The organism is Castellaniella defragrans (genome assembly GCF_014203015.1).
GTDB lineage: Bacteria > Pseudomonadota > Gammaproteobacteria > Burkholderiales > Burkholderiaceae_B > Castellaniella > Castellaniella defragrans.
In genome coordinates, this window is sequence record NZ_JACHIB010000007.1 from 1,634 (window position 1) to 56,223 (window position 54,590).

At 70.3% G+C, this 54,590-nt stretch carries 55 protein-coding genes and 1 pseudogene (1 of these 56 cut by a window edge); 15 read left to right on the forward strand and 41 right to left on the reverse strand.

Features of this window, described 5'->3' with window-relative positions; genetic code table 11:
• Positions 1–1,219: pseudogene (locus HNR28_RS06895) on the reverse strand (hypothetical protein); the annotation flags it as partial.
• A 190-nt stretch (positions 1,220–1,409) separates the two neighbouring features.
• Here HNR28_RS06895 and HNR28_RS06900 point away from each other — a divergent pair.
• On the forward strand, positions 1,410–2,027 hold the full coding sequence (locus HNR28_RS06900; protein WP_211369346.1) for a response regulator transcription factor: 618 nt from the start codon (positions 1,410–1,412) through the stop codon (positions 2,025–2,027).
• 22 nt (positions 2,028–2,049) lie between these two features.
• Here HNR28_RS06900 and HNR28_RS06905 read toward each other — a convergent pair whose 3' ends face one another.
• From HNR28_RS06905 to dprA, 3 genes are read right to left on the reverse strand one after another with little or no spacing between them, the layout of a single operon-like run.
• Positions 2,050–3,852, reverse strand: a complete 1,803-nt coding sequence (locus tag HNR28_RS06905; protein ID WP_151025459.1) for a hybrid sensor histidine kinase/response regulator — start codon at positions 3,850–3,852, stop codon at positions 2,050–2,052.
• 28 nt (positions 3,853–3,880) lie between these two features.
• Complete coding sequence (locus HNR28_RS06910) at positions 3,881–4,786, reverse strand: hydroxymethylglutaryl-CoA lyase (protein WP_151025458.1); 906 nt, start codon at positions 4,784–4,786, stop codon at positions 3,881–3,883.
• Positions 4,787–4,846: 60 nt separating this feature from the next.
• A complete protein-coding gene (gene dprA / locus HNR28_RS06915; protein ID WP_184142670.1) occupies positions 4,847–6,082 on the reverse strand; it encodes a DNA-processing protein DprA in 1,236 nt (411 codons plus the stop codon).
• A 147-nt stretch (positions 6,083–6,229) separates the two neighbouring features.
• On the opposite strand from dprA, the gene def reads away from it, so the two are divergent.
• Together def and fmt are read left to right on the forward strand one after the other, a co-directional pair.
• On the forward strand, positions 6,230–6,754 hold the full coding sequence (gene def, locus HNR28_RS06920; RefSeq protein ID WP_151025622.1) for a peptide deformylase: 525 nt from the start codon (positions 6,230–6,232) through the stop codon (positions 6,752–6,754).
• Positions 6,755–7,714: a methionyl-tRNA formyltransferase gene (fmt, locus tag HNR28_RS06925; protein ID WP_151025621.1), complete on the forward strand. Its 960-nt coding sequence runs from the start codon at positions 6,755–6,757 to the stop codon at positions 7,712–7,714.
• Positions 7,715–7,772: 58 nt separating this feature from the next.
• Here the strand turns inward: fmt and HNR28_RS06930 are convergent, their stop codons facing one another.
• From HNR28_RS06930 to rsmB, 4 genes are all read right to left on the reverse strand, one after another.
• Entirely contained in the window at positions 7,773–8,486 is a 714-nt protein-coding gene (locus HNR28_RS06930) for a response regulator (protein WP_043680059.1), read from the reverse strand.
• Between the two features lie 6 nt (positions 8,487–8,492).
• Positions 8,493–10,823: a sensor histidine kinase gene (locus HNR28_RS06935; protein WP_043685657.1), complete on the reverse strand. Its 2,331-nt coding sequence runs from the start codon at positions 10,821–10,823 to the stop codon at positions 8,493–8,495.
• Positions 10,823–11,392, reverse strand: a complete 570-nt coding sequence (locus HNR28_RS06940) for a DUF4390 domain-containing protein (protein WP_043680061.1) — start codon at positions 11,390–11,392, stop codon at positions 10,823–10,825. The genes HNR28_RS06935 and HNR28_RS06940 overlap by 1 nt, the downstream gene beginning before the upstream one ends.
• A 147-nt stretch (positions 11,393–11,539) precedes the next feature.
• Positions 11,540–12,862, reverse strand: a complete 1,323-nt coding sequence (rsmB, locus tag HNR28_RS06945; RefSeq protein ID WP_242404258.1) for a 16S rRNA (cytosine(967)-C(5))-methyltransferase RsmB — start codon at positions 12,860–12,862, stop codon at positions 11,540–11,542.
• A 156-nt stretch (positions 12,863–13,018) separates the two neighbouring features.
• On the opposite strand from rsmB, the gene rimO reads away from it, so the two are divergent.
• From rimO to HNR28_RS06960, 3 genes are all read left to right on the forward strand, one after another.
• Positions 13,019–14,341 carry a 30S ribosomal protein S12 methylthiotransferase RimO gene (gene rimO / locus HNR28_RS06950; protein WP_043680063.1) on the forward strand — a complete coding sequence of 441 codons (1,323 nt, stop codon included), beginning with the start codon at positions 13,019–13,021 and terminating at the stop codon, positions 14,339–14,341.
• A 105-nt stretch (positions 14,342–14,446) separates the two neighbouring features.
• Positions 14,447–14,725, forward strand: coding sequence for a type II toxin-antitoxin system Phd/YefM family antitoxin (locus HNR28_RS06955; RefSeq protein WP_043680065.1), 279 nt, complete (start codon positions 14,447–14,449; stop codon positions 14,723–14,725).
• Positions 14,722–15,045, forward strand: a complete 324-nt coding sequence (locus HNR28_RS06960) for a type II toxin-antitoxin system RelE/ParE family toxin (protein WP_043680066.1) — start codon at positions 14,722–14,724, stop codon at positions 15,043–15,045. Before HNR28_RS06955 ends, HNR28_RS06960 begins: the two co-directional genes overlap by 4 nt.
• Before the next feature lie 16 nt (positions 15,046–15,061).
• On the opposite strand, the gene HNR28_RS06965 is transcribed toward HNR28_RS06960, so the two are convergent.
• Entirely contained in the window at positions 15,062–16,018 is a 957-nt protein-coding gene (locus HNR28_RS06965; RefSeq protein WP_052355564.1) for a methyltransferase domain-containing protein, read from the reverse strand.
• A gap of 74 nt (positions 16,019–16,092) precedes the next feature.
• Here HNR28_RS06965 and HNR28_RS06970 point away from each other — a divergent pair, with 74 nt between their 5' ends.
• Positions 16,093–17,124: a double zinc ribbon domain-containing protein gene (locus tag HNR28_RS06970; protein ID WP_151025123.1), complete on the forward strand. Its 1,032-nt coding sequence runs from the start codon at positions 16,093–16,095 to the stop codon at positions 17,122–17,124.
• Positions 17,070–17,540, forward strand: a complete 471-nt coding sequence (locus HNR28_RS06975; protein ID WP_151025122.1) for a tRNA (cytidine(34)-2'-O)-methyltransferase — start codon at positions 17,070–17,072, stop codon at positions 17,538–17,540. The genes HNR28_RS06970 and HNR28_RS06975 overlap by 55 nt, the downstream gene beginning before the upstream one ends.
• Here HNR28_RS06975 and HNR28_RS06980 read toward each other — a convergent pair whose 3' ends face one another.
• Genes HNR28_RS06980 through HNR28_RS06995 form a run of 4 tightly spaced genes read right to left on the reverse strand, consistent with a single transcriptional unit; the run spans position 17,541 to position 19,835 of the window.
• Positions 17,541–18,581 (reverse strand): NAD(P)H-dependent glycerol-3-phosphate dehydrogenase, encoded by a 1,041-nt coding sequence (locus HNR28_RS06980; protein WP_151025119.1) that lies wholly within the window; start codon positions 18,579–18,581, stop codon positions 17,541–17,543.
• A gap of 19 nt (positions 18,582–18,600) precedes the next feature.
• The gene (gene secB / locus HNR28_RS06985; protein ID WP_221291626.1) at positions 18,601–19,107 is read right to left on the reverse strand and encodes a protein-export chaperone SecB; all 507 of its coding nucleotides are present in this window, start codon (positions 19,105–19,107) and stop codon (positions 18,601–18,603) included.
• A 46-nt stretch (positions 19,108–19,153) separates the two neighbouring features.
• On the reverse strand, positions 19,154–19,411 hold the full coding sequence (gene grxC, locus HNR28_RS06990; RefSeq protein WP_043680076.1) for a glutaredoxin 3: 258 nt from the start codon (positions 19,409–19,411) through the stop codon (positions 19,154–19,156).
• A gap of 13 nt (positions 19,412–19,424) precedes the next feature.
• A complete protein-coding gene (locus HNR28_RS06995; RefSeq protein ID WP_043680079.1) occupies positions 19,425–19,835 on the reverse strand; it encodes a rhodanese-like domain-containing protein in 411 nt (136 codons plus the stop codon).
• A gap of 119 nt (positions 19,836–19,954) precedes the next feature.
• On the opposite strand from HNR28_RS06995, the gene gpmA reads away from it, so the two are divergent.
• The 4 genes from gpmA to HNR28_RS07015 all read left to right on the forward strand — a co-directional run bounded on the left by gpmA (position 19,955) and on the right by HNR28_RS07015 (position 24,795).
• A complete protein-coding gene (gene gpmA, locus HNR28_RS07000) occupies positions 19,955–20,707 on the forward strand; it encodes a 2,3-diphosphoglycerate-dependent phosphoglycerate mutase (RefSeq protein WP_151025116.1) in 753 nt (250 codons plus the stop codon).
• 25 nt (positions 20,708–20,732) lie between these two features.
• On the forward strand, positions 20,733–22,304 hold the full coding sequence (locus HNR28_RS07005) for a murein hydrolase activator EnvC family protein (protein ID WP_184142673.1): 1,572 nt from the start codon (positions 20,733–20,735) through the stop codon (positions 22,302–22,304).
• Between the two features lie 161 nt (positions 22,305–22,465).
• Entirely contained in the window at positions 22,466–23,998 is a 1,533-nt protein-coding gene (locus HNR28_RS07010) for a S41 family peptidase (protein ID WP_151025440.1), read from the forward strand.
• A gap of 17 nt (positions 23,999–24,015) precedes the next feature.
• Entirely contained in the window at positions 24,016–24,795 is a 780-nt protein-coding gene (locus HNR28_RS07015) for a HesA/MoeB/ThiF family protein (RefSeq protein WP_043685671.1), read from the forward strand.
• Here HNR28_RS07015 and HNR28_RS07020 read toward each other — a convergent pair.
• From HNR28_RS07020 to HNR28_RS07045, 6 genes are all read right to left on the reverse strand, one after another.
• Entirely contained in the window at positions 24,725–25,465 is a 741-nt protein-coding gene (locus HNR28_RS07020; RefSeq protein WP_052355567.1) for a pyrimidine 5'-nucleotidase, read from the reverse strand. The two genes, HNR28_RS07015 and HNR28_RS07020, sit on opposite strands and share 71 nt — an antisense overlap.
• 125 nt (positions 25,466–25,590) lie before the next feature.
• Positions 25,591–26,496, reverse strand: a complete 906-nt coding sequence (gene argB, locus HNR28_RS07025) for an acetylglutamate kinase (protein ID WP_151025441.1) — start codon at positions 26,494–26,496, stop codon at positions 25,591–25,593.
• A 1-nt stretch (position 26,497) separates the two neighbouring features.
• The gene (locus tag HNR28_RS07030; RefSeq protein WP_151025442.1) at positions 26,498–26,992 is read right to left on the reverse strand and encodes a peroxiredoxin family protein; all 495 of its coding nucleotides are present in this window, start codon (positions 26,990–26,992) and stop codon (positions 26,498–26,500) included.
• A 76-nt stretch (positions 26,993–27,068) separates the two neighbouring features.
• On the reverse strand, positions 27,069–27,785 hold the full coding sequence (locus HNR28_RS07035) for a BON domain-containing protein (RefSeq protein ID WP_151025443.1): 717 nt from the start codon (positions 27,783–27,785) through the stop codon (positions 27,069–27,071).
• On the reverse strand, positions 27,785–28,378 hold the full coding sequence (locus tag HNR28_RS07040) for a phosphoheptose isomerase (RefSeq protein WP_043680097.1): 594 nt from the start codon (positions 28,376–28,378) through the stop codon (positions 27,785–27,787). Before HNR28_RS07040 ends, HNR28_RS07035 begins: the two co-directional genes overlap by 1 nt.
• Positions 28,379–28,589: 211 nt before the next feature.
• A complete protein-coding gene (locus tag HNR28_RS07045; protein ID WP_184142676.1) occupies positions 28,590–29,171 on the reverse strand; it encodes a YraN family protein in 582 nt (193 codons plus the stop codon).
• Positions 29,172–29,207: 36 nt separating this feature from the next.
• Between HNR28_RS07045 and rsmI the strand changes: the two genes are divergently transcribed.
• Complete coding sequence (rsmI, locus tag HNR28_RS07050) at positions 29,208–30,134, forward strand: 16S rRNA (cytidine(1402)-2'-O)-methyltransferase (RefSeq protein ID WP_151024318.1); 927 nt, start codon at positions 29,208–29,210, stop codon at positions 30,132–30,134.
• Between the two features lie 79 nt (positions 30,135–30,213).
• Here rsmI and HNR28_RS07055 read toward each other — a convergent pair whose 3' ends face one another.
• From HNR28_RS07055 to HNR28_RS07100, 10 genes are all read right to left on the reverse strand, one after another.
• Positions 30,214–31,269, reverse strand: coding sequence for a septal ring lytic transglycosylase RlpA family protein (locus HNR28_RS07055; RefSeq protein WP_244978214.1), 1,056 nt, complete (start codon positions 31,267–31,269; stop codon positions 30,214–30,216).
• A complete protein-coding gene (rapZ, locus tag HNR28_RS07060; RefSeq protein ID WP_151024319.1) occupies positions 31,266–32,141 on the reverse strand; it encodes an RNase adapter RapZ in 876 nt (291 codons plus the stop codon). Before rapZ ends, HNR28_RS07055 begins: the two co-directional genes overlap by 4 nt.
• A 91-nt stretch (positions 32,142–32,232) precedes the next feature.
• On the reverse strand, positions 32,233–33,171 hold the full coding sequence (gene hprK / locus HNR28_RS07065) for an HPr(Ser) kinase/phosphatase (RefSeq protein WP_151024320.1): 939 nt from the start codon (positions 33,169–33,171) through the stop codon (positions 32,233–32,235).
• The gene (locus tag HNR28_RS07070) at positions 33,143–33,640 is read right to left on the reverse strand and encodes a PTS sugar transporter subunit IIA (protein ID WP_052356026.1); all 498 of its coding nucleotides are present in this window, start codon (positions 33,638–33,640) and stop codon (positions 33,143–33,145) included. The genes hprK and HNR28_RS07070 overlap by 29 nt, the downstream gene beginning before the upstream one ends.
• A 104-nt stretch (positions 33,641–33,744) precedes the next feature.
• Complete coding sequence (hpf, locus tag HNR28_RS07075) at positions 33,745–34,068, reverse strand: ribosome hibernation-promoting factor, HPF/YfiA family (RefSeq protein ID WP_043680110.1); 324 nt, start codon at positions 34,066–34,068, stop codon at positions 33,745–33,747.
• A gap of 227 nt (positions 34,069–34,295) precedes the next feature.
• A complete protein-coding gene (lptB, locus tag HNR28_RS07080) occupies positions 34,296–35,084 on the reverse strand; it encodes an LPS export ABC transporter ATP-binding protein (protein ID WP_043680113.1) in 789 nt (262 codons plus the stop codon).
• A 5-nt stretch (positions 35,085–35,089) separates the two neighbouring features.
• The gene (gene lptA, locus HNR28_RS07085) at positions 35,090–35,692 is read right to left on the reverse strand and encodes a lipopolysaccharide transport periplasmic protein LptA (RefSeq protein ID WP_043680116.1); all 603 of its coding nucleotides are present in this window, start codon (positions 35,690–35,692) and stop codon (positions 35,090–35,092) included.
• Positions 35,689–36,306: an LPS export ABC transporter periplasmic protein LptC gene (lptC, locus tag HNR28_RS07090; RefSeq protein ID WP_151024321.1), complete on the reverse strand. Its 618-nt coding sequence runs from the start codon at positions 36,304–36,306 to the stop codon at positions 35,689–35,691. Before lptC ends, lptA begins: the two co-directional genes overlap by 4 nt.
• Positions 36,303–36,905 (reverse strand): KdsC family phosphatase, encoded by a 603-nt coding sequence (locus HNR28_RS07095; protein WP_151024322.1) that lies wholly within the window; start codon positions 36,903–36,905, stop codon positions 36,303–36,305. Before HNR28_RS07095 ends, lptC begins: the two co-directional genes overlap by 4 nt.
• A complete protein-coding gene (locus HNR28_RS07100) occupies positions 36,905–37,891 on the reverse strand; it encodes a KpsF/GutQ family sugar-phosphate isomerase (RefSeq protein WP_151024323.1) in 987 nt (328 codons plus the stop codon). The genes HNR28_RS07095 and HNR28_RS07100 overlap by 1 nt, the downstream gene beginning before the upstream one ends.
• Positions 37,892–38,002: 111 nt before the next feature.
• Here HNR28_RS07100 and HNR28_RS07105 point away from each other — a divergent pair, with 111 nt between their 5' ends.
• The gene (locus HNR28_RS07105; RefSeq protein ID WP_151024324.1) at positions 38,003–38,557 is read left to right on the forward strand and encodes an adenine phosphoribosyltransferase; all 555 of its coding nucleotides are present in this window, start codon (positions 38,003–38,005) and stop codon (positions 38,555–38,557) included.
• Between the two features lie 17 nt (positions 38,558–38,574).
• On the opposite strand, the gene cydC is transcribed toward HNR28_RS07105, so the two are convergent.
• The 12 genes from cydC to HNR28_RS07165 form a co-directional block, all read right to left on the reverse strand.
• Complete coding sequence (gene cydC / locus HNR28_RS07110; protein ID WP_151024344.1) at positions 38,575–40,302, reverse strand: thiol reductant ABC exporter subunit CydC; 1,728 nt, start codon at positions 40,300–40,302, stop codon at positions 38,575–38,577.
• 56 nt (positions 40,303–40,358) lie between these two features.
• A complete protein-coding gene (cydD, locus tag HNR28_RS07115; RefSeq protein WP_151024325.1) occupies positions 40,359–42,119 on the reverse strand; it encodes a thiol reductant ABC exporter subunit CydD in 1,761 nt (586 codons plus the stop codon).
• Positions 42,116–42,244: a cytochrome bd-I oxidase subunit CydX gene (cydX, locus tag HNR28_RS07120; RefSeq protein ID WP_151024326.1), complete on the reverse strand. Its 129-nt coding sequence runs from the start codon at positions 42,242–42,244 to the stop codon at positions 42,116–42,118. The genes cydD and cydX overlap by 4 nt, the downstream gene beginning before the upstream one ends.
• Before the next feature lie 10 nt (positions 42,245–42,254).
• Positions 42,255–43,412 carry a cytochrome d ubiquinol oxidase subunit II gene (gene cydB / locus HNR28_RS07125; RefSeq protein WP_151024327.1) on the reverse strand — a complete coding sequence of 386 codons (1,158 nt, stop codon included), beginning with the start codon at positions 43,410–43,412 and terminating at the stop codon, positions 42,255–42,257.
• A gap of 13 nt (positions 43,413–43,425) precedes the next feature.
• Complete coding sequence (locus HNR28_RS07130; protein WP_151024328.1) at positions 43,426–45,003, reverse strand: cytochrome ubiquinol oxidase subunit I; 1,578 nt, start codon at positions 45,001–45,003, stop codon at positions 43,426–43,428.
• Positions 45,000–45,563: a GbsR/MarR family transcriptional regulator gene (locus HNR28_RS07135; protein ID WP_151024329.1), complete on the reverse strand. Its 564-nt coding sequence runs from the start codon at positions 45,561–45,563 to the stop codon at positions 45,000–45,002. Before HNR28_RS07135 ends, HNR28_RS07130 begins: the two co-directional genes overlap by 4 nt.
• A 162-nt stretch (positions 45,564–45,725) precedes the next feature.
• Entirely contained in the window at positions 45,726–49,658 is a 3,933-nt protein-coding gene (locus HNR28_RS07140) for a DUF3683 domain-containing protein (protein ID WP_151024330.1), read from the reverse strand.
• 286 nt (positions 49,659–49,944) lie between these two features.
• Positions 49,945–50,601 carry a DUF799 domain-containing protein gene (locus tag HNR28_RS07145; protein WP_151024331.1) on the reverse strand — a complete coding sequence of 219 codons (657 nt, stop codon included), beginning with the start codon at positions 50,599–50,601 and terminating at the stop codon, positions 49,945–49,947.
• Positions 50,601–51,110: a DUF4810 domain-containing protein gene (locus tag HNR28_RS07150; RefSeq protein ID WP_244978215.1), complete on the reverse strand. Its 510-nt coding sequence runs from the start codon at positions 51,108–51,110 to the stop codon at positions 50,601–50,603. Before HNR28_RS07150 ends, HNR28_RS07145 begins: the two co-directional genes overlap by 1 nt.
• A gap of 8 nt (positions 51,111–51,118) precedes the next feature.
• The gene (locus HNR28_RS07155; protein ID WP_151024332.1) at positions 51,119–51,796 is read right to left on the reverse strand and encodes a CsgG/HfaB family protein; all 678 of its coding nucleotides are present in this window, start codon (positions 51,794–51,796) and stop codon (positions 51,119–51,121) included.
• Between the two features lie 170 nt (positions 51,797–51,966).
• Entirely contained in the window at positions 51,967–52,596 is a 630-nt protein-coding gene (locus tag HNR28_RS07160; RefSeq protein ID WP_151024333.1) for a YqaA family protein, read from the reverse strand.
• Between the two features lie 37 nt (positions 52,597–52,633).
• Entirely contained in the window at positions 52,634–53,884 is a 1,251-nt protein-coding gene (locus tag HNR28_RS07165; RefSeq protein ID WP_151024334.1) for a D-amino acid dehydrogenase, read from the reverse strand.
• 389 nt (positions 53,885–54,273) lie between these two features.
• On the opposite strand from HNR28_RS07165, the gene hydA reads away from it, so the two are divergent.
• Positions 54,274–54,590, forward strand: partial view of a dihydropyrimidinase gene (gene hydA, locus HNR28_RS07170; protein WP_151024335.1) — the beginning only. 1,138 nt of this gene lie beyond the right edge of the window; the window shows 317 of its 1,455 coding nt (coding positions 1–317); its start codon is at positions 54,274–54,276; its stop codon lies beyond the right edge, outside the window.

The window sequence follows — 54,590 nt, forward strand, 5'->3', positions numbered from 1 at the left end:
TGATGTCGCTGGCGACATCGGTCAGCGCGTAGTCCGCATCCAGTGGCAGTGCTGCAGCTATGTTCGCCAGGGTGTCGGCGATTGAGTAGGTGTAGTCCCCAGCGTTGGTCGCACCGCTGATCACGCTGGCTTCCGCCACCGTCACAGCGGTGATGTCGACAGCATCATCGGTCAGCGCGTAGTCCACAATCAGTGGCCACGCAGCAGCTATGTTCGCCAGGGTGTCGCTGATGCTGTAAGTCACCGTGCCTGCAACATCAATGAAGATAGCCTCGACCTGCGCCACGGTGGCCGGACCGGAAAGCATCAGGTTGCCGTCGCCGTAAATTTCTTTGTCAGCGAACACATTGGCCGGGCCGGACAGGGTCTTGCCAGCGCCCACCAGGATAGAGTCGATATCCGCTGCGTCGGCGGCGGTGGTGACCGAAGTCGAACCGCTGGTGAACTTCAGTTTTCCGCCGGTTTCCACCACGCTGATGGACGCCCCCGCGTTGTTGAAACTGATCTCCACGTGGGGTGCATCGCCGGTTTCAGTCACCGTGAACGGGACGGACGGCTCGCCCCCGCCGCCCTCGTCGATGGGCTTGAAGGTGTCGGGCAGCACGACGCCCTCGGGCACGATGACCGAGGGCGGGACGACCAGCAGTTGGCCGGGGAGGGGCACGAAGTCGAGCGGGATGGGGGTGTCGGGCGCGGGCGTCCAGCCCGCGGGCGGACGGAAGCTGGGCAGGAAGGGCGCGACTTCGGCGACGCGGGCCAGGGCGTCGAGGATGCGGGCGGGATCGGCCAGGGCGGCGTTGAAGACGGGATCGTTGGCGAACTGGGCGAGGGTGATGCCGTTGCCCAGGTCGCGGCCTTCGTGCAGGCCATGGGTGACCAGGTGCTGGTAGAGATTCAGTCCCTCGATGGCGGCGAGATCGGGGTTGGCGGCGCGGTAGGCGCCCAGGTCGAGGAAGGGGGTGATGGCGCGCGGCTCGCTCTGGCCGTGGAGCAGGAAGTGTTCGTAGGCCGAGCCCTGGCCGGCAGCGACGGCGGCGGCGACGTCGGGGTTGCGCGCCAGGTAGTAGACCGGATCGAAGAGGGTGGCGGGGGCGCGGTTTTCATACTGGCCGTGGAGCAGGAAGTGCTGGTAGGCCGAACCCTGGCCGGCGGCCACGGCGGCGACGACGTCCGGGTTGTGGTCCAGATACCATTGTTCGTGGAAAAGCGAGACAGCCATGAAAACTCCTGCGGCGCGCGGGCCGGTTCCAAATTATTTTATGGTTGAACATTGTGCTGAATTGCCCCTTGCGCTGCCATCTCTACAAATGCACCTGTACAAATGTAGGTATTCCTTTGCCAGGGCTGGCAAAGGGGGAGGCGGCGGCTATGATAGGGCGATCAGCGGTGCCACAGCTCCGGAGGCTGCCTTGACCCAACCCGATTCCATCCTGCTGGTCGACGACCATCCGGTGTTCCGCCTGGGCATGCGCCACGTGCTGGCCCACCGGTTCCCGCGGGCGCCGCTGGCCGAGGCCGGCACCTTCGACGAGGCGCTGCTCAAGGCCCAGGCCCTGCGCCCCGCGCCGGCGCTCTTCGTGCTCGATCTGATGCTGCCGGGCTTCGCGCCCGACACCGGCATTCCCCTGCTGCGCGGCCTGTATCCCCGCGCGGTGATCGTGGTCCTTTCCATGGCCGAGGCCGCCGCGTACGTCGATCAGGTCATGCGGGCGGGCGCCGACGGCTTCGTGGGCAAATCGGTGCCGCCCGACGAGATCGCCGCCGCGATCGAATCCATCTGCGACGGCGAAATCCTGGTGCGCACGGCCCCTTCGCTCCTGGGCGGCGAGGCCCTGGTGCTGTCGCCGCGCCAGCGCGAGGTGCTGGCTCTGCTGGAACAGGGCAAGAGCAACAAGGAAATCGGCGCCGAGCTGGGCATTTCGCCGCTGACGGCGCGCATGCACGTCTCGGCGCTGATGCGGGTGCTGGGCGTCGACAGCCGCACGGCGATCGTGGCGCGGGCCAGCCGCTGGCACCTGCCGCGCTGAGGCCGGCGCGGGCCGCCGGCGCTCAGGGTCCGGGCCGCGGCGGGGGCGGGTGGCGCATCAGCCAGGCGCGCAGTTCGACGGGCGGCACCGGCTTGGGCAGGTAGGCGATGCCGGCGGCGGCCAGGGCCCGTTCGCGCGCGGCATCCATCCGGCCGGCGACGATCAGGGCGGGAACGTCCCAGCCTTCGCGCTCGCGGATGGCGAGGACGGTCTGCAGCCCGTCGGCCTGGCCGGGACCCAGGTCGAAATCGCTGATGATGGCCTGCATGCCCAGGAGGGTGTCGGGCGGCTGGCCGTAGGCGTGGACGGTGCAGCCCCAGCGCCGCAGCAGGCCGGCGCCAGCGGCCAGCACCTCGGGGTCGTCGTCGATCAGGCAGACCGGCCGCCCCTTGAGCGGGTGGGCCAGGCGTTCCCAGAGGTCCTGCGCGGGGGCGCCGTCCTGCGGGGCGCAGGGCTGCAGGCCCGAAACCCGGAAGGTGGTGCCCCGGCCGATGCGCGAGCGCACCCGCACGCGCAGCTGCAGCAGGCGGGCGAGCCGGCGCACGATGGTCAGCCCCAGGCCCAGCCCGTCGATGTGCGGGCCATGCGGCGTTTCGATGCGGTAGAACTCCTCGAAGATGGCGTCCATCTGTTCGGGCGCGATGCCCGGCCCCTGGTCGCTGATCTGGATGCTCAGTCCGTCGGGGCCGCGCCGGATGCCCAGCAGGATGTCGCCCTGCCCGTACTTGATGGCGTTGGTGAGCAGGTTCTGGACGATCGCGCTCAGCAGGCCCGGGTCGCTGCACACCCAGACCGGTGGATCGAAAAGCCGGAAGCGGGCGGCCGCGCGCGCCGCGATCTGCTGCCGGGAGGCGTGCCACTGGGGCTGGGCCTGTCCCCAGGCCTGGCGCAGCAGCTCGCCCAGGTCCAGCGGCTGCGGGTGGGGGCGGATGCCGCCCACGTCCAGGCGCGAGATGTCGAGCAGCGACTGGAAGAGGCCCGAGACCGTGCCCACGGCGCGTTCGATGCCGCCGACCAGTTCCCGCTGGCCGGTGTCCAGGCGGGTATCGTGCAGGGCGGCGGCCAGCAGGCCGATGGCGTGGATCGGCTGGCGCAGGTCGTGGCTGGCCTGGACGAGGAAACGGGATTTGGCCATGCTGGCGTCTTCGGCCTGCCGCCGCGCCTCGTCCAGCGCCTGCGAGGTGGCGGTGAGTTCGGTCAGGCGGGCGTTGAGCGAGACGGAAAGCTGCGCGTTGCGGGCCAGGAAGCTGCCCATGCGCCAGGATTGCAGGGTGAGCAGGCCGCAGTACAGCAGCACCATGACGGCGTTGATGCCGCCGTACCACCAGGCCGGATCGTGGCGGAGATAGGCCAGCGCCAGCAGCGGCAGCGAGGTCCACAGGCTGAGCAGGCAGGAGCGCGGCAGGGCGTGCTGCGACGAGACCGCCCCCAGGGCGGTGCCTTCCAGCGCCAGGGAATACGCCGGCAGCAGGGCGGGATCGTCCCGCGCCACCCACAGGGCGCCCAGGCCCCAGCCCAGGCCGGCCAGGGTGGTGAGCAGCGAGTGCAGGATGCCGTATGCACGGGCGGCCCGCGGCGCCGGCCCGGCGGGCTGCCCGTCGGGCCAGCGCCGGGTGTAGGTCCGCGCCAGGATCAGCATGGCGGCCGACAGCGTCAGCATGCAGGCGAACCAGATCAGGATTTCGCGGCGGCTGGCCAGGTTGATGCCGTGCTGCCAGGCCAGGCCCAGCAGGGCGACGACGCCCAGGTGGATCAGCCAGCTGTGGCGGGCCAGGCTGAACAGGTAGTCGAGCCGCCAGCCGGCCACGGGCCCGGAACGTGCCAAGACGGCCTCTCGGTGAGCGCGGGCGGGCCTAGGACGCTTTTTTCAGCGCCAGGGCGCGGCCCGCGCGGCTGGACGTGGGGCGGCCGATGCGTTCGGAGATCCACTGGCCGATGTCCACGACGGCGTCCAGATCGACGCCGGTTTCCAGCCCCTGGCCGCGCAGCAGGTACAGCACGTCTTCGGTGGCGACGTTGCCGGTGGCGCCCTTGGCGTAGGGGCAGCCGCCCAGCCCGGCCACCGAGCTGTGGAAGATGCGCACGCCGCAGTCCAGCGCGGCCAGGATGTTGGCCAGGGCCTGGCCGTAGGTGTCGTGGAAGTGCCCCGAGACGCGGGTGCCCAGGTCGGCGACCTGGCCCACGGCGCGCAGCACGCGCCCGACCTGGGCGGCGGTGCCCACGCCGATGGTGTCGGCCACGTCGATCTCGTCGCAGCCCAGGCGCAGGAAGCGTTCGGCCACGTCGACCACGGCGGCCACCGGGGTTTCGCCCTGGTAGGGACAGCCCAGCGAGCAGCTGATGCTGCCGCGCAGACGCAGCCCGGCCGCTTTCGCTGCGGCGGCCACGGGCTCGAAGCGGGCGATGGATTCGGCGATCGAGCAGTTGATGTTGCGCTGGGAGAAGGCCTCGCTGGCGGCGCCGAAGATCACGATCTCGTCGGCGCGGGCGGCCAGGGCGCCCTCGAAGCCGCGCAGATTGGGCACCAGGACGGAATAGATCGTGCCGGGACGGCGGGCGATGCCGGCCATGACTTGCGCGCCGTCGGCCATCTGCGGCACCCATTTCGGCGAGACGAAGGAGGCGGCCTCGACGTTGGCGAAGCCGGCGGCGGCCAGGCGGTCGACGAGCTCGATCTTGACGGCGGTGTCGACGAACTGTTTTTCATTCTGCAGGCCGTCGCGCGGCCCGACTTCGACGATCTTGATGTGTTCGGCCATGGAATTCCATCCGGTGGGGGCCCGCGCCGTGCGGGACGGGTCCATCATAGCGCAGCCGGCTCAGGGCCTGCGCCGGTAGCGGCCGTCGGCGGTGCGTTCGATGCGGCCGGCGATCTCCAGCAGGGTCAGGCGGCCCAGGAGGCGGTCGATGGGCCAGTCCAGGTCAACCCCCAGGGTGTCGAGATCCACCGGATCGAGGCCGATCCGCCGCAGCAGGGCGTCGTCCGCGGGGTCGATTCCAGGGCCGGTTTCGGGGGCGGTTTCTGAGCCGGTTTCTGGACCGGTTTCTGGGCCGGCGCCCGCGGCGGGCGCGGCGGCGGGGCCGGCGCCGGGAGCGGTGGGTTCGGCGCCGGGGCCCCTGACGGGCGGCGGGGCGGCCCGCAGGCCCGGCAGCGCGCCCTGGCGGAGTTCTTCGACGATGTCCTGGCCGGACTCGACCAGCTTGGCGCCCTGGCGGATCAGGGCGTGGCAGCCGCGCGACAGGGGGGAATGGATGGAGCCGGGGATGGCGAAGACCTCGCGCCCCAGCTCGCCCGCCAGCCGGGCGGTGATCAGCGAGCCGCTGCGCGCGGCGGCCTCGACCACCAGCACGCCCTGGCTCAGGGCGGCGACGATGCGGTTGCGCCGCGGGAAATGGAAGGGCAGGCCCGGCGTGCCCAGGGGGAATTCCGACAGCAGCAGGCCGTGGGTGGCGATGCGGTGGGCCAGGGCGTGGTGGGCGGCCGGATAGACGCGGTCGATGCCGGTGCCCAGCACGGCCAGGGTGCCGCCGCCGGCTTCGCCGGCGTCCAGGGCGCCGGCGTGGGCCGCGCCGTCGATGCCGCTGGCCAGGCCGCTGACCACGCACCAGCCCTGCAGGGCCAGGTGGCGCGCGAAGGCATGGGCGTTGCGCTCGCCGTCCGCGGTGGCGTGGCGCGCTCCGACGATGGCCAGCATGGGACGGTCCAGGAGGTCGAGCCGGCCGTGGGCGTACAGGATCGGCGGCGGGTCGGTCAGCGCATACAGCGCGCGCGGGTAGTGGGGGTCGGCCAGGGTCAGCAGGTGATGGCCGTCGGCCCGCAGCCAGTCCAGCGCCTGGTCGATGGCGGCCTGGATGTCCGGTCCGGGCGGCTGGCGCAGGCGGGCCGCCAGCGCCGGGTCCAGGTGGCGCGCCAGGCTGCCGGTGGTGGCCGTGAGGATGTCCTGCGGCATGCCGAAGACCGACAGCAGCAGGCGCACCCGGTCCGCGCCCAGGTCCGGTTCGAGGCTCAGGCGGATCCAGGCGCGCAGTTCGGTTTCGGGGGCGTTCAGGGGCATCGCGTCGGGGCGGATTCGCTCGGGTCGGGGGGATCGCGCCAGTGTGCCATGAAAGCGGCCGGGCCTTGCGGCGGGCGGGATGCTCCTGTCCCGCGCCATGGTCCTGATTTATCATGGAGCTTTGGCATCATCGTCACGGTTTTCGACATGGCTCTGCTTCCCATTCTCAAATACCCGGACCCCCGGCTGCACAAGGTCGCCGCGCCGGTGCGGCAGGTGGACGACCGCATCCGCCAGCTGGTGCGCGACATGGCGGAAACCATGTACGCCGCGCCCGGCGTCGGCCTGGCCGCGACCCAGGTGGACGTGCACGAGCGGGTCGTGGTCATCGACGTCTCGGAAGACGGCAACGACCTGCACGTGCTGATCAACCCCGAAATCACCTGGAAGAGCGACGAGCTCCAGGTCTACGAAGAGGGCTGCCTGTCGGTGCCCGGCATCTACGACGAGGTCGAACGCAGCGCGCGCATCCACGTGCGCGCCCTGGACGAGCGCGGCGAGCCCTACGAGTTCGACGCCGAGGGCCTGCTGGCCGTGTGCGTGCAGCACGAACTGGACCACCTGCTGGGCAAGGTCTTCGTCGAGTACCTGTCCGTGCTTAAGCAGAACCGCATCCGCACGCGCCTGCGCAAGCAGCAGCGCGAGGCCCAGCGCGAAGCCGCCGGGGCCTGAATGCGGATCGCCTTCGCGGGAACCCCGGAATTCGCCCGGCAGGCCCTGGACGCCCTGATCGGGGCGGGGCATGGGGTCGTCTGCGTGCTGACCCAGCCGGACCGCCCCTCGGGGCGCGGCATGAAGCTCATGCCCAGCCCCGTCAAGCAGGCCGCGCAGGCCGCCGGCATTCCGGTGCTGCAGCCGCGCAGCCTGCGGCTGGACGGCAGGTATCCGGAGGACGCCGAGGCGGCCCGGACCGCGCTGCGGGACCTGGCGCCGGATGTCATGGTGGTGGCGGCCTATGGCCTGATCCTGCCGCAGTGGGTGCTCGACCTGCCGCGCCACGGCTGCCTGAACATCCACGCCAGCCTGCTGCCGCGCTGGCGCGGGGCGGCGCCCATCCAGCGCGCGATCGAGGCGGGCGACGCCGCCAGCGGCGTGACCATCATGCAGATGGACGCGGGCCTGGACACGGGCGCCATGCTGCACCGGGTGGAACGCCCGCTGGCGCCCGACGAGACCGGCGCGAGCCTGCACGACGGGCTGGCGGCCGACGGCGCGCGCGCCATCGTGGACGTGCTCGCGCGGCTGGCAGCCGGGGATGCGCCGGTGCCGGTGCCTCAGCCCGAGGCGGGCGTGTGCTATGCCGGCAAGCTGCTGAAATCCGAATCGGCGCTGGATTTCTCCCGCCCCGCGGCGGAACTGGCGCGCCGGGTGCGGGCCTTCGATCCGTTTCCCGGCACGACGATGGCGCTGCCCGGATTCGATCAGCCGGTGAAGGTATGGGGGGCGCGGGCCCTGCCGGCCGCCGCCGGCGCGGCGGGCGGGGATGCGCCGGCTCCCGGCGCGATCCTGGGCATGGGGCCCGAGGGCATCGACGTGGCGACGGCGGATGGCGTGCTGCGCGTGACGGCGCTGCAAAAGCCCGGCGGCCGGCGCCAGCCGGTGGCGGAATTCATGCGCTCGTATCGCGGGTAGCTGCGCGGCCTTGGCGCGTTCCGGATCCCGGGCGCGCGGCGGCCGGGCCGGAGGCCGCTCAGCCGCCGGACGATTTCTTGCGTGAAGTGTCGATGCCGAGCTGCTTGAGCTTGCGGTACAGGTGGGTGCGTTCCAGCCCGGTGCGCTCGGACACCCGCGTCATGCTGTGATTTTCGTGCAGCAGGTGGTATTCAAAGTAGATGCGCTCGAATTCGTCGCGCGCTTCGCGCAGGGGCTGGTTGAGCGAGATCCGGCCCAGGTGCGAGTCGTCGTGCGCGGGGGCGGCGGGCGCGGCGCCCGCGGGCTGCGCGGCGGCGGGCGCGCCGGCCAGGGCGGGCGGCTGCGTGAAGACCGGGTCGGCGGGTGCCGCCGGGCGTTCGGTGCGGCTGCGCATGGACGCCGGGATCACCGGGCGCGCGAGGCCCGCGGCGACGGTCTTGAGCAGCTTCTGCAGGGTGATGGGCTTTTCCAGGAAATCGACGGCGCCGATGCGGGTGGCTTCGACGGCGGTGTCCACGGTGGCGTGGCCGCTCATCATGATCACGGGCATGTTCAGCAGCCCCTGGCTGGACCATTCCTTGAGCAGGGTGACGCCGTCGATGTCGGGCATCCAGATGTCCAGCAATACCAGGTCGGGGCGCTGGCGGAGACGGGATTCGCGGGCCTGTGCCGCATTTTCCGCGAGTTCGACCGTGTGGCCTTCGTCGTAGAGAATTTCGGACAGCAGTTCGCGGATGCCTATTTCGTCGTCCACCACCAGAATTCTGGCCATATCACCTCACCTTGTGTTCTGCGTATTATCGTGTGCTTGACTGGGCGCGTCCAGCCGGGCGGGCGCTTCCGCCAGCCTGGAAAACAGGATGGAGATGCGCGCCCCGCCTTCGGTCCGGTTGGAAATGTCCACCTGGGCGGCGTGTTCCTCGACGATCTTCTTGACGATGGCCAGCCCCAGCCCGGTGCCGGTGGACTTGGTCGTCACGTAGGGCTCGAAGACGCGGTGCAGGACTTCGGGCGCGAAGCCCGGGCCGTTGTCCGAGACGGTCAGCCGCACGCGGGCGTGCCCGGCGGCGTCGTCGGGACGGATCAGGCGGGTCTGCACGCGGATCTCGGCCGTGCCGGGCGCGGCGTGCTGGCAGGCGGCGTCGCGGGCGTTGGCGAGCAGGTTGTGGATCACCTGGCGCAGCTGGGCCGGGTCCCCCAGGATGAGGGGCAGGTCGGGCGCCAGCAGGGCGTCGAAGCGGGCCGCGCCCGGGGCGGGCGGGGGCGCGGGTTCGGCGGGATCCCAGCCGTACAGGGTCAGGACTTCGGTCAGCAGGGCGTTCAGGTCGATGTCCTGCATCTGCGCCGGCGGCGTGCGGGCGTATTCGCGGAAATCGTCCACCATGCGTTTCAGGGACGCGACCTGGTTGACGATGGTCTGGGTGGACCGCTGCAGCATGGCGGCGTCGTCGGGCGACAGCCGGTCGGCCAGCTTCATGGCCAGCCGCTCGGCCGAGAGCTGGATGGGGGTGAGCGGATTCTTGATCTCGTGGGCCAGGCGCCGCGCGACTTCGCCCCAGGCGACCGTGCGGTTGGCGGAGATCACCTCGCTGATGTCGTCGAACACCACCAGGTAGCCGTCCTCGTGGCCGTCCATGAGCAGCCGGGTGCCGCGCGCCAGCAGGGTGACGACGTGCTTCTTGCGCTCGTTGTCCGGCGCGTCCTGCAGCTCGACCTCGAACTGCTGCTGCCAGTAGGGGCGCGTGGATTCGACCGCGTCGTGGGCGGAGAACGCCTGGCGGATCAGGCTGGCGAGCGGCAGGGCGCCTTCGGCGGTTTCCAGCGGCCGGCCCTGGACGGTGCGCAGGTCGATGCGCAGGATGGTCTGGGCGCCCTGGTTGAACAGCGTCAGGCGGAAGGCGCGGTCGAACACCAGCACCCCGGAGGACAGGTTGCTCAGCACCGACTCCAGGTACAGGTTGCTCTGTTCCAGCTGGCGGCGGTGGCGGTCGACCATCTGGCGGGCTTCTTCCAGCTGGCGCGTCATGGCGTTGAAGGACCGCGTCAGCTGGCCGACTTCGTCGCGCGCCGGCGGCTCGGGCAGGGGGCGGTAGTCGCCCACGCCGACGGCCTGGGTGCCCGAGGCCAGGCTCAGCAGGGGCCGCACCAGGCGCCGCGAGACGGCCAGCGCCACCACCACGGCGGCGAAGACGGCCAGGATCAGCGCCAGGGTCAGGGTGATGCCGTAGAGCTTGCGCAGCCCCAGGCGCGACAGGGCGAGCTCCTGGTAGTCGCGGAAGCCCTGCTGGACCTGGCTGGCGTTGTGGGCGATGCGCTCGGGCACGGCCTGGATCACCTGCAGCCAGCGCGAATCGCCGCCCAGGCTCATGGCGTTGCCCAGCCGGTCCGAGGCGGCGGAATCCAGCGGGATGACGACGCGCAGGTGCAGGCCGTCGGTGGTCGGCCCGCCGCCGGCGGCCACGTCGGCCTCGGCCGCGGCGTAGCCCTGGGCGACCCGCAGCTGGTTCATGACGCTGCTGGGGGGCAGGTCCGGCAGCAGCTGGCTGAAGGCCGACGAGGAAAAGGCGACCAGGCGGCCGTTGCCGGTGAAGACCATCGCCTCGTCGATCTCGTTGGCGGCGCGCAGCGAGGTGATCAGCAGGGCGGTCTCGGCGTCGCTGGCGCTGTTCAGCCGCAGGGCCATGTTGCGCGCCCGGCCGCTGAGCTCGGTGATCTGGGCGTCCAGGGCGGCGCGCCCGAGGTTCAGGCCGGCCTCCAGGGCGGTGTCCACCCGCACGTTGAACCAGGACTCGATCGAGCGCGACATGAACTGCACCGACAGCACGTAGATCAGCACGCCGGGCAGGATGCCGATCAGGGTGAAGTACAGCGTGAAGCGGGCGGTCAGCCGCGCGCCGAACTGGCGCCGCCGGATCTGGCGCAGCAGCCGGATGGCGAGCATGGCCACCCAGGACATCAGGGCGATCGCCAGCACGCCGTTGAGCAGCAGCAGCACGTCGTACTGCTGCGCGTAGCGCGAGGCGTTGCCGGTGGACCAGACCAGCAGGCCCAGCAGCGCCATCGCGCTGGCGGCGGCGACCGCCAGCGCGGAGCGCAGCGCCCAGCGGATCAGCCGCGGGGCGTTGCGGCGGAGATCGAGAAAGTGAAGTCTTTCCATGGGGTCGTCAGGGTCCAGGCCGCGCTGTTGAGGGCGTCGACCTGGAAGGGGCGGGCCAGGCGGGAGGTGTCCAGCCGCAGCCGCAGCCGTCCCTGGTAGGTCTGGTCCGGCGTGAAGCGGCTGGCGTCCCCGAGGGGCCAGTCGCGGATGTGGCGCACCAGGTCCAGGGCCTCGTCCAGGGACGTGGCCGGCAGGGACAGGTCGCTGGCGCCGACCCGCCATTGGCGCGTCAGGGCGTTGTACTGGATGCGCCAGGTCTGGCTGTCCGCCAGCACCGTCTCGTCGAACCACCACCAGCGCGGGTGCTCGATGACCAGGTCCACCGTGAAGTACAGCGGGACGCCCTTGCGGGCGGCGTCGTGCAGTTCGTCGCTCAGCGTGAAGTCGATGTCGGCGTCCAGCAGCAGCTGGCCCTGGCGCAGCATCGGTTCGATGCGCACCACCTGGCCGTCGTCGGCCCGGGCGGCCGCGGCGGCCAGGAACAGGAGGCCGGAGGCCAGGAGGATCAGGAAGCGGGGCATGCGCTGGCGGCGGTGGGGCGGAAAATCACGGACAGTCGCAGTATTGTTGAGCCCGCGCCAAAGCGCAAGCCAGCGCGTCCATGTGCTCCCTGGGCGCTGCGCGCCGTCCACCCCGGGGGCATTTGCGCTTGGGGCGGTCCGGTACGCTCATGCTGGCTTGCGCAGCAGGGCGTAGAAGAAGCCGTCGCCGCCGTCGGGGCCGCCGGGCAGGATGTGGCCGGGGGCCGGCAGGCGCCGCGCCTCGGGGTGCCGTTCCAGGAAGGCGCGGACCTGCGATTCGCCTTCCTGGGGGAAGATCGAGCAGGTGGCGTACAGCAGGTGGCCGCCCGCGGCCAGCAGCGGCCACAGCGCGTCCACGATGCGGGCCTGCAGCGCCGCCGTGCGCGCGAGGTCGTCGGCGCGGCGCAGCCAGCGGATGTCGGGGTGGCGGCGCACCACGCCCGAGGCGGTGCAGGGCACGTCGGCCAGGATGGCATCGTAGGGCCGTCCGTCCCACCAGCCGGCGGGCCGGGCGGCGTCGGCGCAGCGCAGGGACACGTCGGGGGATTCCAGGCCCAGCCGCCGCAGGTTGTCGCCCACGCGCTCCAGGCGCCGGGCGTCGCTGTCCAGCGCCGTCAGGCGCAGCGCGTGGCGCTCCAGCAGGTGGGCCGTCTTGCCGCCGGGCGCCGCGCAGGCGTCCAGCACGCGCTCGCCGTCGCGCAGCGGCAGCAGCCGCGCGGCCCGCTGGGCCGAAGGGTCCTGCACCGACCACCAGCCCTCGGCGTAGCCGGGGATGTCGCGCACGGGGCGGGGCGCGTCCAGGATCAGCCCGTCCTCGCCCACGGGCCGGGCGGCCAGGCCGGCCGCCTCCAGGCGGGCCCGCAGCGCATCGCGGCCGATGCGCCGCACGTTGGCGCGCAGGGCCATGGGCGGCGGCTGGTCGGCGGCCTCCAGGATCGCGTGCCAGTTGTCCGGCCAGGCGTCGCGCACGATGTCGATCCACCAGCCGGGGTGGTTCCAGACCGCCTCGGGCTGCGCATCCAGCGCGGCCCGCAGCGTCGCGCGCTCGCGCGCGTAGCGGCGCAGCACGGCGTTGATCAGGCCTTTGGCCGGCCGGGTGCGGCGGTCGGCGGCGGCCGCCTCGACCAGTTGGTGGACCAGGGTGTGCTCGTGGTAGACCGGCGTGCCGGGCGGCTGCGCGGCGCCCTCGGCCTGGCGCAGGCTGGCTTCCAGCAGGCTCAGGCCCAGCAGGATCAGGGCCTCGACCAGGCGTTCCGGCGGGCGGCGCGGCACCAGCCGTTCGCGCGCGGCCCGGGCGTGGCCCAGCCGGCGCATGGCATGGAAGGACAGGGCCTGGGCGGCGGGGCGCTGCGCGGCGGGGATCGATTCCAGCGCCTCCGACAGGGACTGGCCGCCCAGCACCGCCCGGATGGCGCGGGCGGCGGCCAGCAACTGGCCGGACAGGGCGGGGGATTGTGGCGATTCCGGCACGGAATGGATCCAGAATGAGGGGGTTGCGGAGCGGATTGCGGGGACTTTAGCACCGATTGGCTAAAATCGAGGGCTGTCCCGGCCACGCCCGCCCGCCGGCTTCGCATGGCCGGAGCGGCGCCGGGCCATTCCCGCCGCATCCCACCGAGTATTCCCATGAATCAATCCCCCCGCGTCGGCTTCGTCAGCCTGGGCTGTCCCAAGGCCCTGGTCGATTCCGAGCGCATCCTGACCCAGCTGCGCACCGACGGCTACACCATCAGCCCCGACTACGAAGGCGCCGACGTCGTCGTGGTGAACACCTGCGGCTTCATCGACAGCGCCAAGGCCGAATCCCTGGACGCCATCGGCGAGGCCATCGTGGAAAACGGCAAGGTCATCGTCACCGGCTGCCTGGGCGTGGAAGCCGACATGATCCGCAGCGTGCATCCGGCGGTGCTGGCCGTCACCGGCCCGCAGCAGTACGAGCAGGTGGTGCGCGCCGTGCACGAGGCCGCCCCGCACGAGCGCCCGCACGATCCCTACGTGGATCTGGTGCCGCCCCAGGGCATCCGCCTGACGCCGCGCCACTATGCCTATCTGAAAATTTCCGAGGGCTGCAACCACAACTGCAGCTTCTGCATCATCCCGTCCATGCGCGGGCGCCTGGTCAGCCGTCCGATCGGCGACGTGCTGGGCGAGGCCCGCCGCCTGGTGGACGCCGGCGTGAAGGAGTTGCTGGTGATCTCCCAGGACACCAGCGCCTACGGGGTGGACGTGAAGTACCGCACCGGCTTCTGGGACGGGCGCCCGGTCAGGACGCAGCTGACGGCGCTGGCGCGCGCCCTCGGGGAATTCGGCGTGTGGGTGCGCATGCACTACGTCTATCCCTATCCCCACGTGGACGAGCTGATCCCCCTGATGGCGGAAGGCCGCATCCTGCCCTACCTGGACATCCCCTTCCAGCACGCCAGCCCGCGCATCCTGAAGGCCATGAAGCGCCCCGCCTTGGAGGACCGCACCCTGGCCCGCATCCGCCAGTGGCGCGACGCCTGTCCGGACCTGACCCTGCGCTCCACCTTCATCGTCGGCTTCCCCGGCGAGACCGAGGAAGACTTCCAGTACCTGCTGGACTGGATGACCGAAGCCCAGCTCGACCGCGTCGGCTGCTTCCAGTATTCCCCGGTGGCTGGCGCGCGCGCCAACGAGCTGCCCGATCCCGTGCCCGACGAGGTCAAGGCCGAGCGCTGGGAGCGCTTCATGGCGCACCAGCAGGCGATCTCCACGCGGCGCCTGGCGGCCAAGGTCGGCCGCACCCTGACGGTGCTGGTGGACGAGGTCGACGAGGAAGGCGGCGCCACCGCGCGGTCCATGGCCGACGCCCCGGAAATCGACGGCAGCGTGCTGCTGCGCGACGCCGCCGGCCACGCGCCGGGCGACCTGGTCCGGGTGCGCATCGAGGACGCGGACGAATACGATCTGTACGGCGTGCCGGCCTGAGCCGGCCGTGCGGAGCCTGGGCCTGGCCGGCACGGGCTTTGTGTCGGACTGAATCCGGTCTATGTTCTTCCCCATGACGATATCGTGCATGAGGAAATCGTGTCCATGAAACTTGCCACTCACGTTCGACCGATCAGCTACCTGAAGTCTCATGCCGCCGAGATCGCGCGGGACGTGGCCGAGACCGGCGAGCCCATGCTGATCACCCAGAACGGAGAAGCCAGGCTGGTCCTGATGGACGTGGCGGCCTATGAGCAGAACGAGCAGGCCCTGGCGCTGTTGAAGCTGCTGGCCATGGGGCAGCGGGATATCGATGCGGGCCTCTGGCGGGATGCCGAAGACGTCTTCGCCGATCTGGATCGGGAAGACGGGGCGGGTGCGTGAAAGCGGCTTTTCTGCCGGGCGCCGAAGCCGATTTACGTGAATTGCGGCGGTATGTACTTCGGAAATTCGGGCCGCACACCTGGCGGGAATCTTTCGAGGGGATCAGGACGGCGGTGCATGCCGCCGAATCGTTCCCCCTGGCCGGCCGCCTGCCGGACGAACTTGCCGAATTGGGTCTGCCGCAATACCGGCAGATCGCCGCCGGCATGAACCGGATCATTTATGAAACCCGGGAGGACCGGCTCTACATCCATATCGTCTGCGATATCCGCCGGGATCTGCGGAGCTTGCTGCATCGGCGGTTGAGCAGGCCCTCCTGAAGCCCGCCCAGGTTCCCTAGTTTTCCCCGTCCGGCTTGCGCGGCACGACGCGCGGGGGCGGCTTGCCGGCCTCCAGCGGCTGGGCGCGCTTGAAGGTGGTGACGGGCAGGTCGCCGAACACGCCGCGCCGCGCGGCGACGCGCCAGGCGTGGCCGTAGGCGACTTCCAGGCTCAGGTGGATCGTGCCGTCGGCGTGGCGGCGGCGTTCCAGGGCGCGGACCAGGCGTTCACGCCAGGCGCGGCCCGGCAGGCCGCGGCGGCGTTCGGGGTGGGGATTGCCGCCCAGGGCGCGCACGTCTTCCAGCAGCTTGTCGGCGGTCTTGTAGGTCAGGGTGATGATTTCCTGGTCCATGACGGGATCGGCGAAGCCGACCTGCAGCATCAGGTCGCCGAAATCGTGCATGTCGACGAATTCCATGGGGCGCGTGTCCGGATCGACCTCGGCCAGGGCGTCGCGCAGTTCGCGGAAGGTGCCGGGCCCCAGGCTGGAATACATCGCCAGGGCGTCGTTGCGCAGGACGCGGCGCCATTCCTGCAGCACCAGGTGGGGCTCCGGGTGCCAGTGCAGGGCGAGGTTCGACCAGACGAGGTCCAGGCTTTCGTCCGGCAGACCGGTCTCGGCCAGGTCGGCCTGGCGGAATTCGGCGGCCGGCGTGGGCTTGTTGCGCAGCCGGTGCCAGAAGCCGGGCTTGGCCGCGTAGCGCTCACGCGCCGTGTCCAGCAGCGCGCCGCAGGCGTCCAGGCCGATGTAGCGCTGGTCGGGATAGCGCGCGCGCAGGGGGTCCAGCGCATGGGCGGCGCCGCAGCCCGCGTCCAGGATGTCGTGCGGAGCGATGCGGATGTAGCTCAGGCGGCGCAGCATGCGCTGGGCGATTTCCCCGTACAGGAACTGGGGCGCGTCCAGGGGCGCGCGCCGGGCGAACTGGCGCGTCACGGCCTGGGGGTCGATGGGTAGGCGGGGAAGCTGTGGCATAAACGATCAAGGCCCGGCCCGGGGCGGCCCGAAGCGTGCTGTGATGGGGTTTTCCTGCGGAAGGACACGCCATTATGCTGCATCTGCCGATCGATCGCTGGCGCGACTGGATCGCGGCCGACTGTCCGGGCTGCGGCCGGCGGGTGGGCGGCCAGGGGCTGTGTCCCGCGTGCCTGGCGCATCTGCGGCCGGATGGCGCGCGGCCGCGCTGTCCGCGCTGCGCGCATCCCCTGGACGAGGCAGGGCGCTGTCCCGATTGCGGCCCGCGGGCGCCGGCCTACGACCGCGTGGTGGCGGCCTTCGACTACGCCGGGCTGGGCCGCGACCTGATCCACGACTACAAGATCCGCCGCCGCCTGCCTCTGGCGCGCTTGCTGGCGGACCTGCTGGCGCGGGCGGTGGAGGCCGGCGACGTCCGGCTTCTCCGGCCGCACTGGATCGTGCCGGTGCCAGCCCGGCGCGAGGCGCTGCTGCGGCGCGGATTCAGTCCGCCGGCCGAGGTGGCCCGCCTGCTGGCCCGGCAACTGGGGCTGCGCTACCGATTGGACGGGGTGCGGCGGGTGCGCGAAGGGCCGCGGCAGGCGGGGCTGGACCGCGCGCTGCGCCTGCGGGCGCAGGCGGGAGTGTTCGCCGTCCCCGAAGCGGGGAGACGGGCGCCCCCGGCGCGGCCGGCGGGCGATGGGTTGCCAGGGGCCTCGGCGGATCCCGCCGGCCCGCTGGCCGGCCAGCGGATCGCGGTGGTGGACGACGTGCTGACCACGGGCGCGACGCTGCAGGCGGTGGCGGCGGCGCTGAAGGATGCCGGCGCCGCGCGGGTCGAGGGCTGGGTGCTGGCCCGCGCCGTGGTTCCCCATGCCGTGGTTCCCCATGCCGACCATGGCGAAGCGTCCGATGGCCGGGCCGGTGAGTCCCTGGGTGGCGGCGCCTTGCGCGAGGCTTCCGGCGGCCGGGGCTTACAGGCCGGGTCTTACAATAAGGGCCGCCGGGCCGGCCGCTGCGTGCGGGCGGGGCCGGCGATGCATTCCCGCGCGGCCCTCATCGATCCCGTTCCATGTTCCACATCGTCCTCGTCGAACCCGAAATCCCGCCCAACACCGGCAACGTGATCCGCCTCGCGGCCAACACCGGCGCCTTCCTGCATCTGGTGCGGCCGCTGGGCTTCGCCCTGGACGACGCGCGCATGCGGCGGGCGGGACTGGATTATCACGAGTGGGCCGACATGCGGGTGCACGACGGCCTGGACGAGGCGCTGGCGGCGATCGGGGGCGATCCGGCGCGGCGCTTCGCGCTGACCACGCGGGGGGCCGTGCCGATCGGCGAGCGCGCCTTCCAGGCGGGGGACGTGTTCGTGTTCGGGCGGGAAACCGCCGGCCTGTCGGAGGCGCAGCTGGCCGCCTTTCCCCCGGCGCAGCGCATCCGCCTGCCGATGCGGCCGCGGCAGCGCAGCCTGAACCTGTCCAACGCCGTGGCGGTCACGGTGTTCGAGGCCTGGCGGCAGGCCGGCTACGCCGGCGGCGTTTAATTATTCGTCGCGCGGATCGCGCGCGAGCAATGCGGCCACGGCCTGGGTGGGGGCGATGCCGCCGAACAGCACGCCGCAGACGGCATCGGTGATGGGCAGGTCCAGGCCGTGCTGCCGGCCCAGCGCCTGGGCGGCGCGCGCGCAGCGCACCCCTTCGGCGGTCATGCCGCCCGCCAGGATGTCGTCCAGCGAGCGGCCCTGGCCGATGGCGATGCCCACCTGGCGGTTGCGCGAGAGTTCGCCGGTGGCGGTGAGGACCAGGTCGCCCAGCCCGGTCAGGCCGATGAAGGTGTCCGCCTGGCCGCCCAGCGCCACGCCCAGGCGCTGGATTTCCGCCAGGCCGCGCGTGATCAGGGCGGCGCGGGCGTTGGTGCCCAGCCGCAGGCCGTCGCTGATGCCGCAGGCGATGGCGATGACGTTCTTCAGGGCGCCGCCGACTTCCACCCCCATGACGTCGCGGGTGCCGTAGATGCGCGCCCGGGTGCCGTGGAAGGCCGCCTGGGCGGCGCGGCCGGTGCCCGGGTCGCGGCCGGCCACCGTGAGGGCGACCGGCAGGCCCTGGGCCACTTCGAGGGCGAAGGACGGGCCCGAAAGCACGCCCGTGCGCAGCCAGGCGATGCCCGACAGCGCCCGGTCCACGATCTGGTGCGGCCACTGGTGCGTGTCGGGGCTGATGCCCTTGCAGGTCCACAGGAGATGGACCGGCGGGGCGCCGGCGGGGCGCGCCGGCAGCGCCCGCGCAATGCGCCGGCAGACGTCGGCCAGGCCCGACATGGGCACGCCCAGCACGATCAGGCGGTCGGCCGGGCCGGGGCCGTCCAGCACGTGCGCCAGCGCGGCGTCGAAGTCGCTGGTCGCCCGCAGGGCGGGCGGCAGGGCGATGCCGGGCAGGTGGCGCGGGTTGACGTGCTGCTGGCCGATGGCCCGCGCCTGTTCAGGATCGCGGGCCCAGATCAGGGCGTCGGACCGGGCGCTGGCCAGGGCCGCCAGGGCGGTGCCCCAGCTGCCCGCGCCCAGGACGCAGAGCCGGACCGGTGCCATGGCGTGCGGGCCCGGCCGCTCAGTTGCGTGCGCCGGGGGGCAGGATCAGGCCGGCGTCCTCGCCCTGGCCCTGCGCATCCGGCTGCTGCGCCAGGCGCTGTTCGTACAGGGCCTGGAAGTTCATTTCGCTCAGGTGTAGCGGCGGCAGCGAGGTGCGCGTGATCGCGTCGGCGACGTTGGCGCGCAGGTAGGGGTAGAGCATGGTCGGGCAGACGATGCCCAGCAGCGGATCGAGCTGTTCGGCCGGGATGTTGGCGGCCTCGAAGATGCCGGCCTGGCAGAGTTCGACCAGGTACAGGACCTTGTCGCCGATGCGCGTGGTCACCGTGGCGGTCACCGTGGATTCAAACACGGATTCCGCCAGCTGCCGGCCGCCGACCTGGATCGAGACCTCGACGGTCGGGCCTTCCTGTTCGAGGAAGATTTCCGGGGCGTTGGGCATTTCCAGCGACAGGTCTTTGACGTAGGTGCGCTGCAGGCCGAAGCTGGGGGCCTGGCCGTTCTGGGAGTTGTTTTCTTCAGACATGGGGATTCCGGTGTGGGAGGGAAAGGCGGGGCGGATGCGCGGGCGGTCAGGCCTGCAGCAGGGGCACCAGGCCGCCGGCGCGGTCCAGGGCGGAGAGGTCGTCGAAGCCGCCGATGTGGCGCTCGTCGATGTAGATCTGCGGCACGGTGCGCCGGCCGGTGCGTTCCATCATGACGGCGCGCTGGGCCGGGTCGCGGTCGATGAAGATCTTGTGGATCTCCTCCACGCCGCGCTGCTTGAGCAGCATTTCGGCGCGCGTGCAATAGGGGCACACGGAGGTGCAGTACATGGTGATCTGGGCCATGGGAGGATTCCGGTCAGGATTTTTTCAGGGGCAGGCCGCCTTCGGTCCAGGCATTCAACCCGCCATCGAGGCAGGATACCCGATCGAAGCCCTGCTTGCGCAGCTGGGCCACGGCCTTGGCGCCGTCGCGGCCGTGGGCGTCCACCAGCACGACGGGCTTGTCCTTGGGCAGGCTGTTGAGGTGCGCTTCGAGCGTGTCCAGGGGGATGTTGCGGGCCTGGGGGATGGCGCCGGTCTTGAACTGGTCGGCCGGGCGCACGTCCACGAACTGGCCATGCTCCTGGTTGACCAGGCGGATGGCTTCGGCCAGGGGGACGCGCCCGGTCGAGCGGCCCTTGGACAGGCTGGGCCACAGCAGCAGGCCCCCGGAAGCCAGGGCGATGAGCAGAATCCAGAGGTTGTTCTGGCTGAGTAAGAAGTCCACGGCGGTTCCTGTAACGTGTGACGGGAGGCGTTTTGCCCTGGGGCGGCCCGGCGGCAAAAAAAGAAAGCCCGGGGGATTATAAAATGGTCGGCAGTTTTGGACTTTGCGGGCTTGGAATCATGCACAAACTGGTACTCATGCGCCATGGCGAAAGCCAATGGAACCTCGAAAACCGCTTCACCGGCTGGACCGACGTGGACCTCACCGAGACCGGCCGCGAGCAGGCGCGCCAGGCGGGGGAGCTGCTGCGCGCGCAGGGCTATGAATTCGACCTGGCCTACGCCTCGGTGCTCAAGCGCGCCATCCGCACCCTGTGGATCGCGCTGGACGCCATGGACGCCATGCACACGCCCATCGCCCTGCACTGGCGGCTGAACGAGCGCCACTACGGCGCGCTGCAGGGCCTGAACAAGGCCGAGACGGCCGCCCGCTACGGCGAGGCGCAAGTGCTGCAATGGCGCCGCGCCTACGCGATCGCGCCCGATCCCCTGTCCGAGGACGATCCGCGCCATCCGCGCTTCGACGCGCGCTACCGCCGGGTGCCGCCCGGCGAGCTGCCGGCCACCGAATGCCTGCGCGACACGGTGGCCCGCGTGGTGCCCTTCTGGAACGAATCCATCGCGCCCGCCATCCGCTCCGGGCGGCGGGTGCTGGTCTCGGCCCACGGCAACAGCCTGCGCGCCCTGATCAAGCACCTGGACGGGATCTCGGACGAGGACATCATCGGCCTGAACATCCCCACCGGCCAGCCGCTGGTCTACGAACTGGACGACGACCTGCGGCCCCTGCGCCATTACTACCTGGGCGACGAGGAGCAGATCCGCGCCGCCATGCAGGCGGTCGCCAACCAGGGCAAGGCGCAGGCGGTCTAGCGCCGCGTCGATCCCGGGCCCGATCATGGACTCCATCGCCCCGGCGGGCGGGCGCCCGGACACGCGCGGCCGGCCCGCGTCGCGCCTGGGCGGCTGGCGCGGGCCGGCGCTGCTGTGCCTGGCGGCCGTCCTGGCCTGCCAGACGGCCTGGGCGGATTCCGCCCTGGAAGCCCGCCAGGCGCGCGCCCGCGAAGACCGGGCCGCCCTGCGCGCGCAGATCGATGCGCTGCAAAAGCGCATCGAATCGTCGGAATCCTCGCGCGAGGACGCCAGCCGTGCGCTGCAGGCGTCCGAGCAGGCGATTTCCGACATCAGCCGCGAGCTGGCCGAACTGGACCGGCGCGAGGCCACGCTGCAGGACACGCTGAGCCGGCTGGACGCGGCCAGCGGCCAGCAGTCCGAAGAACTCGAACGCCAGCAGCAGGCCCTGGCGGCCCAGCTGCGCGCCCAGTACGCCAGCGGCCTGTCGCCCTGGACCGCCCTGCTCTCGGGACGCGATCCGCAGGAGATCGGCCGCGAACTGGCCTGGCTGGCCTATGTCACCCGTTCCCGCACCCAGGCGCTCGACGCGCTGCGCGCCACGCTGGACCGGCTGGCCGACCTGCGGCGGCAGACCGACGAGGGCCGCCGCGACCTCGAATCGGTGCGCGCCGACGTCCGGCAGCGCCGCGAGGAACTGCAGGCGCAGCAGGCGCAGCGCCGCGAAGTGCTGGACGAGATCCGCGCCCGGCTGGACGAGGAGCGCGGCCAGGCCAGGCAGCTGCAGGCGCGCGATGCGCGCCTGGGCAGCCTGATCCAGGACCTGGACGCCGAGATCGCCCGCGCCGAAGCGCGGCGCCAGGCGGCCCTGAAGGCCGAGGCCGAACGCCGCGCGCGCGAGCGGGCCGAACGCGCCCGGGCCGAAAAGGCCCGCCGCGAACAGGAACGCGCCCGCGCCGCCGAGCAGGCGCGCCAGGTGCGCGAGCAGGCCGAGCGCCATGTGCGGGAGGCCGAGGCGGACGGGACGCGGGCCGCCGGGGCGCCTGCCGACCAGGCTCCGGCGCGGGAAGAAGCCCGGCAGGAGGAGACGCGGCGGGAGGAGGCCCAGCGGGAAGACGCCCGGCAGGAGGACGCCCGTCGCGCCGAACCGGCGCGCGAAGAAGCCCCGGCGGACGCCGGCGAGGCGCCGCCCGAGCGCGAGGCGGCCGCGCGCACCGAGCCCGAGGGCGGCTTCGCCGGGCTGCGCAAGGGCCTGCCCCGCCCCGTGGCGGGCGAGATCCAGGGACGTTTCGGCACCCAGCGGCCCGACGGCGGGCTGTGGCGCGGCATCGTGCTGCGCGCGGTGGCGGGCACGCCGGTGCGCGCCGTGGCCCCTGGCCGCGTGGTGTACGCCCATTGGCTGAGCGGCTTCGGCAACCTGCTCATCATCGACCACGGCAAGCAGTACCTCAGCATCTACGCCTACAACCAGTCCCTGATGCGCCAGGTCGGCGACGTGGTGGCGCGCGGCGACGAGGTGGCGTGGGTCGGCGCCACCGGCGGCCAGGTCGAGCCCGGCCTGTATTTTGAATTGCGGCACCAGGGAGCCCCGATCAATCCGGAACTGTGGATGAGATAGGACACGTGACAGTCCCCTGCGGGCCGCGAGGTGGGGAGATGCCCCGGCTTGCGCGTCCCCCAGGACCATTTGATGCTTAATTTTTCTGTACTATGTGTCATTCGCCGTCCCAGGCGCGCCCAGCGCCGCCGCGACGGCCCGGACATCGCTTAGGAACGTGCATGGGCACTCGAAACAATCGATCGTTGAGCTGGATTCTGGTGGGTTTCCTGGGGGGCATCCTGGTCAGCCTCGGCATCTCGGCGGCCGCCCAGAAGGGCGAGCCCCTGCCGCTCAAGGCGCTGCAGCAGTTCGCCAACGTCTACGGCGCGATCAAGTCCAGCTACGTCGAGCCCGTGTCCGACCAGTCGCTGATCGACGACGCGATCAAGGGCCTGTTCGCCGACCTGGACCCGCACTCGGTGTACCTGGACGAGGAAGCCTACAAGCAGATGCAGGACATCACCCGCGGCGGCTTCGGCGGGCTGGGCATCGAGATCGGCACCCAGGACGGCATGCCCAAGGTCATCGCCCCGATCGAGGACACGCCGGCGGCGCGCGCCGGCATCCTGACGGGCGACCTCATCACCCAGATCGACGGCGAGCCCACCAAGGGCATGAACCTGAACGACGCCGTGAAGAAGATGCGCGGCGAGCCCGGCACCCCGATCAACCTGACGATCCAGCGCGCCGGCAGCCCCAAGCCCCTGAAATTCCACATCGTGCGGGAAATGATCAAGACCCGCAGCGTGCGCGGCAAGATGCTCGACGGCGACATCGCCTACGTGCGCATCAGCCAGTTCCAGGACCGCACCACGTCCGATCTGGTGCGCATGCTGGCCAGCCTGTCGAAGAAGCAGGCGCCCAAGGGCCTGGTGCTGGACCTGCGCAACGATCCGGGCGGCCTGCTGGACGGCGCCATCGGCGTGGCCTCGGCCTTCCTGGAGCCCGGCAAGCTGGTCGTGTCCACCAAGGGCCGCATCCCGTCCTCGAACGAGGAATTCTATGCCCGCCCCCTGAACGGCAGCCATGGCGTCGAGGACGGCGGGCAGCTGCCCGCCTGGACGCACACGGTGCCGATGGTGGTGCTGGTCAACATCGGCTCGGCCTCGGCCTCGGAGATCGTGGCCGGCGCCCTGCAGGACTACAAGCGCGCCCGCATCATCGGCAACCGCACGTTCGGCAAGGGCTCGGTGCAGTCCGTCCTGCAGCTGGACAAGGACACGGGCATCAAGCTCACCACCGCGCGCTACTACACGCCCAGCGGCCGCTCGATCCAGAACACGGGGGTCTCCCCCGACCACGTGGTGGACGACAGCGCCGCCGGCAACCTGTTCCGCATGCAGCGCGAGGTCGATCTGCAGCATCACCTGGAAACCCAGTCCGACACCCAGGCGGGCGATGCGGAAGACGGCGATTTCGTCCAGGGCGAGATCAAGATGTTCGAGTTCGGCGGCGCCGACGACTGGCAGCTGCGCCAGGCCGTCAATGCGCTGCAGGGCCGGCCGATCCAGAAATCCGATCCCGCCCTGGTGCGCCAGGCGCGCGCCGAGGCCCAGGCCGAAAAGCCGGCCGACACGGCGAAATCCCCGGCGGGTCCGGCGAATGAAGCGGCCAAGAAACTCGGCCCGGCAGAAAAAAAAACCCTGAATGATGGCGGCGACGGGGTCGAGCGCTACCGCATCACCCCGGAAGGCCTGATCAGGATCCCGTGATGGGCGCAGAATCCGCCCTGGACGATGCGCGGCTGACGCGCTATGCCCGGCACATCCTGCTCGACGAGCTGGGCATCGAGGGCCAGGAGCGCCTGCTGGCCGCCCGGGCGCTCATCGTCGGCGCGGGCGGCCTGGGGTCCCCGGCGGCGCTGTACCTGGCCGCCGCGGGCGTGGGGCGCATCACCCTGGTGGACGACGACGTCGTCGAACTGAGCAACCTGCAGCGCCAGATCCTGCATGCCATGGCCGGCCTGGGACGGCCCAAGGCCGAATCGGGCCGGGACGCCCTGCTGGCGCTGAATCCCGACGTCCAGGTGCGCGCGCTGGTGGAACGCCTGGACGACTCGCGCCTGCGCGAGCTGGTCCTGGAGGCCGACGTGGTCCTGGACTGCTGCGACAATTTCGCCACCCGGCACGCCATCAACCGCGCCTGCGTGGCGGCCCGCAAGCCCCTGGTCTCGGGGGCGGCGATCAAGTTCTCCGGCCAGATCAGCGTCTACGACCTGCGCGACGCCGACGCGCCCTGCTATCACTGCCTGTTTCCGGAGGCCGACGACGTCGAGGAACTGCGCTGCGCCACCACCGGGGTGCTGGGCCCCCTGGTGGGCATGGTGGGCAGCGTCCAGGCGGCCGAGGCCATCAAGGTGATCACGGGCATGGGCGAGCCCCTGGTCGGACGGCTGCTGTCGGTCGATGCCCTGCGCATGCAGTGGCACACGATCCGTTTCAGGCGCGATCCCGACTGCCCGGCATGCGCCCGGCGCGGGCCTGCAGCAGCAGGGTCCCCAGGCGGTTGATCCGCGCATCCACGTACAGGTCGCGGCCGTTGCGCTGGCGCGAGAACGGCGTGCCCGGGTGGTACAGCCAGACGGTGCGCATGCCGGCCTGGCGGGCCGATTTCAGGTTGCGCTCGGTGTCCTCGACCAGGATGATCCGGCGGGCGGGCACGCCCAGCCGGGCGGCCACCATGCGCATCAGGCCCGGCGAGGGCTTGGGCCGCGCCAGCCCCATGGGCATCATGTGGTCGATGGCCCACAGGCCGTCGAATTCCTGCAGGATCCCCAGCGCATCCAGCACGCGGCGGGCGTAGTGGGCGGGGGCGTTGGTCAGCACGATGCGCCTGCCCGGCAGGCCGCGCAGCCGGGCGGCCAGGCCGGTCTCGGCGTGCACCAGCGGGGCGATGTCGAAATCGTGGCAGGTGGCCAGGAACTGGCGCAGGTTCACCCCGTGGTGGCGCGCCAGGCCGATGGCGGTGGCGCCGTAGCGCTGCCAGTAGCGCAGGCGCAGGGCGTCGGCCTGGTCCTGGGGCAGGTCCAGCGTCCGCGCCACGGCGGCGCCCATGCGCCGGTCGATGGCGCGGAAGATGCCGCGCGAGGCGTCGTGCAGGGTGTTGTCCAGGTCGAACAGCCAGACCGGATCGTCGGGCCCGAGGGGCCGCCGGCGCCGCAGGGGACTGGGGGCGTGCATCGGGCCCCCTGGACGCTTCGCGCCGTCCTCCCGGAAGGGATTTCTCGCCGGGGGCGGCGCCGCGCTCGCGGCGGGAGCGCCGGCGGCTCCCGCGGGCGATGCGCATTGCCGCATGGGGCGGCGCATCAGTGCGAGCTGATCATGGTGCCCACGCCGCGGTCCGTGAGGATTTCCAGCAGCAGGCAGTGGGGCACGCGGCCGTCGATGATGTGCACCGAATTCACGCCATGGCGGGCGGCGTCCAGCGCAGAGGAGATCTTGGGCAGCATGCCGCCCGACAGCGTGCCGTCCTGGAACAGGGCGTCGATGGTCTGGGCCGACAGGCTGCGCAGCAGCTGGCCGTTCTTGTCCAGCACCCCCGGGGTGTTGGTCAGCATGACGAGCTTTTCGGCGCCCAGGACCTCGGCCATCTTGCCGGCGACGACGTCGGCGTTGATGTTGTAGGCCTGGCCGTCCTCGCCGTAGCCGATGGACGAGATGATGGGAATGAACTGGTCGTCCTGGAGCGCCTTGACCACGGCCGGCTCGACGCGTTCGATGTCGCCCACGAAGCCGATGTCCAGCGTCTGGCCGGGATGGTCGGGGTTGGGCATGAGCTTCTTGCGCGCCCGGATCAGGCAGCCGTCCTTGCCGGTCAGGCCCACGGCCTTGCCGCCGGCCTCGTTGACCATCATGACGATGTCCTGCTGGACCTGGCCGGCCAGCACCCATTCGACGACTTCCATGGTTTCGGCGTCGGTGACGCGCATGCCCTGGATGAAGGTGCCTTCCTTGCCGATGCGCTTGAGCGCGCTGTTGATCTGCGGGCCGCCGCCGTGCACCACCACCGGGTTCAGGCCGACGAGCTTGAGCAGCACCACGTCGTGGGCGAAGCTGCGCTGCAGCTGTTCGTCGGTCATGGCGTTGCCGCCGTACTTGATGACGACGGTCTTGCCGTGGAAGCGGCGGATGTAGGGCAGGGCCTCGGAGAGGACCTCGGCCTTGAGGGCGGCCGGCGTTTGGGGGGCGATGTCCGCGTCGGTGTTCGTCATGTCAGGATGCCAGCGCCTGTTCGACCGTGGCCATGAAGGCCTTTTCGTCGTAGTTGCCGAGATAGCGTTTGATGATGCGGCCCTGCTTGTCGATCAGGAAGGCCGTGGGCGTCAGGCGCACGTCGCCGAAGGCCCGGGCGATCTTGCCCTGGGCGTCGATGACCACCGGGAAGGGCAGCTGGCGCGTTTCGGTGAAGTTCTTGACGTAGTTGGGCGGGTCGTACTGCATGGCCACGCCGATGGTGTCGAAGCCGCGGGATTTCAGTTCCTGGTAGTGGCGGATGGTGTCGGGCATCTGCGCCACGCAGGTGGTGCAGCTGGTGGCCCAGAACTTGACCAGCACGACCTTGCCGCGCAGGTCCTGCGTGGTGACGGTGTGGCCGTTCAGGTCGGTGAAGGCGACCTCGGGCGCCGCCAGGGCCGAATCCATGGATTGCCAGGTGACGACGGCGCCGATCGCCACGACGGCCGCGATGGCGAGAAAGAGTTTTTTCATCGCAGGGCCGTCCCAAGATGAAAAGCCCCCTTGGGGGGCAGCACGCCCGAGGGGCGCAGCGTGGGGGTCATGTTTCTCATTGCACGGGCATGGTCTGCGCGCCTCCGTCGCCGCCCGCGGGCGCGGGCGTGGGGCCGGGGGCGCTGGATGAACTGGAATCGGTGACGGGCGCGGGGGACTGCTGGCCGGGATCGACGAGCAGGGTCTCGCGCGCCACGATCGTGAACAATTTTACGACTTTGTTGACCCCCGAGACGCCCGAGGCGGCGGAAGCGGCGCGGCGGCCTTCGTCCTCGGTGACCTTGCCCATCAGGTAGACGACGCCGCGCTCGGTGGTGACCTTGATGGTGCGGAAGGGCACGCCTTCGGCGGCCACGAGCTGGCTCTTGACCTTGGACGTGAGCCAGGTGTCGTTGGTGCGCACGCTGAGCGGGGTGAGGTCCCCGACCCGGATGTAGTCGTCCACCGAGCGGACCTTGGTGATGCCCCGGGCGATGGACTCGGCCCGCTGCCGGTCGGCTTCCGTGGGGACGTCGCCCAGCAGCAGCAGCCGGCCCGCGTAGGAGGTGCCCACGACGCGGGCCTTTTCGCCGAAGGTCTTGTTCATCTCGCTGGAGACGCGCAGTTCGATGGTCTGGTCGTCGACCTGCTCGCCGGCGGTGCGCCGGTCGGTGGCCACGGCGGCGGAGGTGGCGGCCGCGCCGCCGACGATGAACAGCCCGCAGCCCGACAGGGCGGACAGGCAGGACAGGCCGATCAGGAGCCGGGCGAGGGTGCGGGCGGGAACGGGCATCAGAGAGGGTCCCCCAGGAGCAGCGCGTCGATGCCGTCGCACAGGGCGTGCAGCAGCAGGATGTGGATTTCCTGGATACGCATGGTGCGGTCGTGCGGGACGCAGAGGTGGATGTCGGTCTCGTAGAGCAGGGTGCCGATCTGGCCGCCGCCCTTGCCGGTGAGGGCGATGATCTGCATGTCGCGCTCGTGCGCGGCCTCGACGGCGCGCAGCACGTTGGGCGAATTGCCGCTGGTGGTGATGGCCACCAGGATGTCGCCGGGCTGGCCCAGGGCGGCCACCTGGCGCTCGAACACGGAATTGAAGCCGTAGTCGTTGCCCACGGCGGTCATGATGGAGGTGTCGGTGTTCAGGGCGATGCCGGCCAGCGGCAGGCGGTCGCGCTCGAAGCGGCCCACGAGTTCCGCCACGAAATGCTGCGCGTCGGCGGCGGAGCCGCCGTTGCCGCAGGCGAGGATGCGGGCGTTGTTGGTCAGGGCGCCGAACAGCAGGTCGACCGCGGCCGCCAGGGCGGGCGCCAGTTCGCGGGCGCTGGAGCGGAACGCGTCGACGGCGTCGTCGAAATGCGACGTCATGCGGGAGGTCATGTCCATGGGACCGATTATCGCATGAGCACGCGGCCCCGGCGCCTGTGAACGTAACAGTTTGAGGGATGAGTCCAGACACGGGGCAGTCCCTGCGGACTGCTCCGTGCCTGACGAATCCGAACCGCTTGCAAGCGGTGAGGCGGACAGGCAACGCAGCATGGCGAGGCCAGGCGCCGAAGGTAAGGATCAGAATCAACCAGACAGGACCCGAGGTGTTTTACGCGCGGAAGGCGTCGCGGATCCAGCGGGGCCGGTCCGCCTCGAAGGCCACCACGTCGAAGCGGCAGGCCGGCGCCGCGCCGCCGAAGTGCAGCCGCGCGAGCCGGGGCAGGAAGTGGTGCGCGGCGCGGATCAGCCGGGCCTGCTTGGAGCGGTTTACACTGGCGGCGGCGCCGCCGAAGACCGGGTTGCGGCGTTCCCGCACCTCGATGAACAGCAGCACGGCGCCCTCGCGGGCCACCAGGTCGATTTCCCCGGCGCGGCAGCGCAGGTTGACCGCCAGGATGCGCACGCCGCGCGCTTCCAGGTGGCGCGCCGCCCGCGCCTCGGCCGCGCGGCCCTGGCGCTGGGTCGGGGATCCGGCCGGCGGCGGCCCGGCGGCGGCGAGGCCGGGGGGCTTCGCAGGACCCGCACGGTCGGCAAGGTGGGCGGGGCCCGCAGGATCGGCAGAGCCGGCGAGGCGGGCGGGGCCGGCGGTGGAGCCGGCGGCCGCCGTTCCGCTGCGCCGCAGCCGCCGCTTGCGGCGCGCCACCGCGCCGCGCTGGGCCTGCCGGGCGGCTTCGTAGGGATCGGCGGGCATGGCAGGACATCAACTCCGCAGGAGGAAGGATCGAGTATGACGGACAGCGCAGACTGGGAAAAGGCCGGGCCGACATGGAAACGTCACGCCGGGCTGGCGGCGGGCCAGTCCTGGCCGGCGGGCTGCCTGTACGTGGTCGCCACGCCGATCGGCAACCTGGAAGACCTGAGCCTGCGCGCCTGGGAGGCGCTGCGCCGCTGCGACGCGATCGCGGCCGAGGACACCCGCACCACCCGGGCGCTGCTGGATGCCTGGGGGATCGCCACGCCGCTGCTGGCGGCCCACCGCCACAACGAGCGCGAGGCGGCCGAGGCCGTGATCCGGCGGCTGGCCCAGGGCGAGCGCATCGCCCTGGTGTCCGACGCCGGCGCGCCCGCGGTGAGCGATCCCGGGGCGCGGGTGGTGCGCGAGGTCCAGGCGGCCGGCTACCGCGTCGTGCCCCTGCCGGGGCCCAGCGCCGTCATCGCCGCCCTCATGGCGAGCGGCGCCACCCGCGACGAGGAGCCCGGCTTCGCCTTCGCCGGCTTCATGCCGTCCAAGGCGCAGGCGCGCCGCAAATGGCTGGAACGGTGGCTCGCCTGGCCGGTGCCGGTGGTCATGTTCGAGACGCCGCACCGCCTGCGGGCGGCCCTCGCGGACCTGGCGGCGGCGGCCGGGCCGGGCCGGCGGCTGACCGTGGCGCGCGAGCTGAGCAAGCGCTTCGAGGAGATCCGCACCCTGCCGGCGGGCGAGGCCCTTGCCTGGCTGGACGGGGACGCCCACCGCGAGCAGGGCGAGTTCGTGCTGGTGGTGCACGCCGCCGAGGCAGCCGAGGCGGCGGACGAGGAGCTGTCGGCCGAACAGCGCCGGCTCATGGAGGCGCTGCTGGAGGACCTGTCCGTGCGCGACGCGGCCCGTATCGGCGCCCGGGCCACGGGGCTGGCGCGCGACCGCCTGTACGCCTGGGCGCTGGCGCGGGAATGAGTCCGGATGGGGCCATTTTCAAATTGTGGCATCTCTCCACGTCGCGCCTTGCAAGGCGCTCCGATTCGTCAGGCACCGATCAGTCCGCAGGGACTGCTCGGTGTCCGGACTCATCCAGCGCGATCACGGGGTTCAGCCCGGCGGATTCCGCCAGCCGCGAGGCGGTGTGGGCGGCCTCGTCGCGCGACAGGTAGGGGCCCATGCGGACCTTGTAGAGCGGCGGCTGGTGGGTGACGGTGGCGGGGCCGGCCTGGCCGGCGGCCTCGATGTTGACGCGCCGGGCCAGCGCCTGGGCGTTCTGGGCCGAGGAGAAGGCGCCGAATTGCAGATAGACGCCGCCCGGCTGGCGCATGCCGGGGGACGCGGGGGCGGGCTCCAGCGGCGCCAGGGGCTCCAGCGGCGCGGGCGGGGGCGCGGCGGGCAGGCTGACCGCCTGCGTCCGGACCGCGTCGGACGGCGGGGGCGCCGTGGCGGGGGCCGGCTTCGGGGCCGGCGCGGCGGCCGAGGCGGAGGCGGAAGTGGGGGCGGACGCCATCAGGGGCGCCGCCGGATAGCGCCCGGCGCGGATGTCGGCATTGGTGATGGCCTGCACCACCACCCGGCCGCTGCCGGGGCCGAGCAGGCCCAGCTTGGCGGCGGCCACGTAGGACAGGTCGATGATGCGCCCCGGGTGGAAGGGGCCCCGGTCGTTGATGCGCACGATCACCGAGCGGCCGGTGCCTACCCGGGTGACCCGCGCGTAGCTGGGGATCGGCAGGGTCGGATGCGCGGCCGTCATGGCGTACATGTCGTAGGTCTCGCCATTGGCGGTCCGTTCGCCGTGGAATTTGCGGCCGTACCAGGAGGCCAGGCCTTCCTGGCGGTAGGGCTGGTCCTCGCCGATGGGGATGTAGCGCACGCCGAAGACTTCATAGGCGCGGAAATTGGCCGGTGCGTGCCGCTCGATGCGCGGCACGGCGTCGGGGATCGACTCGATGTCGGCCGGGATGTCGCGCCCCGGGCCGTCGTCCTTGTAGTAGCCGCCCGAGCGCGAGGCGCAGCCCGCCAGGACGAGCAGCGCGGCGCCCAGCAGGCCCAGGACGAGTCCGCGCGCCGCCCGCCTCGCGGCCCGCATGCCGCCCGGCGTACCGCTCATGGCCGCGGCTCCTGCAGCCTGGGGTTGCGGTGGCGCACCAGCAGGGGGGAGTGGTCGGCGAAGCGGCGGGCGAGCTGTTCGGTGACGTAGACCGAGCGGTGCTGGCCGCCGGTGCAGCCGATGGCCACCGTCAGGTAGTTGCGCGTGTCCTGCATGTACAGGGGCAGCCATTTGCGGATGAAGGCCGCGATGTCGTCGATCATGCTCTCGACGCTGCCGAACTGGGCCAGCCAGGCGGCGACCGGGGCGTCGCGCCCCGTCAGGGGGCGCAGCTGCGCGTCGTAGTGGGGGTTGGGCAGGCAGCGCACGTCGAAGACCAGGTCGGCGTCGTGCGGCACCCCGCGCTTGTAGGCGAAGGACTCGAAGGTCAGGATCACCGCGGGGCGGTCCGTCTGGACCAGGTCGCGCACCCAGGCGCGCAGCTGTCCGGGCGCCAGGTCGGACGTGTCGATGACGTGTTCCTGGTTGCGCAGGGGCGCCAGCAGTTCGCGTTCGCGGGTGATGCAGTCCTGCAGGGAAGGGTCCAGGCCCTCGTGGCGCAGGCGGTCGGTCAGGGGGTGGCGGCGCCGGGATTCGGAATAGCGCTGCATCAGGGTGTTGTCGTCGGCATCCAGGAAGATCACGTGCAGCGCGGTGCCCATGGCGCGCAGGCTGGTCAGGATCCCGGGCAGGTCGTCCAGGTCGCCGGGCGTGCGCACATCGATGGCGACCGCCACGCGCTCCAGGCCGCTGTCCTGGGTGCTGGCGATGAACTCGTGCAGGAAGCGCACCGGCAGGTTGTCGATGCAGGTGTAGCCGGTGTCTTCCAGCATGCGCAGGGCCACGGACTTGCCCGAGCCCGAGATGCCGGTGATGAGGACGATGTTCAGCATGGCGGGCGCGGCGGGCGGGCCATCGGCCGCGGTGGAAGGAAGCCTCGCCCGGCTGCGCCCCGGGCGGCGGGGCAGGGGCCCGGGCGCGCGCTCACGTCCGCGCCTCCCGGGAGCTTTCCATGATGGCCAGCGCCTGGCGTTCGATGAAGTCGCCCATGGTGTCGATGCCGCGCAGGCTGAGGATGGTGTTGCGCACGGCGGCCTCGACCAGCACGGCCAGGTTGCGGCCCGCCGCGACCTGCAGCATCACGCGGCGGATCGGGATGCCCAGGATGTCCTGGTATTCGTCCTGGGTCGGCAGGCGCTCGAAGGTTTCCGGGGTCATGCGCACCAGGTGCACGATGAGCTTGATCTTCATCTTGCGCCGCACCGAGGTCTCGCCGAAGATCGTGCGGATGTCCAGCAGGCCCAGGCCGCGGACTTCCAGCAGGTTCTGCAGCAGGGGCGGGCACTGGCCCTCGACGAAGTTGGGCGCGGTGCGCGAGAGTTCGACGGCGTCGTCGGCCACCAGCCCGTGGCCGCGGGAAATCAGCTCCAGGGCCAGCTCGCTCTTGCCCAGGCCCGATTCGCCGGTGATCAGCACGCCCAGGCCCAGCACGTCCATGAAGACGCCATGGACCGTGGTCTTGGGCGCCATCCGCTTGCCCAGGTAGATGCGCAGCAGGTCGATCAGCAGGGCGGCGTCGATGGGCGTCGCCAGCAGCGGGATGTCGTGGTCCAGGCAGTAGGCCCGCAGATCGTCGGGCGCCCGCGTGCCGGACGCCAGGACGATGGCCGGGACGCCGCCGGCCACCAGGTCGTCCAGGTGGTGCAGGCGCCGGCGCGGTTCGAGCCGCGTGTAGTAGGACATTTCCTCGGCGCCGAAGACCTGGATGCGGCCCGGGTGGATCAGGTTCAGGTGGCCGATCAGGTCGGCGGCGGCGCCGCCGGTGTCGGAAATCAGGCGATGCGCGGCGGCTTCCTTGCCCGAGACCCACGAGAAGGCGATCTTCTCGGCGTTGTCACGAATCAGCTCTTGGATGGTCAGCATGTTCAGGGGCCGGGGCGCTCGCGCCAGTCAGGATGAGTTGGTGGACTTCCCGAGGGTCCGTGGACTGCGTCAGGGTCTGGCGGATGCCGGCGTCGGACATCAGGCGGGCGATGCCGGCCAGCAGGTCCAGGTGGGCCTGGGTGGCGGTTTCCGGTATCAGCAGGAAGAACAGCAGCCGCGCGGTGCGGCCGTCGTTGGCGTCGAAGCGGACGGGTTCTGCGAGCCGGACGAAGGCAGCGTGGGGCTCGCGCAGGTCCTTGAGCCGCCCGTGGGGGATGGCGACCTCGTGGCCCAGCGCCGTCGAGCCGAGCCGTTCGCGCGCCAGCAGGCTGTGGAACACCGCCGTGCGGGCGACGCCCTGATGGTTTTCAAACAGCAGGCCGGCGTGCTCGAAGGCACGCTTCTTGCTGGTGGCAGCCAGGTCCAGGACGATGTTGTCGGGCGGCAGGATGCGGGCAGTGAGATTCATGGCGTCCATTATAGGTAAATGGGCCGCAAACAATATGGCCCCGGACGGTCGTCTCGAGGCCATGTGCTCATCCGGGCCGGGGAAGGCGGCCCTGCCAGCCGCCGTCAGGCGGGGATTTCCTGGCGCTTCGGGGGTTCGTGGACGTGGTTCTGAGCCTTGGTCTTGTACTTGATGACCTGGCGGTCGGCCTTGTCGACCAGCAGATCGATGGCCGCGTACAGGTTGTCATCCGAGGCTTCGCAGTGCAGGTCCTTGCCACGCAGGCGCATGGTGATTTCGGCGGTGTGCTTGAGGGGCTCGATCGAGAGCATGACCTGGGTGTCGATGACCTGATCGAAGTGCCGCAGCACGCGTGCCGTCTTGGTTTGGACGTATTCGCGGATGGCCGGGGTGATTTCCAGATTGCGACCGGTGATTGTCAGGCTCATATGCAGACTCCTTGCGGAAAGACGGGGAGGGTTCCGGGGGAACCGGGTGCGGACGGGATTGGCCTCCTTTTCTGACAGTTCGATGACAGGTCCAGTGTACCCATTGCCCCCGCCACATCAAGGGCCCTCTTCCGGTGTAAGATGGCGGGATCGGCTGGTGCGCGGAACAGTCCGCCACGGGCCATGCGGCGGGGGATTGCGCAGTTCCGGCAAAATCCCCCGCACGCTCACATGCGGAAATTCTTCCCCAGATACACCTGGCGCACGGCCTCGTTGTCCACGATCTCGCTGGGGTGGCCGCTGGTCAGGACGCGGCCTTCGCTGATGATGTAGGCGCGGTCGCAGATCCCCAGGGTTTCCCGCACGTTGTGGTCGGTGATCAGCACGCCGATGTTGCGGCCTTTCAGGAACTGCACGATGCGCTGGATTTCGATCACCGCGATCGGATCCACCCCGGCGAAGGGCTCGTCCAGCAGGATGAAGCGCGGGTGGGTGGCCAGGGCGCGGGCGATCTCCACCCGGCGGCGCTCGCCGCCCGACAGGGAAATCGCCATGTTGCGGCGGATGTGCTCGATCTGCAGTTCGTCGATCAGGGATTCCAGGCGTTCTTCCAGGGCGGCGGCCGAGAGGGCGCGGCCCTGCGAGTCGCGCTGCAGCTCCAGCACCGCGCGGATGTTCTGTTCCACCGTCAGGCGGCGGAAGACCGAGGCGTCCTGGGGCAGGTAGGACAGGCCCAGCCGGGCGCGCCGGTGCATGGGGATGCCGGTGACTTCGTGGTGGTCGATCAGGATGCGGCCGGTGTCGGCCGGGATCAGCCCCACGATCATGTAGAAGCTGGTGGTCTTGCCGGCGCCGTTGGGGCCGAGCAGGCCGACGACCTCGCCGCTGTCCACCGACAGGGAAACGTCCTGGACGACGGCCCGGCGGCCGAAGGTCTTGCCCAGGCCGATGGCCTGCAGGCTGCCGGAGGCGCGGGTGGCGTCGGCTGCGCTCGAATGGGAATCGTGTGCGGGCATGAGGATCAGCGGCGGCCCGCCTGCTTGGCCTTGCACCGGGCGATGGCCTGGTCGATGCGGGACTGGGGCTGCGCCAGGGAGCGGACGCGGCCGCCGGCGGCGGCCGAATTCGGCCCGCCGAACGCCTCGTAGGTGCCGGACTTCTGGTGGTAGACGATGCGCGCGCCGCGCACGTTGTCGAAGGTCTCGCCGCAGATCTGGCGCGTCACGGTCGCCTGGCCCGTGAGGGTGATGTCGCCCGACGTGCCGGCGTAGTCGGCCTGCAGGCCGGTGGCGATGAGCGTCTCGAATTTCTCGGGGTTTTCCTGGCGGATGGTGACGAACTGGCCCTTGGCGGCCGTGGCGGTGCCGAACTGGTTGCCCTGGGCGTCCTCGCGCGTGACGAGCTTGTCGCCGCGCAGGGTCATCGCGCCGCGGGTCAGGACCACGTTGCCGGTGAAGGTGCTGACCTTGTTGACGTCGTCGTAGTGCAGGGTGTCGGACAGGATCACCGTGTCGGGTTCTTCCGCGGCGGGCGCGGGCGTGTTCTGCGCGCCGGCGGCCTGGGCGGCCAGGAAAAGGGCGCAGGCGGCGACCGATGCGATCAGGGCGGGAGACGGGATTTTCATGGGTGTGCGTTTTTTTGGGGTGCGGCGTTGCGGGCAGCCTGGTCTTCGCCTGAAATCTTGACGTCGCTGGCCGCCGTGACGGTGAGCTGGCGGGTGCGATTATCGTAGCGCATGCCCGTGCCCCGCAACGTGGAATGGCCGTTGACGACCAGCGCCGGGCGGTCGGTGTGGACCAGGTCGCGGTTGGGTTCGATGATGAGCTGGGTGCTGCGCACGTCGAGCAGCTGGTGGTCGGCGTCGGGCAGGCGTTTCACGTGGGCGTTGCCGTTGAGCACGATGCGGTCGCCGTGCTCGTCGACCGTGCCGTGGTCGGCGGTGCCTTCGGTGATGGGCGTGTCGGGCTGGTGGCCGACCGCGCGCGGCGCGGTGATCTCGTAGGCGCCGGTGTCCGGGAAGTGCTCCATGGCCTTGCCTTCGAGGCGGTTGATGGCGCGCCCGGCCGCGTCGGTGCGCACCATCACGAACCGGTCCGACCAGGAATCGCGCTCGTGCGTCACGCGCCGGGGCGGGTCCACCTCGATCGAGCGCAGGGCGTAGTCGGACGCCCACCAGGTGCCCAGCACCAGCAGGCCGAGCAGCAGCACGGCCACGAGGCTGGGCAGGCGGTCCTTCACTGGATGGCTCCGCCCAGCGTGGACAGCGAGGCGGTGAAGCAGGCGCCCAGGCGGCCCTGTGCCGCCAGGATCAGGTCGCAGCATTCGCGCACGGCGCCCGCGCCGCCGCGCAGGGTGCTGGTCCAGTGGGCCGCCTGGCCGACGTAGAAGGGAGCGTTGGGCACGCTGGCGGCGAAGCCCACGCACTGCAGCACGGGCAGATCGATGATGTCGTCGCCCATGTAGCCCACGGCCTGCAGGGACAGGCCGGCCTCGCGCGCGAGTTCCTCGACCGTGGTGATCTTGTCGCGCACGCCCTGGAGCGCGGGGGAGATGCCCAGCTCGGCGGCGCGGCGGGCCGTGATGGCGCTCTTGCGGCCGCTGACCCAGGCGACGCGGATGCCCTGCTCGCGCAGCAGGCGCAGGCCGTGGCCGTCGAGCGCGTTGAAGGGCTTGACGGCCTCGCCGTGCTCGCCGTACCAGAGGCTGCCGTCGGTCAGGATGCCGTCCACGTCGAACACCATCAGGCGCACGGCGCGCGCGCGGTTGCGGACCGTTTCCGGGACGCGGGCCAGGATCTGGGCTTCGGCGGGGTGGGAGAAACCGGGCTGTTCGTTCATCAGATGACCTTTGCGGCGAGGAGGTCGTGCATGTGCAGAGCCCCCAATAATAGCCCGTCGTCGCCCAGCACCAGCATCTGGTTGAGCTTGTGCGCGTCCATGATGGAGGCGGCCTCGATGGCCGGCGCGTCGGCCGGGATCGAGCGCGGGTGGCGGCTCATGCCGGCCGAGACCGGCAGGGCGCGGATGTCGCCGTGCTGGGCGATCATGCGGCGCAGGTCGCCGTCGGTGAACAGGCCCACGGGGCGTTCGCCCTCCAGGACGATGGTCATGCCCATGCCCTTGTCGGACATTTCGGTCAGGGCGTCGGGGATCAGGGTGTCGGGGGCGACGCGCGGCAGGGCCGCGCCGCTGCGCATGACATCGGCCACGGAGGTCAGCAGCCGCCGGCCCAGCGCGCCGCCGGGATGCGAGCGGGCGAAGTCCTCGCGGTTGAAGCCGCGCGCCTCCAGGCAGGCGACGGCGATGGCGTCGCCCAGTACCAGGGCGGCCGTGGTGCTGGCGGTGGGCGCCAGGTTCAGCGGGCAGGCTTCCTGGCCCACGGCGGCGTCCAGCGTCAGGTCGGCGCTGCGGGCCAGTTCGGAGCCGGCGTGGCCGGTCAGGGCGATGATGCGCGTGCCCATGCGCTTGGCCACGGAAATGATGGTGATCAGCTCCTGCGCCGAGCCGGAATAGGAGATGGCCAGCAGGATGTCCTGGCCGGTGAGCATGCCCAGGTCGCCGTGGATGGCCTCGGCCGCGTGCATGAAGAAGGCGGGCGTGCCGGTGGATGCCAGGGTGGCGGCGATCTTGCGGGCGACGTGGCCGGACTTGCCGATGCCGGTGACGACGACGCGGCCGGGACAGTCCAGGATCAGGCCGACGGCCTGCGCGAAGCGCGCGTCGATGCGGCTGCGCAGGGCCTGCAGGGCCTGGATTTCGATGCCGAAGGTGCGGTCGGCGCTGGCGCGGATCGCCTCGGGACTGGGTCGGGGATGGGCATGCATCTTGCGATTTTAAGCGTAACGGGCCCCCCGGTGAGGGAGGCGGCTTGTTAAACTGTGCGCGCCTCCATGCCCCCCCGCCCCCGCCCAGCCCAGCTACACAGGACGCCCGCCATGCAAACCGATCCGGCCCAGTACATCCGCGACACGATCCGCACCGTGCCCGATTGGCCGAAGCCCGGCGTGCAGTTCCGCGACATCACGCCGGTCCTGCAGGACCCGCGCTCGTTCCGCGTGCTGATCGACCTGTTTGTCTACCGCTACATGCGCCAGCGCCTGGACCTGGTGGCGGGCATCGACGCGCGCGGCTTCATCGTGGGCTCGGTGCTGGCCTACGAGCTGAACCTGGGCTTCGTGCCGGTGCGCAAGCAGGGCAAGTTGCCATTCCGCACGGTGGCCGAGGAATACGCCCTGGAATACGGCAACGCGACGGTGGAGATGCACACGGATTCGGTGCGGCCGGGCCAGCGCGTGCTGCTGATCGACGACCTGATCGCCACCGGCGGCACGATGATGGCGGCGTCCCGCCTGCTGCAGCGCCTGGGGGCCAACGTGGCCGAGGCCGCCGCCATCATCGACCTGCCCGACCTGGGCGGCTCCAAGGCCGTCCGGGAGTCGGGCCTGCCGGTGTATACGGTCTGTGCGTTCGAGACGGGCGCCGCGGAATAACCGCCGGGCCGCCCGCGTCACGCCGGGCTTTCGGGTTCGGATGGCTCCCCTGGCGTCGCATGCCCCGCTCGTACGCCTGGATACGAGGCGTCCAGCGAAACACGGTGCTGGACGGCGCCGGGCGGCAGGGCCGCATGCGTAGCCAGCACGACGGTACGGCCCCGGGTCGCACGGGGCAGGTCGGCCAGGAACTCCGCCTCCGTGTCGGCGTCCAGGCCCGCGGTCGGCTCGTCCAGCAGCAGGACGGCCGCGGGCGACAATAGCACCCGTGCCAGGGCCAGCCGCCGTGCCTGGCCGACCGAAAGGCCGGCCCCCGTTTCCCCGATCCAGGTATCCAGGCCGTGCGGCAGGCCGCGGACGAAGCCGCCCAGGCGCGCTGCGTCCAGGGCGTGCCACAGGGCATCGTCATCGGCCTGCGGATCGCCGATCAGCAGGTTGGTCCGTATCGTACCGAGGAACAGCGGCGCGTCCTGGGCCAGCAGGGCGATGCGGCGATGCAGGTCGCGCTGGGCGCAGTCGCGCACGTCGATCCCGCCGAAGCGGATGCAGCCCGACTGGGGATCGTCCAGCCGCAGCAGCAGGTGAAGCAGGGTGGATTTGCCCGAACCGCTGGCTCCGGTCAAGGCGGTGCGGCTGCCGGGGGGGAAATCGAGGTCGATCCCGTCCAGGACGACTCTGTCCGGAGCCTCCGGGTAGGCATAGCGCAGGCCCCGAACCTGCAGGGCGCCCGCCGCCGGCAGCTTGCGGGGCGCGGGCGGATCGTGCAGATCGGGTTCCGCGCCCGTGATGGCCTCGATGCGCGTCAGCGCCGCGAGCGCCGCGCCCATGCGGGCCGCGCCCCGGACGACGGGGCCGGCGGTCTCGAACAGGCCCAGGGTGGCCAGCAGCAGCCCGGCCAGCACGGGGGGCGGCATCGGGCCGCGCGCGACGGCGTCCAGGCCGGCCCACAGGATGGCCAGCAGGGCGGCGCCGGTGGCGGCGTGGATCAGGCTCTGGCCGCCGGCACCCAGGCCGGCCTGGACGCCCCGGGCGCGGGCGGCCCGGCGGCAGGACTGGTCGAAATGCCGCAGGACGGGCGCCGAGAGCGCCAGGGAAAGAATGTCCGCATGGCCTTCGGTGGCTTCCTGGACCGCCGTTCGCAATTGGGCCGCGCTGTCCTGTATGGCCTGGCCGGGCGCTCGGGCCTGGTACAGCAGGAGGGCCGGGACCAGCAGGCAGGCCGCGAGAAAAGCAGCGGCGACGGCGCCGGCGGCCGCCGGCAGTTGCCATGCCAGGATTGCCGTCATGGCCAGACCGGCCAGCAGGGCGCTGAGCAGGGGCGCCATCAGGGTCAGGAACAGGGTGTCGAGCGCATCGACGTCCGACGTCAGGCGCGCCACCAGGTCGCCCGAGCGATAACGGGCCAGCTGGCGTGGCGACAACCGGGCCAGTGCGCGGAAAAGCGTGCCGCGCAGTTCCGCGAGCAGGTGCAATGTGACCGTATGGCCGGCCAGACGTTCCGCATAGCGGGCACCGATGCGGATGAACGAGAATCCGCGCACCAGCGCCGATGGCGCGAACAGATTGAAGGTCTGGGCCGCGCTTGCCGAGGCGGCTCCGGCCAGGGCCGCGCCGGTCAGGAACCAGCCGGCGACGCCCAGCAGGCCCGCGCCGGCCGCCGCGGTCAGCAGGGCCAGGGCGACGGTGGCGGCCAGGCTTGGCCAATGGCGCCGGTAGATCTGGCGCAGAAGGCGCCCGCGGCCCATCGGGCGGTCGCCTTGCCGCGCGTCCGTGGACCCGCGTCCGGGGCGGTCCGGCGGGTTCATGCCGCCGCCTCGACGAGGCCGTTCGAGAGCCGGATGCGGCGGGTCAGTCGCCGCGCGACCGAAGGCGAGTGCGTGACCAGCAGCAAGGTGCGCCCGCGTGCGAAGGACAGGAGGCCGTCCAGCACCGTTTCGCGTGTGTCGTCGTCCAGATGCGCGGTGGGTTCGTCGAGCAGGATGAGGCCGGGGTCGCGCAGGTACAGGCGGGCCAGGGCGACGCGCTGCGCCTGGCCGCCGGACAGGCCGTGTCCGCGCGGGTCGATCCTGCTGTCCAGGCCGTGCGGCAAATGCGCGGCGAACGAGGTCACGCAGGCCCTTCGCGCCGCGTTGGCGATCTCCGCGGGGCTTGCGTCGGGGCGCCCGAGCCGGATGTTGTCGGCGATCGATCCCTGGAGCAGGAAAGGGCGCTGGCCGATCAGGACGACCCGATCGCGCAGGCGTTCCTCCGGCCATTCGGCCAGGGGGCGTCCGTCGAGCATCAGGGGGCCTTCGGCGGTCTGGAGCCGCGCCAGGACTTCGAGCAGGGTCGTCTTGCCGGCGCCGCTGCCGCCCAGCAGGGCGACGTGCTCGCCCGCCTGGATCGACAACGACAGGCCGTCCAGGATGGGCCTGGGCCGTTCCGGCAGGCTCAGCCGCAATGGGCCGGCGTGCACGGAGATGGCGGCCTCGCGCGCGCCCCGGTGCCGCGCTCCGGGTGAAGCGGCCGGCCGCTCCTGCGGAGGGGTGTCGATGGCCGGCAGGGAATCGAAGGACGCTTCGATCTGGGCGACGGCGGCGCGCGCGGCCGCGCGGTCATGATAGTGGGCGGCGAACTGCCGCAGGGGCGCATAGACCTCCGGCGCCATCAGCAGGCAGAAGAACCCCGCCTGGAGGGACAGGGCCTGTCCGCGCAGATCCAGGTAGCCCAGGTAGCTCAGGCCGATGTAGACGGCGACGCCCGCCACGCCGAGCGCGGCGAAGAACTCCAGCACGGCGGAAGACAGGAATGCGATGCGCAGGACGGCCAGGGTGCGGGCGCGCAGCGTGTCGCTGGCCTGGGCGACCGCTTCGGCTTCGGCCTGCGCGCGGCCATGCAGTTTCAGGGTGGACAGGCCGCGCAGCCGGTCGGCGAAGAAGCCCGACAGGCGGGCGAAAGTCCGCAGGTGGCGCCGGCTGGCGGCCTCCGCGCCCCAGCCGACCAGGGCCATGAAGAGCGGAATCAGCGGGGCGGTCGTCAGCAGCAGGAGGCCGGCGACGAGGTCGACGGGCAGGATGACGAGCGAAAACGCGATCGGCAGCACGACGGCGGCCGCCATGGACGGCAGGTAGCGGGAAAAATAGCCGTCCAGGGCCTCGGTCTGCTCGACGACCGCGCCCGCCAGTTCGCCGGATGCCTGGCGCCGCGTCCATGCGGGACCGGCCGCCAGCAGGGTGCGCATCAGCGTCCGGCGGACGGCGTGCTTGACGCGCTCGGCGGCCAGGGCGCCCGCCCGCTCCGCCATCCAGGCCAGAGCCGCGCGGAGCAGGATCAGCGCGGCGATCGCGGCGAGCGGCCGCAGCAGGGCGCCGCGCTCGGCCCCCTGGACGAAGCCGGCCTCCAGGACGTGCGCCAGCAGCCAGGACTGGAGGATCAGCAGGCCGCCGGCCAGCAGGGGGGCCGCCGAGGCCAGGGCCAGCGGGACCCGGGCCAGGCCCGCCAGATCCCGCAGCCATCGGGCCTGGGCCGGCGTCGCGGGCTGGAGAATGGCCGGGTCGTACTCCAGGCTGGAGCGATCGTTCACTCGGCGTCCGCGGAATCCGAGGGCGGCGCGTGCGCATGGCCTTCGCGCAGTTCAAACCACATGGCGTTCAGGATGCCGAACGCGCAGGCCAGGCCCAGGCCGAGAATCCATGAAAAATACCACATGTCCGGTTCCTCAATAGGCGTGGGGGGAAGTGCCGACCGATTCCGCCGTGACCTTGCCCCGCATCACGCGGTAGACCCAGGCGGTATAGGCGGTGACGATGGGCAGCAGGAGCAGCGTCACGAGCAGCATGATCCACAGGGTCAGGCGGCTGGATGAGGCATCCCAGATGGTCAGCCCGGCGGCGGGCTGGCTCGATGAGGGCAGGATGAAGGGGAACAGCGCGAAGCCCGCCGTCAGGATCACGCCGGCGAACGAGGCGGACGAGGCCAGGAACGCCAGGGGGCCGGCCTTGCCGCCGCGCAGCCGCAGGGCCGTGAGCAGCGCCCCGCCCACGCCGGCGGCCGGGGCGAGCCACATCGCGGGCCAGATCGTGAAATTGCACATCCAGCCGCCGGTCTGGAGCGCGACGCTCTTGGCAAGCGGGTTGGAGGGCGCGGCGGGATCGGTGAAGCTGGTGATGGCATGGCCCTGGATGCCGTAGGCCACCCAGAAGCCTCCGATCACGAACAGCACGATCGACAGCAGGGCCGCCGCCGTGCCCCAGCGGCGCGCCCGGACCGCCACCATGCCTTCCGTGCGCCAGGCCAGCAGCACGGCGCCGTGCATGGCCACCAGTGTGACGCTCAGGATGCCGGCGAGCAGAGCGAAGGGCGTGAACAGCTGGAAGAAATGGCCCGTGTAGACGGGGCGCATGGTGTCCGGGTCGAAGCTGGCGGGCACGCCCAGGATCACGTTGCCCATGGCCACGCCGAACACCAGTGCGGCGACGGTGCCCGAAAAGCATAGCGCGGCGTCCCAGTTGCCGCGCCAGCGCGGGCTTGCGAGCTTGCTGCGGTACTTGAAGCCGACGGGCCGCAGGATCAGCGCCAGCAGCGCCAGCATCATGGCGAGGTAGAAGCCCGAGAAGGATGCCGCATACAGGAGCGGCCAGGCGGCGAAGATGGCCCCGCCCGCCGTGATCAGCCAGACCTGGTTGCCTTCCCAGACCGGACCGACGAGGTTCAGCGCCACGCGCCGCTCGGCATCGGTGCGCGCGACGAGGGGCAGCAGCGCGGCCACGCCCAGATCGAAGCCGTCCATGACCGCGAAGCCGATCAGCAGGGCGCCCAGCAGGGCCCACCAGATCACGCGCAGCGTGCCATAGTCCAGAGGAATCAAGGTTTCCATTGCCATCTCCCGTTCAAGTCTGCAGGGGGAGCCGTCCGGCCATGCCGGAAGCCGCCGGATCCAGGGGATCGCCCGCATCCCCGGGGCCCTTCCGGACGGCATGCAGCATGACCTTCACGCCGATCACCAGCAATGCGGTGTACAGCGCCAGGAAGACCGCCAGGCTGATGGCCAGATCCGTGAGCGTCAGGCCGGAGGCCGCGTAGTAGGTCGGCAGCACGCCTTCGATGACCCAGGGCTGGCGGCCGTATTCGGCCACGAACCAGCCGCATTCGATGGCCACCCAGGGCAGGGGCAGGCTCCAGAGCGCGATCCTCAGCAGCCGGGAACTGCCGTCCAGGCGCCCGCGCGAGGCGAGCAGGAAGGCGGCGGCGAAGAACAGGATCAGATAGAAGCCGACGGCCACCATGATGCGGAACGTCCAGAACAGGGGCGTCACGTTCGGGACGGTATCGAGCGCCGCCTGATGGATCTGGTCGTCCGTCGCCTTGGAGAGGTCCTGTGTGTAGCGCTTGAGCAGCAGCCCATAGCCGAGATCGGGCCAGATTTCATCGAAGCGCTTGCGGGCGGCCTGGTCGTCCGGGTGGGCGCGGATGTGGCGCAGGGTCTCGTAGGCGTCGATGCCGTTGCGCACCCGCGTCTCGGCGTGCCGGACCAGCTCGTTGATGCCCGGCATGGGTGTGGTGAGCGAGCGTGTGCCGATGATGCCCATCAGGTAGGGGATCTCCAGGGCGAAATCGTTCTTGCGTGCCGCCTGGTCGGGTATGGCGATCAGGTTGAAGTTGGCCGGCGGCGGCTCGGTCTGCCACATGGATTCCATGGCCGCGATCTTCATTTTCTGATGCTCGGTGGTCAGGTAGCCGCTCTCGTCGCCCAGGACCACCACGGACAGCGAGGCGGCCAGGCCGAAGCTGGCGGCCACGACCATCGAGCGCTTGGCCAGGTCGATGTGGCGCTTGCGCAGCAGGTACCAGGCGCTGATCGCCATGACGAACATGGCGCCCGCGGTGTAGCCGGCGCTGACGGTATGCACGAACTTGGCCTGGGCCACGGGGTTGAAGATCACGGCGGCGAAGTCGGTCATTTCCATGCGCATGGTGTCCGGGTTGAACACCGCGCCGACGGGATTCTGCATCCAGCCATTGGCGATCAGGATCCACAGGGCGGAAAGGTTCGTGCCCAGCGCGACCAGCCAGGTCACGGCGAGGTGGCCGAGCCTGGACAGCCTGTCCCAGCCGAAGAAGAACAGGCCGACGAACGTGGCCTCGAGGAAGAAGGCCATGAGGCCTTCGATGGCCAGCGGCGCGCCGAAGATGTCGCCGACGTAGTGGCTGTAGTAGGACCAGTTCATGCCGAACTGGAATTCCATCACGATGCCGGTGGCCACGCCGAGCGCGAAATTGATGCCGAACAGCGAGCCCCAGAACATCGTCATGCGCTTCCAGATCGCGCGGCCGGTCATGACGTAGACGCTTTCCATGATCGCCAGCAGGAAGGACAGGCCCAGCGTGAGCGGCACGAACAGGAAGTGGTACAGGGCGGTGGCGGCGAACTGGAACCGCGACAGGTTGACGACGTCGAAGTCGATCATGATGGATCCCCCGAGGATGTGGGACTGCGGAGCTTGCCGGCGAAATCGAGCACCTTCTGGACCCGGGCGCCGAGCCGCATCAGGTTTTGCAGGGTTTCCGGCGGCAGGCGCTGGATTTCGTCGAACCAGCCGGTGGACAGCTCGATCAGCTCCAGCATGGCCCGCATGCGCTGGCGGGCGTGGGCCTCGGCCTCGCCTTTGGGCGCCTCGATCAGCATGTCGCGCAGCAGGCTGAGGGTCGGGTCGATCTCCCGCCTGCGTTTTTCCTCCATGAGGACGCGAAAGATTTCCCAGACGTCGCCCAGCGATTCGTAGTAATCGCGCCGATCGCCGACGCGGTTCGCCTGGCGCACCAGGCGCCAGGATTGCAGCTCCTTGAGCCCCATGCTGACGTTGGATCGGGAAAATTTTAGTGTTTCGGCGATTTCGTCCGCATGCAGGGGCTGGGGCGCGATGAACAGGAGGGCGTAGATCTGGCCGACGGTGCGGTTCACGCCCCAGCGGCTGCCCATTTCGCCGAAGTGCAGGATGAAGCGCTCGGATTGAGAAGAGAGGCGCATGGCGTTTGCTTGTTTCTGTAATTTCAGTATTTTCTGAAAATTCAAAGCAAAACAAATTTAGATCAATTTTGATCGTTTGCCAATGCCCCTTCAAAGAATGGGGTTACCGGGCAGGGCTGGCCCGGGGCCCGGGCCCCGCGGCGAAATGGCCGTGGTGCTCCGCTACACCAGCACCCGCTCGATGCCCCCCGCGTTGGCGGCCTTCACGTAGTCCGGCATCCAGTTCTCGCCCAGCAGGTGCCGGGCCATCTCGACCACGATGTAGTCGGCCGACAGGCCGGTGTCCTGCTCGTAGCGCGCCAGGCCCTGCAGGCAGGACGGACAGGACGTCACCATCTTCACTTCGCCCTGGAAGCCGTCGGCGCGGATGGCGGCGGTGTTCTTCGCCAGTTCTTCCTGCTTGCGGAAGCGGATCTGGGTGGAGACGTCGGGCCGCGAGACCGCCAGCGTGCCGGATTCGCCGCAGCAGCGGTCGGTCTTGATGGCGTTGCCCGCGCCCAGCAGGGATTTCACCGTCTTCATCGGATCCTGCTGCTTCATGGGCGTGTGGCAGGGGTCGTGGTAGATGTAGCGCACGCCCTGCACGCCGGCGATGTCCACGCCCTTTTCCAGCAGGTACTCGTGGATGTCGATCAGCCGGCAGCCGGGGAATATCTTGTCGAACTGGTAGCTTTCGAGCTGGTCGTAGCAGGTGCCGCAGCTCACCACCACCGTCTTGATGTCCAGGTAGTTCAGCGTCGTGGCCATGCGGTGGAACAGCACGCGGTTGTCCGTGACCATCTGCTCGGCCTTGTCGGCCAGGCCGTTGCCGCGCTGCGGGTAGCCGCAGCACAGGTAGCCGGGCGGCAGCACGGTCTGCACGCCCACGTGCCACAGCATGGCCTGGGTCGCCAGGCCCACCTGCGAGAACAGGCGCTCGGAGCCGCAACCCGGGAAATAGAACACGGCCTCGCTGTCCGGCGCCGTGGCGGCCGGGTTGCGGATGATCGGGATGATGTGCGGGTCCTCGATGTCCAGCAGCTTGCGGGCGGTCTGCTTGGGCAGGCCGCCGGGCATCTTCTTGTTGACGAAGTGGATCACCTGTTCGCGCACCGGGGCCTTGCCCACGGTGGCCGGGGGATGGGCCACCTGGCGCCTGGCCACCGGCGCCAGCAGGTCGTGGGCCAGGCGCTGGGCCTTGTAGCCCATGCCGATCATGGCGGCACGGGTGGCCTTGATGACGCGCGGATCCTTCGCGTTGAGGAAGAACATCGACGCGGCCGTGCCCGGATTGAAGGACTTCTTGCCCATGCGGCGCAGCAGGGCGCGCATGTCCATGGACACGTTGCCGAAGTCGATGTCCACCGGACAGGGGTTGAAGCACTTGTGGCACAGCGTGCAGTGGTCGCCGACGTCCTCGAATTCCTCCCAGTGGCGGATGCTGACGCCGCGCCGGGTCTGTTCCTCGTACAGGAAGGCCTCGATCAGCAGCGAGGTCGCCAGGATCTTGTTGCGCGGGGAATAGAGCAGGTTGGCGCGCGGCACGTGGGTGGCGCAGACGGGCTTGCACTTGCCGCAGCGCAGGCAGTCCTTGATGGCGTTGGAGATGGCGCCGATCTCGGTGCGCTGCATGATGAGCGACTCGTAGCCCAGCAGGTTGAAGCTGGGCGTCCAGGCGCGCGTCAGGTCGGCGCCGGGCATCAGCTTGCCGGCGTTGAAGCGGCCTTCCGGGTCGATGCGGCGCTTGTAGTCCTGGAAGGGCGCCAGTTCGGCCTCGCTGAGGAACTCGTATTTCGTCAGGCCGATGCCGTGCTCGCCCGAGATCACGCCGTCCAGGTCGCGGGCGATGCCCATGATGCGGGCCACGGCGTCGTTGGCCTCGCGCAGCATCTCGTAGTCGTCGGAGTTGACGGGGATGTTGGTGTGGACGTTGCCGTCGCCGGCGTGCATGTGCAGGGCGACGAAGACGCGGCTTTTCAGGATGCGGTCGTGGGTGGCCTGCAGTCCGGCCAGGATCGCGGCGCATTCGGCGCCGGCGAAATGGCGCTCCATGGCGGCGCGGATGTCGGTCTTCCAGGAAATGCGCAGGGTGTGGTCCTGCACCAGGTCGACGATGCGCGCGTCCGGCTGGGCGGCCAGGCGCTCTTCCAGTTCGGGCCGGCGCTCGCCCAGGCCGAGGCCGGCCAGGGTGTCCAGGCTGCCGGCCAGCGGGGCGTCCAGGTGATCCAGCAGCCAGGCCCAGCGGCGGCGCACGGCGGCCAGGGTGTCCAGGGCGTCGCGGCGGCGGGCGGACAGGATGGTGTCGCGCGTGTGCTCGGCGTCGTCGGGATCCTCGGCCTTGCCGGTCGGCAGGTCGCCGTCCAGGTAGTCCTGCAGGGCGTCGGCCAGGCGCAGCTTGTTGCGCGTGGACAGCTCGATGTTGATGCGCTCGATGGCGTCGGTGTATTCGCCCATGCGCGCCAGCGGGATGACCACGTCCTCGTTGATCTTGAAGGCGTTGGTGTGGCGCGCGATGGCGGCGGTGCGGGCGCGGTCCAGCCAGAATTTCTTGCGCGCCTCGGGGCTGGCGGCGATGAAGCCTTCGCCGTGGCGCGAGTTGGCGATGCGCACGACCTCGCTGGCGGCCAGGGCCACGGCGTGCTCGTCGTCGCCCACGATGTCGCCGATCAGGACCATCTTGGGCAGGGTGCCGCGCTTGCTCTTGGTGGCGTAGCCGACGGCGCGCAGGTAGCGCTCGTCCAGGTGCTCCAGGCCGGCCAGCAGCACGCCCTGGGCGCGGCCCCGGGTGTCCAGGTAGTCCTTGACCTCGACGATGGACGGCACGGCCTGGCGCGCCTGGCCGAAGAATTCCATGCAGACGGTGCGCGTGTGCGTCGGCATGCGGTGCAGGATCCAGCGCGCGGCCGTGATCAGGCCGTCGCAGCCTTCCTTCTGCACGCCGGGCAGGCCGGCGAGGAACTTGTCGGTGACGTCCTTGCCCAGCCCGGCCTTGCGGAAGCGCCGGCCTTCGATGACGAGGATCTCGGTCTTCAGCAGCGCCTGTCCGGGGCGTTTCGCGCCGTCGAACCATTTCAGCTCGAAGCGGGCCTCGTCCACCTCGTGGATCTTGCCCAGGTTGTGGTCCAGCCGGGTGACTTCCAGCCAGTGGCCCTGGGGATCCACCATGCGCCACCAGGCGAGGTTGTCCAGCGCCGTGCCCCAGAGCACGGCCTTCTTGCCGCCGGCGTTCATGGCGACGTTGCCGCCCACGCAGGAGGCGTCGGCCGAGGTCGGGTCCACGGCGAAGACGCGCCCGGCGGCCTCGGCGGCCTCGGCCACGCGGCGCGTCACCACGCCGGCGCCGGTCAGGACGGTGTGGACGGGGGCCTCGACCCCCGGCAGGGCGACCGCCTCGACCGGCCCGATGGCGTCGAGCTTCTCGGTGTTGATGACCACCGAGCGCCAGCTCAGCGGGATGGCGCCGCCGGTGTAGCCGGTGCCGCCGCCGCGCGGGATGATGGTCAGGCCCAGGCGGATACAGGCGCGCACCAGGGCGGCGATCTCGTCCTCGGTGTCGGGCATCAGCACGACGAAGGGGTATTCCACGCGCCAGTCGGTGGCGTCGGTGACGTGCGAGACGCGCGACAGGCCGTCGAAGCGGATGTTGTCGCGGCGGGTCAGGCGGGACAGCTTCTTCAGGGCCGCGTGGCGCAGTTCGGCCGTTTCCACGAAGCGGGCCTCGAAGTCGGCGACGGCGGTGCGGGCGGCCGCCAGCAGCTTCTGCACCTGGGCGTCGCGCGGGCCGTGATCGTCGTCGCGCCGGTGGTCGATCTCGGCCAGCCGGTGGTTCAGCGCCTCGATCAGCAGGTGGCGGCGCTTGGGGTCGTCCAGCAGGTCGTCCTGCAGGTAGGGGTTGCGCAGCACCACCCAGATGTCGCCCAGCACCTCGAACAGCATCCGGGCCGAGCGGCCGGTGCGCCGCTGCGAGCGCAGTTCGGACAGCAGCCGCCAGGATTCCTCGCCCAGCAGCCGGCAGACGATTTCGCGGTCCGACCAGGAAGTGTAGTTGTAGGGGATTTCACGCAGGCGCGGCGCCTGGGGGGATGCGAGCAGTTCGCGGGCGACAGGGGCGTTCATGAAGATGTCGAGGAGTCTGTGCCCCTGATGGCCGGAGGGGCAATCGCTTAGTGTAAAGGCAAAACGCCCTCGATTCGGGATGAGCTTATATCGGGAGGTGATGAGGGGGAGGGGGCGACGGAAGTATCCAAGGGGCCGTTGAGACGGGACAAGGGGCTTTCATGCTGGACTTCGAGGGCTGATTCAGGATCTCTGGAAATCAGGTGTTCATCTATAGAAAACAGGGTGTGCCCGATGGCATGGAACAAGTCCGCCAGCCCGGGCGGCTGCCGGGGGCGGAGTCAGATCATTGCAGTTCGTGCTTGGGCGAGCGGGGACCGTAGAGGATGCCGCCGGGTTGGCCGGCGAACAGCAGGGACTGGCTGGCTGCGCCGGCCACGACGTAGCTGCGGTCTGACAGCGTATTGACGATCTGGCTGACGACGGCATTGACGAGCATGCCAATGAGTCCTCCGCCGCTACCGCTGCTTTCGGCCACTTCCTTGCGCCCTTCCCAAAGGACGGCGCCTGAGCGCAGATCGATCAGCGAAGCCTCGATTGCGACGGCAACCGAACTGGAGAGGACCGCGTAGGATGCGCCATATTTCTTGACGCGCATGTAGAGCGCTGCATCGGCGCCGAATATTTCGCGCAATTTCGCCGCGGGCAACTCCTGGATTTCCGCTGGCGCGGTGAGGCCGTTCTGGCGGAACGTTTCTTCCATGACTGCGACCGGGATGACGTAGTACCCCGATTCGGCCAGGGGAAGAGTGGCTTGCGCCAGAACCCCCTGCGAGGCATCCACCTCGACGGTTTCATTCAGGGGAGGCAGCACCAGGATCGAGGCGGGCCGGCTTTCACGGAACGCGGAATAGTCGAGCTGGTTCCGGTTGGCGGCGCATCCTGCCAGCGTGAAGGCCAGCAGCGCCGCGCCGATATGCTTCAGGGTTCTGATGGAGGTCATCACGATTTTCCTGTGCCGGAATTGCCGTGCTTTGCCGACGTTGAGGATGAAGGGGCGGAGACTTCGGGTTGCGGGCCGGATGGATCGGCCTCGCCCGGCGTTGACGCGCGTGACGTGTTGCGCAGCAGGAAGTCCATGAAGGGAGCCGATTCAGGAAAGGCCGCCTTTTCACTTTCGATCTGCTCGAGCGCGTGGTCGTCCTTGCCGATTTTCAGATACAGCAGTCCCAGATGCGCATGGAAGCCGGGCGGCAAGGCCTGATTGGCCGCGCGCGCGGTTTCGATGTTGTGTTCCATGGCCAGGGCCTGGGCTTCCGCGTCGCCGCCTTCATCCTGGAAGTAGGCGCGGACCTGCGGTTGATAGGTTTCCCAGTTGTAGAGCGGGGGCTGGCGCGATGCGCAGGCGGACAACAGCCCGATCAGGAGGCCCATCCCGGCAAGGCGGAAGGGCAGCGATCCATTGCGGGCCGGACGCTGGCAAGCCTGCCGGCATTGGCGTGATTGGCGCATGGAGTGCCTCATTTCGTCTGGGGCTGCCAGGCGCCCGACTGGACTCCCTCGACCAGGCGATCGACGGCCTCCCGGATGGCCAGATCGAGCACTTTTCCGTTCAGTGTCGAGTCGTAGCCCGCCGTGCCTCCGAAACCGACGATTTCCCTATTGGACAGGCTGTATTCCCCTGCGCCGGAGGTGGAGTAAACAACTTCGGACGTCGTCGCATCGACGACGTTCAGATCGACCTTGGCATAGGCCACTTGCTCTTTGCCTCGCCCCAGCAATCCGAAGAGCTGTTTGTCTCCGGTGACCTTGCGGCCGAATGCGGTGACGTCCCCCGTCACGACGTAGCGGGCCCCTTTGATGGCGAGGGCCTTTTTACTGAACTGGGCTTCCTGGGAGAGTTCGTTGAGATTCTCGCGGTCCATGACCTGGAACCTGCCGGTGCGCTGCAAATGGCTGATCAGGATGGTCTTGGCCTGCCCGCCGAGGCGGTCCACCCCGTCCGAGAAGACCCCCCTGAGGTAACTGCTGCGATTGTCGAATTTGCCGACCGAGATCGGGCTGCGTTCCCCATGGTAGGCGGTGCCGGCCGAGGCCACGGCGGGAACTTGAAGGGCCTGGGAATGTTCGGTGGCGCAGCCCGCAAGCGCGGCGCTCAGGACGGTGATGCATGCGAGGGTGGCCAGAGGGCGTTGCATGAGGCTGCTTCCTTTCGACAGTGTCCGGATGTTGGGAGGGCGATCCCCGAAGTGGGAGAACGGTCCTGAAAGCAGCAGATTATATACATAATGAAACAGTTATATACAAATACCTGTTGTGTGTCGAAGGGCATGAGGTCGGGGCACGAGGCGAGGGCAGCCGCTCCGTTTCAAAGCCACCCGCTCACCCGCGGCCAGGCATGCAGCAGGGCGATCGTCATGACGGCGTAGCGCAGGAACTTGCCGATGGCCATGTAGGCGACGCAGGGCCAGAAGGGCAGGCGCAGCCAGCCGGCCACGGCGCACAGCGGGTCGCCGACGACGGGCAGCCAGGACAGCAGCAGCGCGGGCGGGCCGAAGCGGTGGAACCAGCGGGTGATCTGGGCGTGCCAGCGGCCGCCGGGCGAGGGGGTGCTGGCCGGGTCCGCCGCATGCGTGCGGGGCGGGATGACGGGATTCGCCGCCGCGCCGGCCGGGGCGGTGGCTCCGGCCGGCGATGCCGGCGGGTCATCGTGGCTGGCGGCCTGCCGGGCGCGCCAGCGGTGCCAGGCGGCCTCCGCGCCCGCGCCCATGGCGTAGCTGATCGCGCCGCCCGTCGTGTTGCCGGCGGTGGCGACCAGGACGGCGGGCCAGAACATGGCGGGCGCGATCTGCACGTAGGCGAAGACGGCCGGTTCCGATCCCAGCGGCAGCAAAGTGGCCGACACCAGGCTGATGACGAAGATCGCGGGCAGTCCGATCCTGGGCAGCGCGAACAGGACCAGCAGGGTATGGATCGAGGATTGCAGCCAGGCTTCCATGGTGGGGGAAGTGTAGCCCGATGCCCCCGTACCGTGGTCAGCAGTCGGGCAGGAACGGCGCCGGGTCGATGGCGGGCGGTTCTCCGGCCATCAGGCTGGCCAGCAGATCGCCGCTGCCGCAGGCCAGGGTGAAACCCAGGGCGCCATGGCCGATGTTCAGCCACAGGTTGTCGGCGGCCCGGCTGCGGCCGATCCGGGGTTTGCCGTCCGGAGTGGCGGGACGCTGTCCGGCCCATGCCTGGGCGCCGGCCAGATCCGCCTGGGGCAGCAGTTCCAGGGCCTGGCGCTTGATCAGGGCGATCCGGTCGGCTTCGATTTGCTGGCCGGGCATGCCGATGCCGACCATGGCGGCGATGCGCAGGGTGTCGCCCAGCTTGGCGTAGACGGTGCGCCGTTCGTAGTCGGTGACGCTGATGGCGGGGACCTGTGTCTCGCGGCAGGGCAGGCTCAGGCTGTAGCCTTTCAGCGGATACAGCGGCGCGCGGGTGCCTAGGGCGGCCAGCAGGTCGCGGCTTTCCAGGCCGGCGGCCAGCACGAACTGATCCGCCTCGATGGATTCGCCGGAGGCCGTGACTAGCCGCTCGAGACGGGATCCATGGCGGTCCAGCCGCCGTACGGAGACTCCCATGCGCAGCGACACCTCGTTCATGGCCGCCAGTCTGTCGAACAGCGCCTGCGTGAACCGGGCGCAGTCCCCGGATTCTTCGCTGGATGTGTACACCGCGCCGGCCAGGCGCGATCGGGCGGGTGCCAGGGCGGGTTCCCGTTCGATCAGCCGTTCGGTGTCCAGTACCTGCTGATCGGATCCCAGATCCGCCTGCAGGGCCACTTGCCTGCGGGCTTTTTCCAGCAGGGAAGGCGTGCGGTAAACGATCAGCTTGCCGTTGCGGACATGGGCGAAATCCAGGGGCGTGTTCTCCTGGATGCCATGCAGCACTTGCCTGCTGAGGTACGACAGGCTGAGCAATTGGGCCGTCGTGGCCGATGCCGTCCGGGCGTTGCAGGCGCGCAGGAACTGCAGGCACCAGCGCCATTGCCGGGGATCGGCCCGTGGGCGGAAGCGCAGCGGCGAGCTCGGATTGAGCAGCCAGAAGGGCAGGGTGGGGAGCACGCCGGGTCCGGCCAATGGCGCGACGTAGCTGTAGCTGAGCTGCCCGCCGTTGGCGTGGCTGGCGCTGCTGGCGGGGTACGCGGCCCCATCCACCAGCGTGACCCGCAGACCTCGCCGGGCCAGTTGCCACGCTGTCGTGACGCCGATGACGCCAGCGCCGATGACGCACACATGCATGATGTTGTCCACAATGTAAGAGATGGAGGAATGGCTCAGATTGTGTGGTCTGGCGGACCTTCGCACAAATGCCAATATGAGGGTCGGCCATAACCAAAAGGTAATGGGCGGCAGTGGCGAACCATGCAACGGTCCGCTGCCGGATGGTCGGATCAATTCAGGCTGGCTTCGGATCGGCGGTGGCCTGCATGGGCGCGCCGGCCTGGCGGGCGGCCTTGAGGATTTCGATGCGGCCCGGCTTCATGGCTAGGGTTTACTCCAATATAACAATGCTTTATGGAGGGCCCATAAAAAGGTACTCGCAGCCGGTGGGTATCGCGCTTAGTATTTTGGCATCCGGCTGCGTTCCTGCTTTGGAGGTCCGTGCCGGGCTTACGGGAGACGGCACCATGGAATTCGATCTGACTTTGCGCAATGGCCTGGTCTGCACGGAAGAGGGTCTGGCGCAATTGGACATCGGCGTAAAGGATGGCGTCATCAAGGCCTTGCAAACAGGCCTTTCCGCCGGTGCCAAGGATGTGGATGTCCGGGGGCGCTACGTGCTGCCCGGGGGTATCGACAGTCATTGTCATATCGAGCAGCTCTCGGGCATGGGGGTGATGACGGCGGACGATTTTTATACCGCGTCGCGCTCGGCCGCTTTTGGCGGCACGACCACCATCATTCCTTTTGCCGCGCAGCGCCAAGGCGACGACCTGCTGGAAGT

Bases quoted from the DNA above. Each gene is read 5' to 3' on its own strand.
- HNR28_RS07140 (WP_151024330.1), bottom strand. From the start codon at position 49,658: ATGAACGCCCCTGTCGCCCGCGAACTGCTCGCATCCCCCCAGGCGCCG.
- HNR28_RS07105 (WP_151024324.1), top strand. From the start codon at position 38,003: ATGCAAACCGATCCGGCCCAGTACATCCGCGACACGATCCGCACCGTG.
- cydX (WP_151024326.1), bottom strand. From the start codon at position 42,244: ATGTGGTATTTTTCATGGATTCTCGGCCTGGGCCTGGCCTGCGCGTTC.
- lptB (WP_043680113.1), bottom strand. From the start codon at position 35,084: ATGCCCGCACACGATTCCCATTCGAGCGCAGCCGACGCCACCCGCGCC.
- HNR28_RS07010 (WP_151025440.1), top strand. From the start codon at position 22,466: ATGGGCACTCGAAACAATCGATCGTTGAGCTGGATTCTGGTGGGTTTC.
- HNR28_RS07155 (WP_151024332.1), bottom strand. From the start codon at position 51,796: ATGCAACGCCCTCTGGCCACCCTCGCATGCATCACCGTCCTGAGCGCC.
- fmt (WP_151025621.1), top strand. From the start codon at position 6,755: ATGCGGATCGCCTTCGCGGGAACCCCGGAATTCGCCCGGCAGGCCCTG.
- HNR28_RS06980 (WP_151025119.1), bottom strand. From the start codon at position 18,581: ATGGCACCGGTCCGGCTCTGCGTCCTGGGCGCGGGCAGCTGGGGCACC.
- HNR28_RS07020 (WP_052355567.1), bottom strand. From the start codon at position 25,465: ATGCACGCCCCCAGTCCCCTGCGGCGCCGGCGGCCCCTCGGGCCCGAC.
- HNR28_RS07030 (WP_151025442.1), bottom strand. From the start codon at position 26,992: ATGAAAAAACTCTTTCTCGCCATCGCGGCCGTCGTGGCGATCGGCGCC.
- argB (WP_151025441.1), bottom strand. From the start codon at position 26,496: ATGACGAACACCGACGCGGACATCGCCCCCCAAACGCCGGCCGCCCTC.
- HNR28_RS07145 (WP_151024331.1), bottom strand. From the start codon at position 50,601: ATGACCTCCATCAGAACCCTGAAGCATATCGGCGCGGCGCTGCTGGCC.
- gpmA (WP_151025116.1), top strand. From the start codon at position 19,955: ATGCACAAACTGGTACTCATGCGCCATGGCGAAAGCCAATGGAACCTC.
- hpf (WP_043680110.1), bottom strand. From the start codon at position 34,068: ATGAGCCTGACAATCACCGGTCGCAATCTGGAAATCACCCCGGCCATC.
- HNR28_RS07165 (WP_151024334.1), bottom strand. From the start codon at position 53,884: ATGCATGTGTGCGTCATCGGCGCTGGCGTCATCGGCGTCACGACAGCG.
- HNR28_RS07150 (WP_244978215.1), bottom strand. From the start codon at position 51,110: ATGCGCCAATCACGCCAATGCCGGCAGGCTTGCCAGCGTCCGGCCCGC.
- HNR28_RS06910 (WP_151025458.1), bottom strand. From the start codon at position 4,786: ATGGCCGAACACATCAAGATCGTCGAAGTCGGGCCGCGCGACGGCCTG.
- HNR28_RS06970 (WP_151025123.1), top strand. From the start codon at position 16,093: ATGCTGCATCTGCCGATCGATCGCTGGCGCGACTGGATCGCGGCCGAC.
- HNR28_RS07045 (WP_184142676.1), bottom strand. From the start codon at position 29,171: ATGCCCGCCGATCCCTACGAAGCCGCCCGGCAGGCCCAGCGCGGCGCG.
- cydB (WP_151024327.1), bottom strand. From the start codon at position 43,412: ATGGAAACCTTGATTCCTCTGGACTATGGCACGCTGCGCGTGATCTGG.
- HNR28_RS07005 (WP_184142673.1), top strand. From the start codon at position 20,733: ATGGACTCCATCGCCCCGGCGGGCGGGCGCCCGGACACGCGCGGCCGG.
- HNR28_RS06940 (WP_043680061.1), bottom strand. From the start codon at position 11,392: ATGCCCCGCTTCCTGATCCTCCTGGCCTCCGGCCTCCTGTTCCTGGCC.
- HNR28_RS07135 (WP_151024329.1), bottom strand. From the start codon at position 45,563: ATGCGCCTCTCTTCTCAATCCGAGCGCTTCATCCTGCACTTCGGCGAA.
- def (WP_151025622.1), top strand. From the start codon at position 6,230: ATGGCTCTGCTTCCCATTCTCAAATACCCGGACCCCCGGCTGCACAAG.
- HNR28_RS06930 (WP_043680059.1), bottom strand. From the start codon at position 8,486: ATGGCCAGAATTCTGGTGGTGGACGACGAAATAGGCATCCGCGAACTG.
- HNR28_RS07130 (WP_151024328.1), bottom strand. From the start codon at position 45,003: ATGATCGACTTCGACGTCGTCAACCTGTCGCGGTTCCAGTTCGCCGCC.
- HNR28_RS07040 (WP_043680097.1), bottom strand. From the start codon at position 28,378: ATGGACATGACCTCCCGCATGACGTCGCATTTCGACGACGCCGTCGAC.
- HNR28_RS07055 (WP_244978214.1), bottom strand. From the start codon at position 31,269: ATGAGCGGTACGCCGGGCGGCATGCGGGCCGCGAGGCGGGCGGCGCGC.
- HNR28_RS06965 (WP_052355564.1), bottom strand. From the start codon at position 16,018: ATGCCACAGCTTCCCCGCCTACCCATCGACCCCCAGGCCGTGACGCGC.
- HNR28_RS07035 (WP_151025443.1), bottom strand. From the start codon at position 27,785: ATGCCCGTTCCCGCCCGCACCCTCGCCCGGCTCCTGATCGGCCTGTCC.
- rimO (WP_043680063.1), top strand. From the start codon at position 13,019: ATGAATCAATCCCCCCGCGTCGGCTTCGTCAGCCTGGGCTGTCCCAAG.
- HNR28_RS06975 (WP_151025122.1), top strand. From the start codon at position 17,070: ATGTTCCACATCGTCCTCGTCGAACCCGAAATCCCGCCCAACACCGGC.
- dprA (WP_184142670.1), bottom strand. From the start codon at position 6,082: ATGCCCCTGAACGCCCCCGAAACCGAACTGCGCGCCTGGATCCGCCTG.
- HNR28_RS07100 (WP_151024323.1), bottom strand. From the start codon at position 37,891: ATGCATGCCCATCCCCGACCCAGTCCCGAGGCGATCCGCGCCAGCGCC.
- HNR28_RS07095 (WP_151024322.1), bottom strand. From the start codon at position 36,905: ATGAACGAACAGCCCGGTTTCTCCCACCCCGCCGAAGCCCAGATCCTG.
- secB (WP_221291626.1), bottom strand. From the start codon at position 19,107: ATGTCTGAAGAAAACAACTCCCAGAACGGCCAGGCCCCCAGCTTCGGC.
- HNR28_RS07160 (WP_151024333.1), bottom strand. From the start codon at position 52,596: ATGGAAGCCTGGCTGCAATCCTCGATCCATACCCTGCTGGTCCTGTTC.
- HNR28_RS07070 (WP_052356026.1), bottom strand. From the start codon at position 33,640: ATGAATCTCACTGCCCGCATCCTGCCGCCCGACAACATCGTCCTGGAC.
- hprK (WP_151024320.1), bottom strand. From the start codon at position 33,171: ATGCTGACCATCCAAGAGCTGATTCGTGACAACGCCGAGAAGATCGCC.
- grxC (WP_043680076.1), bottom strand. From the start codon at position 19,411: ATGGCCCAGATCACCATGTACTGCACCTCCGTGTGCCCCTATTGCACG.
- lptA (WP_043680116.1), bottom strand. From the start codon at position 35,692: ATGAAAATCCCGTCTCCCGCCCTGATCGCATCGGTCGCCGCCTGCGCC.
- cydC (WP_151024344.1), bottom strand. From the start codon at position 40,302: ATGGGCCGCGGGCGCCTTCTGCGCCAGATCTACCGGCGCCATTGGCCA.
- rapZ (WP_151024319.1), bottom strand. From the start codon at position 32,141: ATGCTGAACATCGTCCTCATCACCGGCATCTCGGGCTCGGGCAAGTCC.
- rsmI (WP_151024318.1), top strand. From the start codon at position 29,208: ATGACGGACAGCGCAGACTGGGAAAAGGCCGGGCCGACATGGAAACGT.
- HNR28_RS06955 (WP_043680065.1), top strand. From the start codon at position 14,447: ATGAAACTTGCCACTCACGTTCGACCGATCAGCTACCTGAAGTCTCAT.